The 57,671-nt window shown below is 36.5% G+C and carries 46 protein-coding genes, 2 tRNA genes and 1 pseudogene (1 of these 49 running past the window's edge); 14 read left to right on the top strand and 35 right to left on the bottom strand.

Annotated features, from left to right (window positions below; translation table 11 throughout):
* Positions 1 to 313: the 5' portion of a DUF4352 domain-containing protein gene (locus tag L323_RS35730; protein ID WP_020816484.1), read on the bottom strand. 287 nt of this gene lie to the left of the window's left edge; the window shows 313 of its 600 coding nt (coding positions 1-313); it begins with the start codon at positions 311 to 313; its stop codon lies off the left edge, out of view.
* Between the two features lie 184 nt (positions 314 to 497).
* On the opposite strand from L323_RS35730, the gene L323_RS35725 reads away from it, so the two are divergent.
* From L323_RS35725 to L323_RS35715, 3 genes are all read left to right on the top strand, one after another.
* Positions 498 to 1,043, top strand: coding sequence for an RNA polymerase sigma factor (locus L323_RS35725; RefSeq protein WP_020816483.1), 546 nt, complete (start codon positions 498 to 500; stop codon positions 1,041 to 1,043).
* Complete coding sequence (locus L323_RS35720; protein WP_020816482.1) at positions 1,040 to 1,720, top strand: DUF4367 domain-containing protein; 681 nt, start codon at positions 1,040 to 1,042, stop codon at positions 1,718 to 1,720. The genes L323_RS35725 and L323_RS35720 overlap by 4 nt, the downstream gene beginning before the upstream one ends.
* An 82-nt stretch (positions 1,721 to 1,802) precedes the next feature.
* Positions 1,803 to 2,237: a hypothetical protein gene (locus L323_RS35715; RefSeq protein WP_020816481.1), complete on the top strand. Its 435-nt coding sequence runs from the start codon at positions 1,803 to 1,805 to the stop codon at positions 2,235 to 2,237.
* 598 nt (positions 2,238 to 2,835) lie between these two features.
* Here L323_RS35715 and L323_RS35710 read toward each other — a convergent pair.
* Positions 2,836 to 3,999, bottom strand: a complete 1,164-nt coding sequence (locus L323_RS35710) for an ammonium transporter (RefSeq protein ID WP_020816480.1) — start codon at positions 3,997 to 3,999, stop codon at positions 2,836 to 2,838.
* 366 nt (positions 4,000 to 4,365) lie between these two features.
* On the opposite strand from L323_RS35710, the gene L323_RS35705 reads away from it, so the two are divergent.
* Entirely contained in the window at positions 4,366 to 5,535 is a 1,170-nt protein-coding gene (locus L323_RS35705) for a Fic family protein (protein ID WP_020816479.1), read from the top strand.
* Between the two features lie 79 nt (positions 5,536 to 5,614).
* Here L323_RS35705 and L323_RS35700 read toward each other — a convergent pair.
* From L323_RS35700 to L323_RS35665, 8 genes are all read right to left on the bottom strand, one after another.
* Positions 5,615 to 5,706, bottom strand: a tRNA-Ser gene (locus L323_RS35700).
* A gap of 200 nt (positions 5,707 to 5,906) precedes the next feature.
* Complete coding sequence (locus L323_RS35695) at positions 5,907 to 6,560, bottom strand: ABC-2 transporter permease (RefSeq protein ID WP_020816478.1); 654 nt, start codon at positions 6,558 to 6,560, stop codon at positions 5,907 to 5,909.
* Positions 6,553 to 7,413, bottom strand: a complete 861-nt coding sequence (locus tag L323_RS35690; protein WP_020816477.1) for an ABC transporter ATP-binding protein — start codon at positions 7,411 to 7,413, stop codon at positions 6,553 to 6,555. Before L323_RS35690 ends, L323_RS35695 begins: the two co-directional genes overlap by 8 nt.
* Complete coding sequence (locus L323_RS35685) at positions 7,406 to 7,789, bottom strand: GntR family transcriptional regulator (RefSeq protein WP_020816476.1); 384 nt, start codon at positions 7,787 to 7,789, stop codon at positions 7,406 to 7,408. The genes L323_RS35690 and L323_RS35685 overlap by 8 nt, the downstream gene beginning before the upstream one ends.
* Before the next feature lie 361 nt (positions 7,790 to 8,150).
* Positions 8,151 to 9,605: a methyl-accepting chemotaxis protein gene (locus L323_RS35680; protein ID WP_020816475.1), complete on the bottom strand. Its 1,455-nt coding sequence runs from the start codon at positions 9,603 to 9,605 to the stop codon at positions 8,151 to 8,153.
* A gap of 404 nt (positions 9,606 to 10,009) precedes the next feature.
* The gene (locus tag L323_RS35675; protein ID WP_020816474.1) at positions 10,010 to 10,639 is read right to left on the bottom strand and encodes a hypothetical protein; all 630 of its coding nucleotides are present in this window, start codon (positions 10,637 to 10,639) and stop codon (positions 10,010 to 10,012) included.
* A gap of 236 nt (positions 10,640 to 10,875) precedes the next feature.
* Positions 10,876 to 11,514: a class I SAM-dependent methyltransferase gene (locus L323_RS35670; protein WP_020816473.1), complete on the bottom strand. Its 639-nt coding sequence runs from the start codon at positions 11,512 to 11,514 to the stop codon at positions 10,876 to 10,878.
* 46 nt (positions 11,515 to 11,560) lie between these two features.
* Positions 11,561 to 13,069 carry a helix-turn-helix domain-containing protein gene (locus L323_RS35665; protein ID WP_020816472.1) on the bottom strand — a complete coding sequence of 503 codons (1,509 nt, stop codon included), beginning with the start codon at positions 13,067 to 13,069 and terminating at the stop codon, positions 11,561 to 11,563.
* Between the two features lie 290 nt (positions 13,070 to 13,359).
* Between L323_RS35665 and L323_RS35660 the strand changes: the two genes are divergently transcribed.
* The gene (locus L323_RS35660) at positions 13,360 to 16,233 is read left to right on the top strand and encodes a cellulose binding domain-containing protein (RefSeq protein WP_020816471.1); all 2,874 of its coding nucleotides are present in this window, start codon (positions 13,360 to 13,362) and stop codon (positions 16,231 to 16,233) included.
* Positions 16,234 to 16,592: 359 nt separating this feature from the next.
* Here L323_RS35660 and L323_RS35655 read toward each other — a convergent pair whose 3' ends face one another.
* The 3 genes from L323_RS35655 to L323_RS35645 form a co-directional block, all read right to left on the bottom strand.
* Positions 16,593 to 17,615, bottom strand: coding sequence for a helix-turn-helix domain-containing protein (locus L323_RS35655; protein WP_020816470.1), 1,023 nt, complete (start codon positions 17,613 to 17,615; stop codon positions 16,593 to 16,595).
* A gap of 86 nt (positions 17,616 to 17,701) precedes the next feature.
* Positions 17,702 to 18,280, bottom strand: a complete 579-nt coding sequence (locus L323_RS35650; RefSeq protein ID WP_020816469.1) for a nitroreductase family protein — start codon at positions 18,278 to 18,280, stop codon at positions 17,702 to 17,704.
* A gap of 48 nt (positions 18,281 to 18,328) precedes the next feature.
* Positions 18,329 to 18,844: a GNAT family N-acetyltransferase gene (locus L323_RS35645; protein WP_020816468.1), complete on the bottom strand. Its 516-nt coding sequence runs from the start codon at positions 18,842 to 18,844 to the stop codon at positions 18,329 to 18,331.
* A gap of 300 nt (positions 18,845 to 19,144) precedes the next feature.
* Between L323_RS35645 and L323_RS35640 the strand changes: the two genes are divergently transcribed.
* On the top strand, positions 19,145 to 21,166 hold the full coding sequence (locus tag L323_RS35640) for a thioredoxin domain-containing protein (RefSeq protein WP_020816467.1): 2,022 nt from the start codon (positions 19,145 to 19,147) through the stop codon (positions 21,164 to 21,166).
* A gap of 80 nt (positions 21,167 to 21,246) precedes the next feature.
* Here the strand turns inward: L323_RS35640 and uxaC are convergent, their stop codons facing one another.
* The 7 genes from uxaC to L323_RS35605 all read right to left on the bottom strand — a co-directional run bounded on the left by uxaC (position 21,247) and on the right by L323_RS35605 (position 28,553).
* Positions 21,247 to 22,638, bottom strand: a complete 1,392-nt coding sequence (gene uxaC / locus L323_RS35635) for a glucuronate isomerase (RefSeq protein WP_020816466.1) — start codon at positions 22,636 to 22,638, stop codon at positions 21,247 to 21,249.
* 36 nt (positions 22,639 to 22,674) lie between these two features.
* Entirely contained in the window at positions 22,675 to 23,343 is a 669-nt protein-coding gene (locus L323_RS35630) for a ThuA domain-containing protein (protein WP_020816465.1), read from the bottom strand.
* A 40-nt stretch (positions 23,344 to 23,383) separates the two neighbouring features.
* Positions 23,384 to 24,544 (bottom strand): ArsA family ATPase, encoded by a 1,161-nt coding sequence (locus L323_RS35625; RefSeq protein ID WP_020816464.1) that lies wholly within the window; start codon positions 24,542 to 24,544, stop codon positions 23,384 to 23,386.
* A 21-nt stretch (positions 24,545 to 24,565) separates the two neighbouring features.
* Positions 24,566 to 24,790 (bottom strand): hypothetical protein, encoded by a 225-nt coding sequence (locus L323_RS35620; RefSeq protein ID WP_020816463.1) that lies wholly within the window; start codon positions 24,788 to 24,790, stop codon positions 24,566 to 24,568.
* Positions 24,791 to 24,795: 5 nt separating this feature from the next.
* Positions 24,796 to 25,971, bottom strand: coding sequence for an ArsA family ATPase (locus tag L323_RS35615; protein ID WP_020816462.1), 1,176 nt, complete (start codon positions 25,969 to 25,971; stop codon positions 24,796 to 24,798).
* A 122-nt stretch (positions 25,972 to 26,093) separates the two neighbouring features.
* Entirely contained in the window at positions 26,094 to 26,594 is a 501-nt protein-coding gene (locus L323_RS35610) for a MarR family winged helix-turn-helix transcriptional regulator (protein ID WP_020816461.1), read from the bottom strand.
* Between the two features lie 165 nt (positions 26,595 to 26,759).
* On the bottom strand, positions 26,760 to 28,553 hold the full coding sequence (locus L323_RS35605) for a phosphoenolpyruvate carboxykinase (GTP) (protein WP_020816460.1): 1,794 nt from the start codon (positions 28,551 to 28,553) through the stop codon (positions 26,760 to 26,762).
* A gap of 474 nt (positions 28,554 to 29,027) precedes the next feature.
* Here L323_RS35605 and L323_RS35600 point away from each other — a divergent pair, with 474 nt between their 5' ends.
* Positions 29,028 to 30,128 (top strand): PRK06851 family protein, encoded by a 1,101-nt coding sequence (locus L323_RS35600; protein ID WP_020816458.1) that lies wholly within the window; start codon positions 29,028 to 29,030, stop codon positions 30,126 to 30,128.
* Positions 30,129 to 30,187: 59 nt separating this feature from the next.
* Here the strand turns inward: L323_RS35600 and L323_RS35595 are convergent, their stop codons facing one another.
* The 8 genes from L323_RS35595 to L323_RS35560 all read right to left on the bottom strand — a co-directional run bounded on the left by L323_RS35595 (position 30,188) and on the right by L323_RS35560 (position 41,726).
* Positions 30,188 to 31,147, bottom strand: a complete 960-nt coding sequence (locus L323_RS35595) for an acetylxylan esterase (RefSeq protein WP_020816457.1) — start codon at positions 31,145 to 31,147, stop codon at positions 30,188 to 30,190.
* Positions 31,148 to 31,287: 140 nt separating this feature from the next.
* Complete coding sequence (locus tag L323_RS35590; protein WP_020816456.1) at positions 31,288 to 32,718, bottom strand: NCS2 family permease; 1,431 nt, start codon at positions 32,716 to 32,718, stop codon at positions 31,288 to 31,290.
* 471 nt (positions 32,719 to 33,189) lie between these two features.
* A complete protein-coding gene (locus L323_RS35585) occupies positions 33,190 to 35,223 on the bottom strand; it encodes a class I tRNA ligase family protein (protein WP_020816454.1) in 2,034 nt (677 codons plus the stop codon).
* A 207-nt stretch (positions 35,224 to 35,430) separates the two neighbouring features.
* On the bottom strand, positions 35,431 to 35,955 hold the full coding sequence (gene loaP, locus L323_RS35580) for an antiterminator LoaP (protein ID WP_020816453.1): 525 nt from the start codon (positions 35,953 to 35,955) through the stop codon (positions 35,431 to 35,433).
* A gap of 369 nt (positions 35,956 to 36,324) precedes the next feature.
* Complete coding sequence (locus L323_RS35575) at positions 36,325 to 38,463, bottom strand: glycoside hydrolase family 3 C-terminal domain-containing protein (RefSeq protein WP_020816452.1); 2,139 nt, start codon at positions 38,461 to 38,463, stop codon at positions 36,325 to 36,327.
* A 95-nt stretch (positions 38,464 to 38,558) separates the two neighbouring features.
* Complete coding sequence (locus L323_RS35570; RefSeq protein ID WP_020816451.1) at positions 38,559 to 39,413, bottom strand: carbohydrate ABC transporter permease; 855 nt, start codon at positions 39,411 to 39,413, stop codon at positions 38,559 to 38,561.
* Positions 39,410 to 40,294 carry a carbohydrate ABC transporter permease gene (locus L323_RS35565; RefSeq protein ID WP_020816450.1) on the bottom strand — a complete coding sequence of 295 codons (885 nt, stop codon included), beginning with the start codon at positions 40,292 to 40,294 and terminating at the stop codon, positions 39,410 to 39,412. Before L323_RS35565 ends, L323_RS35570 begins: the two co-directional genes overlap by 4 nt.
* Before the next feature lie 112 nt (positions 40,295 to 40,406).
* Positions 40,407 to 41,726 (bottom strand): extracellular solute-binding protein, encoded by a 1,320-nt coding sequence (locus tag L323_RS35560; RefSeq protein WP_020816449.1) that lies wholly within the window; start codon positions 41,724 to 41,726, stop codon positions 40,407 to 40,409.
* 250 nt (positions 41,727 to 41,976) lie between these two features.
* Between L323_RS35560 and L323_RS35555 the strand changes: the two genes are divergently transcribed.
* Positions 41,977 to 43,746 carry a sensor histidine kinase gene (locus L323_RS35555; RefSeq protein ID WP_020816448.1) on the top strand — a complete coding sequence of 590 codons (1,770 nt, stop codon included), beginning with the start codon at positions 41,977 to 41,979 and terminating at the stop codon, positions 43,744 to 43,746.
* The gene (locus L323_RS35550; protein ID WP_020816447.1) at positions 43,739 to 45,343 is read left to right on the top strand and encodes a response regulator transcription factor; all 1,605 of its coding nucleotides are present in this window, start codon (positions 43,739 to 43,741) and stop codon (positions 45,341 to 45,343) included. The genes L323_RS35555 and L323_RS35550 overlap by 8 nt, the downstream gene beginning before the upstream one ends.
* A gap of 11 nt (positions 45,344 to 45,354) precedes the next feature.
* On the opposite strand, the gene L323_RS35545 is transcribed toward L323_RS35550, so the two are convergent.
* The 3 genes from L323_RS35545 to L323_RS35535 all read right to left on the bottom strand — a co-directional run bounded on the left by L323_RS35545 (position 45,355) and on the right by L323_RS35535 (position 48,559).
* A complete protein-coding gene (locus L323_RS35545; RefSeq protein WP_020816446.1) occupies positions 45,355 to 46,170 on the bottom strand; it encodes a putative ABC transporter permease in 816 nt (271 codons plus the stop codon).
* Positions 46,171 to 46,254: 84 nt separating this feature from the next.
* Positions 46,255 to 47,853, bottom strand: a complete 1,599-nt coding sequence (locus tag L323_RS35540; protein WP_020816445.1) for a putative ABC transporter permease subunit — start codon at positions 47,851 to 47,853, stop codon at positions 46,255 to 46,257.
* Positions 47,846 to 48,559, bottom strand: coding sequence for an ABC transporter ATP-binding protein (locus tag L323_RS35535; RefSeq protein WP_020816444.1), 714 nt, complete (start codon positions 48,557 to 48,559; stop codon positions 47,846 to 47,848). Before L323_RS35535 ends, L323_RS35540 begins: the two co-directional genes overlap by 8 nt.
* A gap of 206 nt (positions 48,560 to 48,765) precedes the next feature.
* Between L323_RS35535 and L323_RS35530 the strand changes: the two genes are divergently transcribed.
* Positions 48,766 to 50,052 (top strand): HD-GYP domain-containing protein, encoded by a 1,287-nt coding sequence (locus L323_RS35530; RefSeq protein WP_020816443.1) that lies wholly within the window; start codon positions 48,766 to 48,768, stop codon positions 50,050 to 50,052.
* A 186-nt stretch (positions 50,053 to 50,238) separates the two neighbouring features.
* Positions 50,239 to 50,329, top strand: a tRNA-Ser gene (locus tag L323_RS35525).
* A gap of 351 nt (positions 50,330 to 50,680) precedes the next feature.
* On the opposite strand, the gene L323_RS35520 is transcribed toward L323_RS35525, so the two are convergent.
* Positions 50,681 to 51,418 (bottom strand): hypothetical protein, encoded by a 738-nt coding sequence (locus L323_RS35520; protein ID WP_020816442.1) that lies wholly within the window; start codon positions 51,416 to 51,418, stop codon positions 50,681 to 50,683.
* Positions 51,419 to 51,530: 112 nt separating this feature from the next.
* Positions 51,531 to 51,938, bottom strand: coding sequence for an SHOCT domain-containing protein (locus L323_RS35515; protein WP_020816441.1), 408 nt, complete (start codon positions 51,936 to 51,938; stop codon positions 51,531 to 51,533).
* Between the two features lie 862 nt (positions 51,939 to 52,800).
* On the opposite strand from L323_RS35515, the pseudogene L323_RS41140 reads away from it, so the two are divergent.
* Positions 52,801 to 52,965, top strand: a pseudogene (locus L323_RS41140) (DUF2513 domain-containing protein); the annotation flags it as partial.
* Positions 52,966 to 53,000: 35 nt separating this feature from the next.
* Positions 53,001 to 53,387 (top strand): helix-turn-helix domain-containing protein, encoded by a 387-nt coding sequence (locus L323_RS35510; RefSeq protein WP_020816440.1) that lies wholly within the window; start codon positions 53,001 to 53,003, stop codon positions 53,385 to 53,387.
* Positions 53,388 to 53,826: 439 nt separating this feature from the next.
* On the opposite strand, the gene L323_RS35505 is transcribed toward L323_RS35510, so the two are convergent.
* The gene (locus L323_RS35505) at positions 53,827 to 54,672 is read right to left on the bottom strand and encodes a MerR family transcriptional regulator (RefSeq protein ID WP_020816439.1); all 846 of its coding nucleotides are present in this window, start codon (positions 54,670 to 54,672) and stop codon (positions 53,827 to 53,829) included.
* A gap of 404 nt (positions 54,673 to 55,076) precedes the next feature.
* Complete coding sequence (locus L323_RS35500) at positions 55,077 to 55,532, bottom strand: hypothetical protein (RefSeq protein ID WP_020816438.1); 456 nt, start codon at positions 55,530 to 55,532, stop codon at positions 55,077 to 55,079.
* A 385-nt stretch (positions 55,533 to 55,917) separates the two neighbouring features.
* Between L323_RS35500 and L323_RS35495 the strand changes: the two genes are divergently transcribed.
* On the top strand, positions 55,918 to 57,603 hold the full coding sequence (locus L323_RS35495) for a methyl-accepting chemotaxis protein (protein WP_020816437.1): 1,686 nt from the start codon (positions 55,918 to 55,920) through the stop codon (positions 57,601 to 57,603).
* Positions 57,604 to 57,671 lie beyond the last annotated feature (68 nt).

Raw genomic sequence — 57,671 nt, 5'->3', positions numbered from 1 at the left:
GAAAAGCTCTTCCTTCGTCCGCTTCAAATAGTTCTGACTTCTCACTTTTTTTATATGCATTTATAATATATTCCAAACCTTTTACGGTTACTCTTTTATCTACTATTATCCAATCTTGATTTTCCACGCTTGTTTTATGTTGTCTTTTTATGTCTGATTCTATTTTTGGTATGTTATCGTCTATTAAACTGTCATGTGTAGTTGTCGCAGATGATGATGCTAATGAATTGTCTTTAGAATTTGATACTGATTCGCAAGCACATAGTGCTGAAATGATAACGGCAGCAAAAAATAATAAAAAACTCCTTTTCATAAATTGTCCTCTTTGTTATGCTTCAATGTAATTTCCACCCATATTTAAAGCTCGTTACATATTACACCATAATATGTTATATGTCAATAAAAGATATATGAATTTTAACATTGTAAAAATAATTAAAATATTGTAAATTTAGTATGCTTATTCACATTTTAACAATTATATTGGAGGGATTATTTTGCTGGAATTCTTTCTATCAGTTCTGGAAACAGAAGACGAGAGAGATAAATTTACTGCTCTTTATACATATTATGAGAGTGCAATGTACAATGTTGCATTCAGTATTCTAAGAGATCGATATCTTGCAGAGGACGCTGTACATGATGCACTGTTAAAGATAATAAATTATATTCCTGATATTTCAGATATTAAATGTCACAAAACAAGGGCTTTAATCGTTATTATTATCAAAAGCACGGCCATAGATATTTATCGCAAGCGGGACAAGCAGTATTCTAATGAAAAAACTGAGCTGCCCGAGGAGGCTGATACAGGCGAATTACCTCTTGATCATATTATTGCTGACGAAAGTTTTAACGAACTGAAGATGAAACTTAATAAGTTGAATAAGGAGTATCTGGACATTGTTATGCTAAAGCATTTATATGATTTGTCAAACAATGAAATCGCAGATGTCCTGTGTATTTCAGGCGACGCTGTACGACAACGTCTAAGTCGGGCTAAAAAGGCCATCAGAAAAATAATTGAGGAGGAAAATAAATGAGTTCAACAAAGACGTTGCAGGACGTTTTGATATCTGTTGCAAAAGATACTCAGAAAAATTTATCATCTGAATTGGATCGAAATATGTATCCTTCGCATAAGTTCTCAAGAAGCTATGCAAAACGTAAAAAGCTGATCCTCAGGTCACATGAAGAGTTTTTACCTATTAATAGTTTTAGAAAACGGATTCTCATTCCCATAGTTATCATAATTACTATTTTAACATGTGCGATGAGTGTTCCTGCAATCCGTGAACCGGTGATTACCTTTATTGTTAACGTTTATAATGAGATGACAGACTTCATTATAAGGTCAGATAGCAATGAAATCCAAGTAACCACCAATGATTTTATATTGAATTATGTTCCCGAAAATTATACTTTGCAAGATACGCAGGTAGCAGCAAATATAAAAACAGAGGCCTATAAAGATAATTCAGGCCATAGTTTTGCTTTTACGTTGGAATATTACAAGAATGGAATAAATTTTTCAATGGACACTGAAAATGCAAAAGTAACCAAAACCAAAATACAAGACCTGAAAACTGTAATTGCAGAAAAAAGTACCGGTGTAAATATTGCAGTTTTTGATAATAAAAGACATCAAATCTGGAACTTAACAGGTAATATAGATTACGATGTTGCACTAAAAATTGTACAAAATGTCAAAATCAAATAATTTTTTAAAAAAATAGCATTTATGTGTCACAAATACCCTCTTTTATTCGTTATATATGTAAATGAGAGAGGGGGGTTGTTTTATGAAATATGTTTTTCATAAATATTTTATTGTGTTGCTCTGTGCATTTTGTCTGGTGGTACCTGCGTCGGCTAATATAACATGTGCAGCAGACAACTCGGGGATAGGAGCTCAGCCTTTAAATCTGTATGTAAGTTCAACTTCGGAAAATGTAAGTATTTCCGATGGTATTGCGACTTGTTCTTCATCTATAAGAGCAACTACAAACGTAACAGAAGTAATAATAGTCGCAAAACTCCAAAAATACCAAAATGATAGTTGGGTAACTCAGGAGACATTTACAGAAACCTCTTATACATACTATGGTGCTTTAAGTAGAACATGTGCTGTAGATCATGGATACTCCTACAGGTTGGTTACTACTTACCAAGCTGTAATAAATGGTGTATCAGTGGAAACTGTAAACAAGACTTACAATTATGGACTGTATATGTAATTTCTCATTTGCAGGTATTTAGATTTGCTATGATATATGATTTTCTTTATCTGGATTATTTTGGGTGGTAAGAATTAATCGTATCTCTATATGTAATCTAATATGTTATTTTTTTCACATCAATATAGGCATAGCTTTTGTAGTAAAATATTAAAGAAGGATAAGGTGATCATTAGAACCCCATATTGCAGAGTGTATTATCGTCGGGCGGTCAGTTGTCGAAACATTTGCAGCTGCCGCATAGTCCAGCTGAGACATCCTTGGTTATGACATCTAGATAAAGCTGGACAAAAGATTCAGGAGAAATATAAAAATTTATACCTCAGTTTTGTATAATCCCGATTTTATTTTCACTTGATCGACGTAAATTCATTTTAAACTATTCATTCTACTTTAATATAACTTTGTGAATGTATTAAATATTGTGTATTTTAGAAATCATTTAGTCAGGTTTGCTATATTTTTTAATTTGGCTTACCACCCAAAATAGTCCAGATAGGAAGGTCTTAATTTCATATGCGTTACATGCGCAAACTTCAAAAGAATATGCCATTACAGTTAAATAACCGTATGGCATATTCTTTTTTTGTAAAATTACTTATGCAGCTTCTTCAAATTCATCCGCATCCTCGTATACTGCTTCCTTAGTTCCTGTCAAGCGAATTATATTTCCGGATATGATACCTCCCACAAATGCCAGTGCAACAGTAAATACAATGCCGGCTACCTGTGCTTTTGCTGCCTCAGGCACTACAAATATTGCGATAATACCCCCGAGCAAACCAGGCATACCATGCAGATTGTGAACTCCACATGTATCTACCATCTTTAAAAGTTTTTGCAATTTAGGTTGAATTACAGTGTACCCTACAACACATATTGCTCCGGCTAAAAGTCCTATCAAAAAGGCAACCGGTGCACTTACCAGATTGCAAGTTGCTCCTATTGCTACACCTCCCGCAAGGCTGGCGTTTGCAATATCAGCTATCGCAGGCTTTCCTTTTCTGATTAATGCACTGAATAAATATGTAATTAATGTTGCTCCACATAATGCAAGAACAGTATTAACTACTGTTTGCTCAAATTGCTCTGCAGGTACGATGGCACTGCAAAAGCTGGGCCAGAATATCCAAAGCACCATTGAGCCCAGCATGGAGAACCTGTCTGAGGAAGCATCACTTTCAATTGGATGGTCCATATGTTTTTGTTTCGTCAGTGCTATGGCAAGACCCAAGCCAAAATAAGCACCAAACGCATGGATAACTATAGAACCTGCCGCATCCACAAAGCCCTTTGTTATCCCCAGGCCTCCGTCAAGTACAAGCCATTCATTAATCATATAAATAGGAACAAGAAACACCGAAATGAGGGCATATTGATAGAGGCGAAGTCTTCCAAGCACTGCACCCATTGAAATAAGTGCAGCAGCAACTGCAAATTCCGCCAATAATAAACCTTTGATTGTTTGAGGATTAACTGATTCTAAGGAAAGCGCTCCTGTATACCTTAGCAAAAGGTAAAGAGGAATTCCGGCACCAACAACCAAATATGTTCCGGTTGTTGCACTGTAGCCGTATTTTTTGACAAATACCATCAAAAATCCAAAACCTACTAATAACATTGCTAAAATATTGATTGAAAAGTTGTACTGCTGAACCTGTCTTATGCCATCAACTGCTTCGTTGGTGCTTGCAAAAGCACTAAAAGGCATGACAAGAGTTAAAAGAAAACCTGACAAAAGAACAAATAAACCTTTTTTCATTATTCTACCCCTTTGTAAAATATTTTTATTAAGTTTTGAAACAAAAAACGTTCACAAAACAGTTAACTTACTGTTTTGTGAACGCCATTGTTCGCAACAAAATAATATACTATTAGGATAAATATGTCAATAAAAATGAAGGAAAATAATCTCAAAATTTCAGTTTTTTTATGATATATAATTAAATTATGATGTTTTATTTGCATAGTTTGCAAGTTTAATGTTTTAGGGTTTCAACAAGCCACTGCACTGTGAGTAAAATCAACTCATTATCCAACAGTCCTGTTTGTTTTGCTTGAAACTGGCAATACTGTATGTTATGCTGATACTAATTGATACTACTTTATATCAAAAGGCGATGAAAACATGAACACAAAAGAGCTTGCTAAAATGATAAATGACAGGCATTTTTTTAACCTCAAGAAGATGCAGTATAAATATTCCCCCGAAAGCGTTATGGAAATGCTGGAAACCTTAATGGAGATGAGCTACGCTCAAATAGCTCTCAACGATTTTAACGGACAGTGCTGTGTGTATCTGCCCATTCAAAGTCTTATTCCCACAAGCGTTATGAAAAAGTTACTTACCTCCAACACCTCCAAGGAATTATTTGGGTTAAAGGCAATGGAAGAAGAAATTGACTTTACCCTGCAAATTGAAAATATTCAATCAAACAGGGATAGCGTTCGCAAAATTCTTCAAGGCTTTGCCCCTAACAATGAAGAAGAAAGCCGCATTTTAAATATGAAAAAAGGCCTTGAGTTCATTGGTGACCCCACAAACAAAATCACCGAAGAGAACCTTCATTATCTGTATAAGCTGTCTGTCGAGAATTTTTTAGAAGGTGACGACAAACTGCCGGAGGGTAGTTTTTATCGGAACGATACCGTTTATATTGTGGGTGATAAGCCATACCACGAGGGTCTAAACCCAAAACTGTTACCGAAGTATATGGCAGAACTGGTTCGGTTTGCAAACCAAAAGGACGAGATTCCTGAGCTTGCCAAGGCGTGTATGCTGCATTTTTCTATTGCCTACCTGCATCCCTATTTTGATGGTAACGGCAGAACGGCTCGGCTTTTGCACCTGTGGTATTTGGTGCAGCAAGGTTTTTCGTCCACCCTGTTTTATGCTTTTTCTAAACACATCAATAACTCAAAAAACAAGTATTATAGCAGCTTTCTTGACATTGAGGAAAACTATAAAATCAGCAAGCTGCTGGATATAACGCCGTTTATACGCTACTTCAATGAATATGTATACAGCAAAATTGATGCTGCAAGCGGTGTGGTACCTGTGTATGAAATCTTTACTCAGGCGATGAGAGACGGCAAAATCACCGAGAAAGAGCGGGACTTATGGAATTTTGTTCTCTCTGCCTATGGGGATGGTCAGTTCTCTACCAAACAGCTGGAAAAGGATTTCGGTAACGCCGCCTACGCTACAATCCGAAGCTTTGTATTGAAATTTCAAGAGCTTGGATTGTTGGCTTCACAACGATTTGGCAATCGGGTAAAGTATAGTATTAAAAATTAACACTTCAAGTCAGTGCATTTCAATGTTTTTTTGGCATTAAAAAAGCACGCATATTTGTACCAAACTATGCGTGCTTTTGTGGCGGAGAAGAAGAGATTTGAACTCTTGCACGGCTATTAACCGCCTACCGCATTTCGAGTGCGGACCCTTCAACCACTTGGGTACTTCTCCAAGGAATACATGTAATATTGTACACGTAAACCTAAATGGTTTCAAGCTTTTTTCCTGACATAATTTCTTCACAAAATCTCAATAAAATAGTCATATTTTTAAGTTATGCTTATTTATAGCATAATTTTTGTTATACATCCTATAGGCTTGGCTGCAGCAAATATAACTGTAACATAAATCTGCAGTCAGGCCGCTTTATTTTAATTGAGCCGGCTATATATTTTTTGTGATATACCTCCCGATATACTGTATACTATTATACTGAACAAAATACTGATTATAAGCAACCCATACGGATTATTTATTATTGCAATTGAGGACAGTTCTGCCAGCTTATCGGGACTCATTCTTTTTGCTACTTCACTAATTGAGAAAATTCCCAGGAAAGGCAGGAATGAAAAGAATCTTCCCTTTATACCTCCAAATTTGAAGAAGAACGGCAACTGTATAGCAGTAAAGAAAGCGTAAGTTATAAGGCCAACACTAATCCCGATTAAAATATCACTGGACGTAAACTTCACCTTTAATATATTTAAAATAATAGCGTTTGCGGATACTCCTAATAAATTTAAAATTAATCCTTCTATAATTATAAACACGTATTTTCCGGTTACAATATCGTTTCGGCTTATGGGAAGAAGGCCGTAGAGTCTGCTAAGATCGTTCTTTTCTGCAACTGAGAAGGTATATCCAGAGGTCATTGCCATCATACACATGCAGAATAAAGTACCTGAAATTATATCCTTCATGGTGAACATTATGATTAACGGAGACACCAGTGCAATCAGTATAATTTTAATATATGGTTTTATTAATGCAAAATCCAGTTTTACGATTTTTATAATGTTAGTCATTGACCCTACCCCCTCTGTTTGTAAAAACAATTATATCGTCAATGGAAACAGGTTCACAGGCTAGGTTTCCATAAACCTTTAAGTCCTCGGTTTTAATCAATCCCTCAAAACCTGTGGAATATTTCCTTATTCCAATCATTTTGTTTTCCTGTTCCGAGGTAATATCGGTTTTACCGCCCTTTACCATTCTGAAACCGTCAATAAATTCATCCTTGGTTCCTGTGTAAAATAGACACCCCTGATTTATAAAAGTAATGTAATCTGCAATCTTATCAAGGTCTGATGTTATATGTGTTGAAAATAATATACTTCTTTTGCCGTCTTCTATAAATTGTGTCATTATATCAAGGAACTCATCTCTTGCAACCGGGTCCAGTCCGCTTGTTGGTTCATCGAGTATCAATAGTCTTGCATCGTGGGATAATGCACATGATATCATCAGCTTCATCTGCATTCCTCTTGACAGGTCCTTTACCTTTTTATCAGGGCTTAGTCCGAATTTACTTATAAACGATTTATACTTAGCTGAATCCCAAGTACTGTAAAACATACCTACATAGCGCTCAACTTCGTTTACAGTCCAATCCTGAACAAAATAACTCGTATCAAATACTGCACCTATACTTTCCTTAATCCGGTTCTGTTCGGCAACACTATCCAATCCCAGAATCTTTATATCACCTGATGTTTTCTGTAGCATGTTAAGCATAAGCTTGATAGTAGTGGTTTTCCCGGCACCGTTAGGCCCCACCAGCCCCATAATATATCCTTGGGGTAAAGAAAAGCTGATATTGCTTAGTTTAAAACTATCAAAGTTTTTACATAGATTTCTTATTTCTATATCATTACTCATATCCCTCATCCTCCATAAGAATTTTCAGCATTTTAACAAGATCCTCTTCTGATACCTCCGCCCTTCTGGCAGACTTTATTGCAGCAGACAGATTTTCTTCTATATCCCTTAAAAGCTGTTCCCGTATCAGTTCAGAGCCTCTCCCCAGCACGTAGCAGCCTTTACCCTGTACATTGGTGACATAGCCCTCCTGCTCCAACTCAGTGTACGCTCTGGTAGTCGTAAGTACGCTGATTTTCAGTTCCCTTGCAAGCTGTCTTAATGAAGGCAGCAACTGGTTTTCTTCAATTTCACCCGACAGGATTGAGCTTTTTATCTGTTCTTTTATCTGTTCGTATATGGGTACTCCAGATGTATTGGAAATTATGATTTTCAATTTTCCCTCCTGCTGTTTCAAATGTCATTACTGTTATTGTTGTTACACATACAGTATATACACACCTTTATCGGGTGTCAAGAGAAAAAAACTTGTGTTTTTCTTATATTTGCATTAATAGTACAATATAAATACAATAAGTATTAAAAGCAGGAGAAATATACCTTTCAATATTTCAAAGTAGACGACTTATTAGAGGTTTATATTAATAAAGGTGCAAAGCTTGGAAAACCTTTATCACACAAAATAGCAGAGATGTCATTAGAACAGTATACAATAAAAAAGGATAGGTTATTTCTACCCATCCCACAGTGAAGTGTGTTATTTATTATTAAAAGGCTTTTTTAATACCTCTGTACGTTTATTTAACTATACCCTGCAAATTCTCGCTGGAAGTTTTAATACCCTGAATTAAACCATACATATTTTCAATATTTGAATTTTGTTCTTCTAAAGTTGATAATAACTCTTCTGTTGAAGCAGCTTGCTCTTCTGAAATGCTGGCAATGCTTTCTACCTCCACATTAATACTGGAGAACAAATCAGCAATATTTCCGATTCTACTAATTTCATCAGAAATGTACCTGTCAATATCCTTAAAAGCCACTTGAACCATTTCAAAGTTCTGATTAACAACTTTGACAACCTTCTCACCGTCTTGAGTTGCTATCTGTCCTCTACTAACTTCGTCAATTGCATTTTTAGTCTTTTCTTTTATTTGATTTATAATCTGGTAAATTTGTCTTACAGTATTCGCACTTTGTTCAGCCAGTTTTCTAACTTCTTCAGCCACAACTGCAAAGCCTTTTCCCGATTCCCCGGCTCTGGCAGCTTCAATGGCTGCATTTAAAGCAAGTAAATTTGTTTGTTCTGCTATTTGTGTTATTCCTGAAAGGAAATTGTTTATTTCATCCATGTTTTCATTGAGTTCCTGAACTGTCTCAAAGGATTTTGTAACAGCTTGGTTGATTATTTCCATTTGCATATCCATTGTATTTATTTTTTCTGAGCCCTCTGTTACAACATGACTTGCATTGGCTGAAACATTCTCTAATTGATTTGAAAATTCTGTTAGCTCAGATATTTTATTATCTGCCTCTTTTATCATCTGACTAATCTGAGTAACACTTGAACTTTGCCCCACAATACCTGTAGTAATTTCCTTAGTAGCTGATGTTATTGAACTGCTGATTTCATGAACTACTTCAAGATTCTCAGTAGCTTTGGAGATATCAACATTTAAACCTGATGTGCTGGTTTTAACTACATTCATAGTATTTTGCAGCTCATCTAAAAATTTATTTGCTTGTTCTGCCTTTTCACTCGCATCCCGTATCAGTTTCTCACCGTTTTTTACCAATAAAAATAGCACAAGTGTTATTAGCAATTGGAATACATCAGGAAATATGTAAGTCACTATGCTGGAACCTGGCATTACTATTTGTAATATAATCACAATCGCATTAATAATGCTTCCGACGAAAATAAAAATCCATTTATTCAAATATAATGCAGTAACAGTGATTGGTAGCATAGCCATAATAAAAGCATTACTGCCCATCATTGGTAGTAAAGGGAGTACCTGTGCTAGAGCTGATACAACTATAACATAACTTGCCGCCACGTCCTTCTTTTTATACCTTAAAAACAAAGCCAGAAAGGCTGACACGATTGTTATCGCAAGAGGTATACTACTTGAAGCTATAGTCCGTGTGGCGATACCTGCAATTAACATAACAAATCCTAGTGCAAAAAATACCCAGTTTAAAATCTTATTAACCTTCCTTACATGATTCAGCAATAAATTTTGTTGCATAATTTTCCCTCCGACTATTAGAGTGACTTAGTCTTACGTGTGTTTCGATGTATTTTATTTTTCAGCAAAATACATATAAAATATTATTCGACTTATTCTATCATAATTCGACACTTCCATGGAAAATCCTGCTTAATTTTAGACCTTACCTACAAAGTGTTGGTTAAATTTTTAACAAGGTTAAACATAACCTTTATCAGCTTTAATCATTATGTATACAAAAATTATTGATTGTACTGAATTAAATCTTACTACTTGTAGGTTAAAAAATACAAATAATTTTAAATTGTCATGGAAAGTAGTTTTGATAACAGTACATACCTGTCAAAAAAAGTTGATAAGATGGGCTCTTTTCGTAAATATTGTGGGTATATAGTATAAAAAACAAACATTACTCAACAACCTTAAACCAATTTGAAATGTGAGGAAATGGCTTCTACATTTTTTATTATGTCACTATCATTTCCTACTTCAATTACACTCAAACCAAGCCTTTTTGCATCATTAATAATGTATCTACCCATTGCTAAATCAAAATTTATATAATTTTCCAATGCCTGTTCTGGGTTTGTGCATTCCCTTATTCTTTCAAACAATTCCTTCCTGTCCATTTGATGCTTTATATAAAATACTTCATCGGCTACTACCAATATAGCATGGTCAATATCAGAAATTTCATTGTTTATAAGTTCTGGAAGCAAGCCTACACCTTCTACAAGAATAGGTTTGCCTTCAGATAACTTATATAAATCTTCTAAAATCATTTTAAATTCTTCATTGAATAAACCAATTGTCCATTCCAAATATTCGTCAACTTTCATACTAAGAATATCATTCCAACTAATTTTAGTTACTCGGTTTAGATTTGGATGTTCTTGAGCATTTGATTTTTCAATATGTTTTGCCAAATATTCATCACAGTGGTAAACTATAAATCCATATTTCTCTGAAAGAATATTTGAAATTGTTGTCTTCCCAGCACAAGTTGAACACCCAAGCCAATAAGTTATGGGCGTATTATTATCTGCTTTCATATTTCTCCATTCTTCAATAAAAATTGTTGTAGTAATCTATTAATTAGTACATAACTTCAAACAAGCGTGTACTATTTTTTACTTATCTAATGTTATATTCTGTAAACTTATAGGTCAAGTAGTTGCAAATAAAAGTAACTTTTTCATTATTAACCGGATAACCTAAAGCAATAATCTCAGAAGCAATATAAGGGTTAGGGCAAATTCAGAAGATGTTCCAATTTCCTGATATAAACCTACTTTTGTTTATAAAAATTTATAACCGGTCCAACTTCCAGATAATCAAACGGCATCTCACCGTTTAATTTCTTCCAATGATAGGGGCTGTGATAATAATCGAAGTGAACTGCCCCATCAATACTTTCGGAATACCGAAATCCATAATTCTCAACCTCAGAAATCAGCTTACCAAGAGAGTACTTTCTTCTTTTTCCACTTAAATCCCTAAGATATTCACATTCAAACGGCGCTATAGAAAGAATCCCATCTGGTTTTAATACCCTTCTGGCTTCCTCGAACATCTCAAATCTTATCGGTAACTTCTCCTGTGTGTTACCGTGAATAAAGTCATACATTAATATCATATCAGAATAGCAATCAGGAAAATCTATCAAAAGAGACCCGTCTGCCTTGACAAGGTGTACGTTTGTTATAGAATGAGTATCTATTTTGTTTTGTACAATTTCCAACATTTTTTTATTCTTATCAACGGAGTATACAGTGCTATTCTTATTCGAAAGTGCCAATGAAATAGTATATTCCCCATAACCACACCCAAAATCAATAAGTACGGAGTTATCCGGTAATTTCATTTTATGAAACAAGTATACCCCATCTTCTACTTGCCACTTTTCAATACGCTCATGTATATTCATACTTCCCTTCCTTTCTTACAGACTAATGCTCCTACGAAATAATTTCTTATATCTTGCTAATTAAGGTTTTTAATTCATCACAAGCCTTAGCCTCATTTCGCTGTGCCAGTTTTATTAAAGAAACAATTTGCATTCTGATTTCTTTATCAGCAAATTTTTGCACTGCATCCTCACCGCCAAAGCCTCCTAGTATATTTGACATTTTTGTAACACAATCGGCTACTGCATTAAGGTATCCTGCACAATTTCTACATTCCTTTGACACTTCCGGATTTGTTTCTCCTATCCAGTTTATATATCCTGCCGCATATGAGCGGCCTTCACCTACCATTGTAGCAGCATCTCCAAAACACATTATATGTTCTATTAATAAAGAAAGCTGTGTTTGTTTTGAGAAATTTAAATCTTCTGTCATAGCACTGGCCCATGCAGAGTATGCTTTTTGTCCTCCCAAATATGTACCACATTCCTCCACCCGGATTGCATCCGTAGTTAGTAGATAGTAAGCATTTTCAAGCAACTCTTTCATTGAAGACATTACGCATATTTCTTCTCCAATTGACATAACTGCTTCCGTATTTTCCCACCAGTTATTGCAAATAAAATACCCCGATTCATCAAAAGTAACGTTATTTGAAAACTCCATATTATCTTGAAACAAACTCCATCCTAATACCGTTTCACAATTATCTTTGTAACCTGTTATGATGCTGGCTTCAGGAGGGCCAACAACTCCAAGGGTAATCACTGGACGTCCCTCATCAATTTCCGACTTAATGAGATTAATAAAATCCTTCTTGCTATATGAGTTGGAATCTTTATTTAGAATCTTAAACTTTCTCCCCACTGCTTTAAATGCCAGTTCAAACGGCATTAACGGTTTTTCGTAGATATTTCTGATATCAACAGCACTTAAATCCCAACCATTTACATTCCATCTTAATCTAAATGATGCACCCGATGCTGCCATAATATATGAATAATGGACATTTTGACCCATATAATCCAAGACAGCCTGTAAGCACATAGGAAATGGAGTACCTTGCCAACCACCGTCAACATTACGTCCATAGTGCACCTTAGGTACACCATAAAGAATACAACTATCCTGTGTTTCAAAAGTTTTACTCATAAAATCAGCCTCCGATAAATTTAGAAGGACAGATTCTTGATCAAGATTTAAAATAGCCGGAGCATATACGCCCAAGCAAATATGCTTTCTTCCACACACAAGTCCAAACTTCTTAAACTCTGATGGCCTGATACCTGTTTCACGCTTAAAAGCCCTAGTAAAAGTATCATAGTTGTCAAAGCCATATTCGAAAGCTATTGTTGTCAGGCTTTTTGGTGTCGATACTATTTCAAGAGCACAATTAGCAATCTTTCGAATCATAATGTAATGAGACAAAGACATGTTGGTTCGTATCTTAAATATCCCTATTATGTGACGATAAGAAAAGTTTAAGGTTTTTTCGAGTTCGGTAAAATCAAGCCTCTGCTTTATTCGTTGCTCTATAAAAGTTATAATTGCGCATATTTCAATAAAATAATCCAAATTCTATCCTCCTTCTAAGTTATTACTTCCGGAAGTGATTTTATTATACAGTAATCCGAGTATCATTACTCGACGTTTTTGACAGTTTAGAAGCTACCTTGTCAAAAAAAGTTGATTAAATAAAATCCCAGTGGTAAAATAATACATAATTGTTTACAGAAAACAATTATGTATTATTTTACTGAACTTTTTAACTTCAAGTCCTGTAATACGCATCTTTATAAAATTGGATTGTCAGCTGGCCAGCTTTCAATAAATAAAACTACTTAGTTCAACTAAAGGAGATTCTTATGCAAAAACGAAGTAAAATCATTTCAGCAACCTTAGCATTTCTGCTTTTGTTCCAGCTATTTACCTTTGTTATAAATCCACCTGCCAATGCTGCAAGCGGTGCTTTAAGAGTTGAGATGTATATGGAAAATACCGCTCCAACAACAAACACCATATCCCCTAATTTTAAAATTGCCAATTATGGAGTAAACTCTTTAAGCCTGTCAAGTGTTAATATTAGATACTATTTTACCAAAGACAGTGGTAGTACACAGAATTTCAATTGTGATGTTTCAGGGGTAACAGGTAGCTTTGTGGACATGACTGCACCCACTGCCAATGCCGATAACTATCTGGAAATAAGTTTCCCCGCAGGCATGTCTCTAGCTCCAAACACAAGCCTTGAGCTTAAAACTAATATTTCTAAAGCAGACGGGTCAAATTACAACCAACAAAATGATTATTCCTTCAGCTTGGCAAATACTGGTTATACAGAGTGGAGTAAAGCAACCGCTTACATAAATAACATTAAAATATGGGGTTCTGAACCTGTTTTCGATCCCACTCACGGGTTTCTGGTAATTGTAAGTAGTAAAATTTATGGTACTTGTCAAAGTGAATTAAATACATACTTATCTGATTTAGCAAATGAGGGTTGGTCCCCTACACTCATAAAAGTTAACAACGTACCGGACAGTAACTATGCAGGAGACGAAAGTTTCCACGTTTGCGAAAACCCGAATGCACTGAAGCAAGTAATCAGGGGATATTATGAGCAAGGTTATCAAGGCTTTGTAATTATAGGTTCCGCCCCATCAATTCCTTCAGCTTCCTGGGAAGCAAATCCCGGTTCGAATGAAAACGTACCAACAGACCTCTTTTATTCAGATATGAGCAATTGGTCAGACTCAGATGGAGACGGTTTATATGAGGCATCTTACAATTCTCAGACAAGTGCTCCCGATATGATTTATGGCAGAATATCTGCAGGAGCTATTTCAGACTCTGATCAGCAGGCAAGCCAAAAAACTTCGGAGTACCTTTCAAAAATTCATGCCTTCCGTTTTACTGAAAACATGACTTTCGACGCTAAAGCTTTTTCTTTTGTGGACGATGATTTTGTAGAATATGAACCTAAAATGGTTTCTGGCCTAGCAAATTTAGAAAAAGATATATACAGTATATCAAATAAATCCTCAACAACTAAAGACAATTTTATGAAACTTCTTAAAGGCGGATACAGATTGGGGTACGAGACAATCCATGCAAGCCAAGAAGGCTGGTCCATTCCGACCCATCCAAACGGTTCAGAGGATAGTGCTATATTTGATTACCCTAGTATAGACGACATTAATAGCATAACCGTAAAAGTGAACTATCTTCACCTTAATTCATGTTCAGCCTGTGATTTTACCACAAGCAATCTCGGTGCTACTTTTCTGTTCAACAAAGACAGCAATACAGGTGAATCAAATGTTTGTAATATCACCGGAATGACAATCAGTAGTAATTTTTTTGCTGATCCCCAATATTTTGAAGACCTTAAAACCAATTGTATAGGTACTGCTTTTAATAATATGGTATCAAGGTTCCAAGATATGAACACTAATCTAAGACCTGAATTCATCCTTCTTGGTGACCCCACTCTGAAATACAATTTCACTAAACCCCAAAACAAGTGTCCTCTTGTCTCAAATGATCTTAGCGACGTAAATGCTTATCCGAATAAACCCTTTAAAATTAATTTTCAAACAACGGATCCTGAAAACGATCCGGTTTTTCTGGATGTTGCCGGACTACCGGATGGAGCGTCCTATAATAGCAATACTAAAACCATAGATTGGGTACCGCAAGCCTCACAGGCAGGAAATTCGTATACCGTTATCTTAACTGCCTATAACAAGGATTCTTCGGGAATAACTATTAATAAATATGCTCAGGAATTTACCATTTATGTTTCAAGAATGAGTCTATATTCTCAGGATATCCCTAATCCGGGATTTGAGTCACTAAATACTGATGGTACGCCTTCTGGGTGGACGCAAAATGTTTGGTATGGAAGAACATATTTAGATCAAAATGTTGTTAACAGCGGCAGCTACTCTGCATGCGTTACCGGGAATGACATTAATACTGGGGGCTATTATGAGCTCGATACAAACATTGAGCCGGATACACATTATTTGATCAGCGGTTATATAAAAACCTCCAATGTTACTGCTACTTATGGCAGAGGTGCATGTCTGGAAATTCAAGTTCCGTCAACCTATGGTGGAATGAATTGCTTCTTTAGTAATTCAATAGCTGGGACTCAGGACTGGACTCCGGTATATATGCACTGGTACTCAGGAAGTGACACCAGTCTGAAATTGCATCTATCGCTCAACTCAAGCGGTACAGCGTGGTTTGATGATATTAAGCTGGAAAAGGATTATAATCTGGGATTTGAATTTTCTGCAAATAATAAAGCTTCCGGATGGTCTTTCTACAGCTCTAATAGTGATCCGGATACCAATTCAATATCTATGTCGGACAGTAGCACTAAGCACAGCGGTTTGCGTTCAGTAAGTATTTTATCTAACCAAGCTTCCAATTATGCTTTTTTGCATAAAAATATACCTGTTGAGACTAACACTGATTATCGTGTAAGTGCATGGGTTAAAACCCAAAACGTAATATCCGGAGCTGTGGGTGCAAATCTGGCCGTAATCTCCGGAACAGACCTTGCAGTATCTGGTTCCGTTCTTGATACAAATAATGGGTGGACACAGATATATGTTGATTTTAACTCAGGGAGTAATACAAATGCAAAAATTTATTGCAGACTTGGTGATGCAATTAACCTTGCAAAAGGAACTGCCTGGTTTGACGATATAACCATTGAAAAGAAATAAAAATTATGACCAGCTTTCTATGATAAAATCATATTATAGAAAGCTGGTTTTAAAGTAATTACAATGTTCCAAAACATTTGTCTTTATTTTCCCAAATCCAAACAAGTATTTTTCTGTTCTGCATAGTACAATTTTTATATGACTCATTTTCAATCAGCCATGCAATGAATATCATCTGGATGGAATATATCACATATGGTATTGACTGCTTCTTAATATCAGTTAATTTATAAATGCTATCATACCCGAGAAATATTCCTTTTAGTATTTCGCCCCATTATTTCAAAGCCACCATCGACTTCACCTGCTTCTGATAAAATTCCAGTAGCACAATAGCAAGGGTCAAAAATTCTTACGTTCTATTCGCTGATATCAAAATCAATAAAACCGCTTACTTCACCATTATTAAACATAATATTTGACGGATTGGCATCGCGATGAATGATATGTTTGGGTAACTTGTCATAAAGTTTACTGAAATTTTCAGTATAATCAGAATAAAACTCATCGGGTAATGGACAACCCCATTGCTCCATATTTCGCTTTGTCTCAGGCAATGCCCAGTTAATAACTGTGTCAAAAAGATTGCTGTCATTAACATCTAAGTTACTATCCTGACTTTTTAGAATTCTATGGAGATTGCCGATAGCTTCTCCATACTTTTTACCTGTAGCTATTCTGTCCCCAGTATAGCGTTGTTCAGGATTTAAAAGCTCCCCTATAATTTGGTTTGTAAGTACATAGAACCTGCCATTCTCGACAAGAAAATCTTCACCGTTTTTGGTCTTTACCGGGCAAGCTGCAACCATACCACTCTTTTGGAGTGCTCTTGAAATATCAATGTGTGTTTTGAGCCCAGCGATATTTCTACCTGTTTTAAAAATATATTTATCACCTATAACCCATGAATTGTTGGACTTCATTGCACCGCCTGCTGTAAATGTATTGCATATGTCAGCTTTTGTTTCAATATCCCAGTTTGATAATAGTTGCCTTATTTGTGTTTGTGTAAGCTTAACTCTTGACTCCCTTAATAAGTTTACTGCTTTTGGTTTCTTAGCAGTATTAATTTTTAAAAACTTTGTCGGAGAGCAACCAAATTCCCGTTTGAATGCTTTGAAAAATCCTGCGTGGGTATCAAAGCCATACAAAAGAACAGTATCAATCAGCTTGCTGCCATTTTGAACATCATAGATTATATGCTGAAGCCTGCGTTTCGTAATAAAGGCTGTAACAGGCATACCTACAAAATCACAAAAAATATGGCTAAAATGATAAGTTGAAAATCCTTCAAACTCTGCAAGCTCAGACAATGAAATTTCACCCTTTAAATTTTTCTCAATGTATTCAATTGACCTCTGTAACAGTTCAATTGTGGTCATAGCTGTTCTCCTCTTAATTACCTTCTCCGTACGGTAACTTAAGTTTATCATAGAGAGTCAGTTAAAATATTTCCTAGCTTGCGATGTTAAAACTTATTATAAAATACAACCTCATCAAAACTCTTTTTATCTGTTATTTTTTCATTATTAACCGGATAGCCGAAAGCAATAATCTCGGAAGCAATATAAGGTTTAGGCAGGTTTAGAAAATGTGTAAGTTTGTCTACATCAAAGTAGGAAACCCATGTTGACCCCAATCCATGTTCTAATGCAGCCATGACCATATGCGTCCCGGGAATTTTTGTTTGGTGTTCTTCAAGATGCAGTTTTGTGTAAATCTCATCGTCCATATTATCTATTATTTCAGCAATGCCCGGATAACGTGCTTTTTGAATACCTCTGCCACCACATGATTTGTCTACATTGTATGTACAGAGAACAATCAGAAAGCCAGCCGTTTTTATCCAACTCTGTTTATAAGCTATGTCAGAAATTTCGTTAATCAGTTCCTTATCGGTTATCAATCCGAATTTCCAAGGCTGCTGGTTTCCACCAGATGGTGACAACCTTCCGGCATCAAGAATATAATTAGTAACTTTTTCCGGAACCTCTTCTCCTGTAAAGTTTCTTACACTTTTTCGCTTTTTTAATAGATCCAATATCATATCCCTCATCCTTTCAAGAATAATTTTTTTACTAAATGGCGGTTTGAATTAATCATTTTTTGAGATTGAGTATAAGTACGTTAATATATCCCTATTTCTACTGTTATAAAATTCTTTTTCTTTCTTCATCCCTATTTTTTCAGCAACTTTTCTTGATCCCTCATGATTAAACGGCATATTTGCACATAATCTATTAATTTTTAAATTCATAAAAGCATATTCTTTACATGCATTTACTACCTCTATTGCAAATCCTTTTCTCCAATATGGGTAATTAATTATATAGCCTAAATCATTTTCTTGTTTACCGTCAATTTCCGAAAGCATAATTCCACAATCACCGATAAGCGTACCATTGTCTTTTAAAACAACAGCCCATCTTCCAAATCCCAGTTTCTTATATCTTCCAATGTTATTGTATACCCAATCTTCGGTCTGTTGTAAACTAAATGGAGAAGGCCAAAAGCTCATAGTTATAGGGCTTGATAAAATTTCATTTAACTCTGAAACATCATTAATAGAATATTCCTTAATAATTAATCTCTCGGTTTCAAAAATATTCATTTATCTAATTCTCCTTTGAAAATTATTAAACCTGCTAAAAGCTTTAGTTATTTATATATCATGTCTTTTAGTATACAAATGCACTATATATGTAATTGTAATATTATAAAAACTATCGTCAACAAAAAGTAATTATTTTCAGTTTACTCCAAACCTCATACGATAAAACTATTGAGCTAAATGTACTGTTAATATGAATACTCCTACATTTAAAAACTGAATACATCATTACCCTTTTGGAATACTAATTTTGTGGTAAATATAGTAGCAAGACTACAAAATTATAAAGGAAGTGATTCCATGCCAGAAAATAATAAAATGCCTAACAAACTAATTCAAGAAAAATCCCCATATCTCCTCCAACATGCATATAACCCTGTTGACTGGTATCCCTGGGGCCCGGAGGCCTTTTCACGAGCAGTAGGCGAAGACAAACCTATTTTTCTAAGCATAGGCTACAGCACATGTCACTGGTGTCATGTAATGGAACGTGAATCTTTTGAGAATGAGGAAGTAGCACACATATTGAACCGGGATTTCATATGTATAAAGGTTGACCGGGAAGAAAGACCTGATATAGACAGCATTTACATGTCCGTCTGTCAGGCATTAACCGGCCACGGCGGGTGGCCTCTCACAGTATTTCTAACCCCTGACAAGCAGCCGTTTTATGCCGGAACATATTTTCCGAAATATGACAGTAGAGGCTTTATGGGTCTTATGTCTCTGCTTAAATCAGTAAAAGAAGCATGGGACAGTAAAAGAGATAGTCTATTAGAATCAGCAAAAACCATCATAGAACATGTGAGTCAGGAAACCTCTTCCGAGGGCACGAGAATTTCAAAAGACATTATACATGAAGCATTTACACATTTTAAATATAATTTTGACAGTGAATATGGAGGTTTCGGAACCTCTCCTAAATTCCCGTCTCCCCATACGCTGCTCTTTTTGCTTAGATACTGGTACACGGAAAAAGAGTCTTTTGCACTTGAAATGGTAGAAAAGACTCTTTTATCAATGAAAAATGGCGGAATTTTCGATCACATTGGCTTTGGATTCAGCAGATACTCAACAGACAAAAAGTGGCTTGTTCCCCATTTTGAAAAAATGCTTTATGACAATGCACTCTTAGCTATCGCACATGGAGAGGCTTATTCTGCAACCGGAAACAAAAACTATGAAGAAACTGCCAGACAGATACTTGATTATGTACAAAGAGATATGACCTCTCAATTCGGCGCTTTTTATTCTGCCGAAGATGCTGATTCAGAAGGTGTTGAAGGCAAGTTTTATATTTGGTCAAGAGAGGAAGTAATTGACATTCTGGGCTCGAAGGACGGTGAAGAATATTGTAAAATATTCGACATATCATCCTCCGGCAACTTTGAAGGTTTGAACATACCAAACCTTATTAACACAGGGACTTTACCCGAACAACAAAAGCATCTTGCAGAGGAATGTCGCAAAAAACTCTTTGACCACAGAGAAAAAAGAATCCATCCATACAAGGATGACAAGGTTCTGACATCCTGGAACGGGCTTATGACAGCTGCAATGGCTTATTGCGGCAGGATTTTCGGTGAAGACAGGTACATTGAATCGGCTAAAAGATGCGTTGATTTCATATATAAAAAACTTATCAGAACTGACGGACGTTTGTTGGCTCGCTACCGTGACGGAGAAGCAGTTTTTCCTGCTTACCTCGAAGACTACGCATTCCTTGTCTGGGGATTGCTTGAACTATACGAGGCTACGTTTACTACCATTTATCTAAAAAGAGCCTTAAAATTGACAGATGTAATGTTAAATCTCTTTGGAGAAAATAATTCTGCAGGATTATTTTTATACGGACATGATTCTGAACAACTTATTGCCCGTCCAAGGGAAAGTTATGACGGTGCAATTCCTTCCGGGAACTCCGTTGCAGCAATGAATCTGTTGCGATTAGCAAGAATAACCGGACATCATGAATATGAAAACAGAGCAAAAGCCATAATGGATTTTTTCAGTAATCAGGTTGAAGCAGCCCCAACCGGGCACAGTTACATGCTTTGCAGCTACATGTATTCCGTTTCTGATTTATCGTCAGAAGTAGTTATTGCAGGAACAAACGGCAAGGAGATGGTAGATACCTTAAACCGTAAATATTTACCCTTTGCTGTAACCATCTCAAATATATCGCCGGAGCTTACTGAAATTGCACCTTTTGTTGGAGACTATAAGTCGCAAAACGGTAAGACTGCAGCGTATGTATGCCGGAATTTTTCGTGTATGGAGCCTATTACAGAGGCAGAAAAGCTGGCTGAGGTTTTATCTTAGAGATACTTTCAAACATACTACAGAAGGGTTATTTTATCACAAGCCTTGATAAAATAACCCTTTAACTTATTAAGCAATCCTTATAAGCCCAGATATCTTACTACATTCTTATAGCAAACACCTTCAACAATTTCTCCCAATATTGCATCATCATCAGCAAATTCTCCCTTGTCAACAAGGTCACCGACAAATGAACACAGAATCCTTCTGAAGTAATCGTGTCTTACATAAGACAGAAAGCTTCTGGAGTCAGTAAGCATTCCTACGAAGTATGCCAACATGCCCTGATCTGCAATAGCTTTAAAGTGGGCCGTTATGCCTTCCCTGTGGTCATTGAACCACCACGCTGCCCCGAACTGTACCTTTCCAGGAACACCATCCTCCGTAAAGCAGTGTGGAAGGGAGGACAAAACAAGATTATCCTTGGAATTCAGTGTGTATAATATTGTCTTAGGCAGCGAATTCTTTTTATCCATGTCATTAAGGAGCTTTGCCAAAGGTTCAGCAATCTGGAAATCGTTCATAATGTCAAACCCTGAATCAACTCCAGCCTTTTTCAGCATGGTATCATTGGTACTTCTGATAGCTCCAATATGCAGTTGCATTGCCCATCCGGCTTCCTTATATGCCTCTGCTAAAACGCATAGAGTATACAGTTTATATTTTTCTGCCTCCTCAACGGATAAAGGCGCTCCATTAAGTTTCTTTTCAAATATACTGCCAGCTTCATCAAAGTCCGTAGGCAAATAAACAAGGCTTTCAAGTGAGTGATCCGACAGAACACAGCCAGCCCGGCTGAAAAATTCAATTCTGTTTTTCAGAGCAGCTAATAAGTCCTTATAAGTTATAATCTTTATATTTGAAGAAGTCTCGAGTGTTTTTATGTATTCAACAAAGTTGTCATTTAGTATCTTTAGTGCATTATCCGGCCTGAAAGTAGGTAAAACCCAAAATCCTTTGTCAGTCTTCTTTCCCAGTAGTAAATGATATTCAAGGGAGTCAACCGGGTCGTCCGTAGTACAAATAAGCTTTACATTGGAAGATATTATCATTTTTACGGGAGAAAGCTTATCCTCCTTTATTTTTGCATTGCAGCAATCGTATATTTTGTCTGCATTGCTTTCCTTTAAAACTTCATTCACCCCGAAGTAAGTCTCCAGCTCCATATTCGCCCAATGGTAAAGGGGACTTCCGATAAGCCTTTCGCAGGTCTTTGCCCACATTTTGAATTTGTTACGTCCGTCTCCATCTCCGGTTATATATATCTCAGGTACTCCCGCAAAACGCATTGTTCTCCACTTGTAATGGTCATATCCCAGCCAGATTGATGAAATATCCGAAAAAGTCTCATCTTCATAAATCTCTTTTGCGGATAGATGGCAGTGATAGTCGTAAACCGGCGCATCTTTAGCAAAACGTTCATATAAAGATTTAGCTGTTTTGCCGTTTAAAATAAAATTATTGTTTAGCAAATACTACACCCCCGTATTTAGTCGTACTAAAAGCAACTATGTCCACAGTCTGCAGCACCAAGAGATACAAGCAACCAAAGTCTCAAGCATTGCTTTGTTTGTAAGTCCCTCTTCCCTATGTGTAGGAGCGAGACAGCAAATCCTTCCATCCCCGAATTCACGAGCCCAACCTGCTTCAGATTTACCGTATGGGGATTCGCTGTCAAGGAATACAAGACTGTTGTCAAGATTATATTTTATAAAATAATGTTCATCCATGGCCTCAAAGGATTCATTCAGTCTGATTCCGCTGCTATTTTCTTTAGGAAGATACCTTACAATCTTGTGTTCGCTTGGATGGCTCAGAAAATACCCGCCCATCATTTTTGTGTATTCTCCTGTTTCATCATACAACGCTAAACCTGAGTGCCATGCCATCCAACTTCCACCATTGTTTACATAATCCACAATTTTTTTTTCAATATCAACAGTCATCCAATTATTTACTACTTCATCAGTGGGATTAATTCTGTTCTCCTTGCCCAATATAACAAGGTCAAATTTCTGGGATAATGCTTTCTCAAGGCCGTCTACATCAGAATCAATGAGTTCAAATGTGTGAGGGCCTGATTTATTCAGCATATCAACTGCTTTTTTGATTGCTTCAAGTGCTATGTCATGTTCATGATAATAATCGCCTAAAATGCTAAGAATTCTTTTAATCAAATGTATTCACCCCCATCCAAATATAGCATACGGAAAATAATTATGCAAAATGAATATACAATTTTCCCTCATTATACTTCGCTCCTGTAATTTCCTTTGATTGCAATTTTACAGGTAAAATGAAGCTTCTTTTTTCATTCTTTATGGAGATGGTAATTTCGTCACCCTTTTGGAGCAGTTTCAGCTCATTTCTATCAACGAAGGGCATATTTATTATAAAAATGTATCCTTGGGCTTCTTTCACCACATCAAATATTCTATCTTTGAAAAGTACCTGTTCCGGGTCAGTATTTTGATACAATAATCCACCCACTTTCTTTAAGGCATCGTATCCTCTAAGATCAGTGTCCATAAGCTCAAGTTTGAATACCGGAATCCCGTTAAAGCTCTCAAGGATATCATGAATACTGCTTGTTTGAATCTCATCCCACTTCTCAAAATATCCTGTAAGAGATTCTTTGGAAAATATCTTATTTATTATAATTCCATCAACATTATAATCAAAAAGGTGTAAATATGAAAAGCTTCTCTTAGCCTCCTTTATAACTATCTTTTCCGGTGTCGTTACTATACGGATACTTATCTTTTCTTTGTCCTGCATAAGTTGATGCAGCTCATCGATTTTTGAATACAGACTTTCAATTTCATCGAAAGTCTCATCACCGGGAACAGGAATCTTTATAGTTGCCTCAATAACAGGCTTTACAAGCTTCGCTCCCTTTCTTTTAATCGGAAACAATTTTTCCATCCACCACTTAAACAAATCCGGAAACTTCAGGAGTGACATTGTCTCTCCGGTAGGGGCGCAGTCTACAATTAAAACATCATATTTGCCCTCATCATAAATTTCTTTGATTTTTATCAGAGAAAGGAGTTCGTCGAATCCCGGAAATACCAGCAACTCCTCAGTTTCTATACTATTATCAGCCTTCAGGGTCATAAGCCTTTCAATATACTCTTTTATATTCCCCCACATTTTCTCATTTTCAAGAACAGAATCAATTTCCATGGCAAAAAGGTTTTCTGCCAGCATAACCGGGTCATTGGACAGCTTTGCCGAAAAAGAATCTCCAAGACTATGGGCCTGGTCGGTACTGATTATCAAAACACGTTTGCCGTTCTCAGCTATTTTACATGCTGTAGCAGCAGCTATACTGGTTTTACCCACTCCACCCTTGCCGGTATATAGAATTATCCTCATATTATTATACCTCCATTAGAATTATGAAAAGTCAATAGACACCTTCCTGACCTCGTTTCTTTCAGCACCTTCATCCTTATTACTGTTCTCCGTCACTATATCAATAGCAATATCTTTCATCACGCTTACAATTTCCTTCTCTAAACCTTCCAATTTCGTTTTTACATCTTCCGGGAGAATTTCTTTAAAAGCTTCATACCTTAGTATTTCGGACTTTATCATGTTTTTTATAAATTTTTTGTTCACGTGGTTCACTCCTTTCCTGCAAAATCTATACAAAGTACTTCTGATTCAAACTTGGCTGACACCACAGAATATTTCCTCATTACATTGGGAATGGGTATATTTCGTTTAAAATTTCCGATTTTGATTATAATATCAGTCCCGGATTCAAGAAGTTCAAAATCCTGTTTGCTTGTAAAAGGCACATAAACCTTTAACCTATAGCCCTTTTCGGTTTTTTCAAAGGTCTCACTCTCTGCTTTCTTGTTTACCTCAAATATGTTTTTGTCTTGCAGGGAATCCTTTACTATCCTCTCAAGACCCTCTATCCCATTTATGTCTACTTCATACCATTTAATTTCATAGGTTGGTATGTTATAAAAAGCAGCCTTAAGCTCATTGAGATAACTTTCTTGAATTAGCTTCCATCTATCAAAGAATTTGTTATCTATTTCATCTGGAATTATACGGTTAATGTACAAGCCATCAACATTAAAGTTGTACAAGTTCATGTACATGTAATTTCTCTTTGTTTCCTCTACCACCATCTTTTCAGGAATTGTAACAAGCCTGATACTACATACATCCCGGTCTTTCAGCAGTCCCTGCAACTCTCCCAATTTTATATAAAGCTTTTCTATATCATTCATGGCCTTCGAATCAGGCATATCCAGCTTGAATGCTACCTTAGAAATAGGCCTTAAAACCTTCATTGCCACCTTGCCTATTGGGAACAGCTTTTCCATATACCAGGAAAACAGTTCCGGGAATTTTAGTAGTGACAGGGTTTCTCCGGTGGGAGCACAATCCACTATAATCAGGTCGTAACTCCCAGAGTCATATAGCTCCTTGATTCGAAGTAGTGAAAACAACTCTTCGATACCCGGAAAAACTACAATATCCTCAAAAGTCTCAGTATCTTTCTCACTTTTAAATGTCATCATATTCTTGAACGCAGCTGAAATATGTTCATAATTTCTGTTCATTTCATAGTTTGAGTCAATTTCCAAGCAATCAAGGTTTTCCATAATTTCAATCGGTTCTTCTCTTACTTCCGTCATGAATATGTCACTGAGATTGTGTGCCATGTCAGTACTCACAAGAAGGGTTTTCTTTCCGGCTCTCGCAGCCTTAACCGCATGTGCTGCTGCAGTGCTTGTTTTCCCAACCCCACCCTTACCTGTAAAAATAATTATTCTCCCCATAATTCTACCCCCTATATTTCTTATTATGAATTATTCTTGTTACGAAGTATTTATCTAAAAAATAGTCTTGCAGCTCACTTTATTAAAATGATTCCGCAAGTTACTTTATTAAAAGCCTTAGACTATTCAATTATAATCCTTTTTACTCTCTTCTCGGCCTTATCATTATGGTCGGAAGTTGATTTATCGTTCTTCAATACAGAAGCTACCTTTCTGAAAATACTTAATGCTGCTTTTTTTTCATCATCAGACAGCGTTTTAACTACCTCTTCAAAATAGTGTGATATGGTTCCTTTTTCCTGCTCTATAAAATCCTCTGCCACTTTTGTCAGAACAATATTGACAACTCTTCTGTCCTCCTTGTCCCGCAGTCTCTCTACCATAAGCTTTTTTTCAAGCCTGCCTACTACACCTGTGGCAGTATTGAGTGGTGCACTTATATATTCAGCGATCTCAGTCATGTTAGCTTTTTTGTTTCTATATAGAAGCAGCAGAGCAAGTATCTCATTTTTCGAGTAATCCAAAAAAACGCTGCTCCACTTATCGGGAAAAAACAAAAACTTCAGTTCGTCAATATATTGAAAAATTATTGTCTCGAGTCCCAATTCCTTATTACTTGTCATAAAAGTCTCCTATATACTTCTTCCAGCGAAGTATATTATTATTCTACTCTCGAAGTATTTTATTGTCAATATGAACAGAAAATAAATTCTATCCTTTAATAAGTAAAAACCCGGTGGCCTGCGCCTCCGGGTTTTTATCTATTTATTAAATAAATAATTTATAAATTAAGCCTTCAATCTAGCTTCAAGATCAGCAAGCTGCTTCTTCAATTCAGCAGGAACCTTGTTTATATCATAAGTCTCATAGTGAGCTTTGATTGACTCAACTTCTTTGAGCCATTCGTCCTTCTTAACCTTGAGAAGTTCTTTCATGTCTTCAGCTGAAACTTTCAGCCCTTCAACATCGATAGCATCTTCTGTAGGCATGTAACCGATTTCAGTCTTAACAGCCTTACCTTCGCCTGATACTCTTTCACAGATCCACTTAAGAACACGGCTGTTTTCGCCATATCCTGGCCACAACCATTTTCCGTTCTCATCTTTACGGAACCAGTTAACATAGAATATCTTTGGAAGCTTATCTTCTGTGCTAGCTGCACCAACATCCAACCAATGTTGTAAATAGTCATTTACATTGTAGCCGATGAATGGAAGCATTGCGAATGGGTCACGACGAACCTGTCCGATTTTGTCGGAGATAGCCGCTGCAGTGATTTCTGAACCCATTATTGAACCTAGGAATACACCATGGTTCCAGTTAAAGCTTTCGTGTACCAATGGAATAGTACTTGGACGACGTCCACCTATCAATATAGCTGAAATTGGCACTCCTGCAGGATCTTCCCACTCAGAAGCAATAACAGGACACTGATTTGCAGGTGCTGTAAAACGAGCATTTGGATGAGCAGCAGGAGTTTCTGAACCTGGAGCCCAATCCTTTCCGTGCCAATCAATTAAGTGAGCAGGAGCATCTACTCCCATACCTTCCCACCAAATATCTCCATCGTCAGTTACACCAACGTTAGTGAAGATAGTGTTCTTTTCAATGCTGTGCATAGCATTTGGATTTGAATCCATTGATGTACCGGGAGCAACACCGAAGAAGCCTGCTTCAGGATTGATAGCATACAATCTTCCATCTTTTCCAAATTTCATCCAAGCTATATCATCACCGATTGTTTCAACTTTCCAGCCTGGAATTGTAGGAACAAGCATAGCCAGGTTGGTCTTACCGCAAGCACTTGGGAAAGCACCGCAGATATATTTAACATTACCCTTAGGATCAGTAAGTTTGAGGATAAGCATATGCTCAGCCAACCAACCTTCTTCACGGGCAATAACTGATGCTATACGAAGAGCAAAACACTTTTTACCAAGCAAAGCGTTTCCGCCGTATCCTGAACCGAAAGACCAGATAGTCTTTTCTTCTGGGAAATGGCTGATGTATTTTTTTTCGATTGGAGCGCAAGGCCATTTTGTATCTTTTTCGCCTTCAGCTAAAGGAGCTCCTACTGAGTGCAAGCATGGTACGAATTCTCCGTCACCGAGTGTTTCCAATACTTTTGTTCCGATACGAGTCATAATTCTCATGTTAACAACAACGTATGGGCTGTCAGTAAGTTCAACACCGATTTTTGATATTTGTGAACCTATAGGTCCCATTGAGAAAGGAATTACATACATTGTTCTTCCCTTCATGCAACCTTTGTAAAGTTCCTTCATAGTATCTTTCAATTCATCAGGATTAATCCAGTTATTAGTTGGTCCAGCCTCTTCCTTTGACTTTGAAGCGATATATGTTCTGTTCTCAACACGGGCAACGTCAGAAGGATCACTATTGAAAGAGTAGCATCCGGGACGTTTTTCAGGATTTAAAGGTTTAGCCAATCCAGAATCTACCATCTCTTTTAAAAGACGATCGTTTTCTTCCTGAGAACCGTCACACCAGTAAATCTGGTCTGGTTGACACATGTCGGCAATTTCTTTAACCCAAGCTTCTAATTTCTTGTTTGTAGTCATTATAATTCTCCCTTCAATTTATAAAAAATATACTGCTATCAATGAGTAGTATTTGTGATTAACACGGTACTATTCAGTATTTCAGGCAAGCAAATTATTTGATAATTTTTTCACTAACAATCTTAACATACAGTTGTATAAATTTCAACACATGTTTTTGTCACATTTTTATTTTTTAAAGAAAATATGCAACTTTAAAATTTAAATAATTCATGTATATATATTCATACATAAGTATATTTATATATTTTTTTGTTTTTGCGCCAGTTGATTCAAGGCATACAGCTAATATGTATATGTTTTTAATTACATACAATGCAATTAATTGGTTTATAAAACGAAGTGTTTTAACTGTACATATTGCATGACACACCTGGCTAAAGTGGTTATTTTTAGTTAACAGGTTTAGCAATATTACTAGTATTCGCATATTCTGAAATATAATACCCAAGTTATTGAAAGGTGGAGTGTTTTTTGTGTGCAAAAATTATTAACTATTATGCTTGCGCAAACTCATCGAAGGGATTTGTAAATTACTTGGACGACAATATCAACTATCTGGACAGACTTTTTATACTTAAAGGAGGTCCTGCTACCGGGAAATCTACCCTTATGAAAAGGCTCGGCAAGGAATGGTACAACAGAGGTTTTGACGTAGAGTACATTCATTCCCCTTGTGACAATAGCTCTGTGGATGGTATTATTCTCCCTTCCTTGGGAATAGGCGTTGTAGACGGAACATTTCCTCACGTGGTTGAACCCAGAGCCCCGGGAGCAATTGAAGAGTACATAAACCTTGGTACTGCTTGGGACAGCAAAAAGCTAATTCCTCTGAAAAATGAGATTCTTAAAATTAATAAACAAATTGCTTTGTGTTATGAAAGCGCCTATAAACTCTTCTCACAGGCCCTGAAAGTTCACGATGAGTGGGAAAAGATATACATTTCAAATATTGACTTTAACAAAATGAATGAACTTACCCAAGAGACTATCAATACTTTAATCGGCAGTAACTTTCAAAATAAACAGGCCAGTGTTAAGAACCGATTCTTCGGAGGTGCCACCCCTAAAGGGTCTGTAGATTTCGTTATGGATCTTACCTCTGATATGTCAAACAGGTATTTTATAAAAGGCAGGCCCGGCTCGGGAAAATCTACGATGCTGAAAAAGATTGCCCAATCAGCTCAGGACAGAGGATTTGATGTAGAGATTTATCACTGCGGCTTTGATCCTGACAGCCTTGATATGGTTATTATCAGAGAATTGTCCGCAGCTGTATTTGATAGTACAGCTCCTCATGAGTATTTCCCTTCCAAGGATACTGATAGAATTATTGATATATACTCCTATGCTATTAAACCCGGTACTGATGAAGAGTTTAAAACACAGCTTAAGGATATCTCCTCCAGCTACAAGGGAATAATCTGCGAAGGTATACACTATCTTTCCAAAGCTAAAGATTTTAACGATGACCTTGAAAACATATACATAGATGCAATTGATTATGACATTGTTGATAAAATCAATCATGATTTAAGGCTTAAAATAGACGATTACTTTTTCAGTATGGCATAAGATAATAGATAAGGCACCCGGCGGATATTTCACACTCACACAGGCCGGGTGCCTCTATTTTAAAGATCCAGCATAAACTGATAGATTTTATCCAAAACTGTAGGAATATTTTCGTGTCCGTAATCAGGATAAATCAGCATTTGTTTTTTGGAAGTTATTTTATTATAGGCGGAGAATTGTGTTGAAGGCGGACATATATTATCCATCAGGCCCACGCCCATAAGAACCTCCCCCTCAATATGTTTGACAAGGTATTGTAAATCTATATATCCCAGTTTCTCAAACACTTCGTCTTCCCTCTCATGAAGCGGGTCAAAGAATCTGAAGTAATCTCTGATATCGTTGTAAGCGTCCTTTGCCAGATCCATTTCCCAAACCCTTTTGTAGTCGCACAGGAACGGATAAACAGGTGCGAGCTTCTTGATACGAGGTTCTAATGATGCACATGCAAGAGTCAAAGCTCCTCCCTGAGAAAATCCCATAGCCCCTACCCTGTTCTCATCAACCTCCGGCATTGACATTATAACTTTAGCCAATTGAGCCGTATCAAGAAAAACGTGTCTGTAAAACATATTTTCAGGCTTATCATCCAGTCCCCTCATTATATGCCCGTGAACAGTGTCACCCTTTACGCATCCCGAATCCTCTGAGCAGCCTCCCTGACCACGGACATCAAGTGCTGCAACAGAGTACCCCATAGCAACAAAATTCAGTTTGTCATTCCAGTCACCACTGTTACCTGTGTAACCATGGAATTGCAGTATGGCAGGATGAGGTTTATTCCCACCTTTGGGACGTAAATATTTCGCATGTACCCTTGCTCCCCTTACCCCTGTAAAATACAGGTCAAAGCATTCTGCAAAAGGTACCTGAAAGTCGGACGGAACAAGTTCAACCTTTGGATTTACGGATTCCATTTCTTCTTTTGCCTTAGCCCAGTATTCATCAAAATCCGGTGGGCATGGATTAATTCCATTATACTTTTTCAATTCTGCCAATGGCATATCAATTAACGGCATATACAAGTTTCCTTTCCATTTTCTATATATGTATTAAGCTTTTTTTATTTTACAATACAGCTTACAAAAAAACTACCCTTGTATGAACAGTCTTATTGACCGTTCATACAAAGGAAGTAAAAGTGGGGGAATATATATTATTAAAGTTTAAGCAATGCAGTTATCACATAGTTTAATAAGAAGAGTCCCGTTACAATGTACATGACAGGGTGTACGGACTTTGCTTTTCCTTTGAATATCTTTACAATCACATACATAATAAATCCGGAAGCAATACCACTCGATATACTATATGCAAACGGCATTATTGCGGCTGTAAAGAATGCCGGTAATGCTTCATCAAAATCATCCCATTTAATTTTTGCAAAGCTTCCCATCATCAGTACACCTACTATTATCAAAGCAGGGGCTGTAGCAGCTGCCGGAATTACTCCTGCGATAGGTGCAAACAGCAGACACAAAGCAAAAAGTATGGCGGTAAATACTGATGTAAGGCCGGTTCTTCCTCCCGCGCCTATACCGGCTGCACTCTCAACATAAGTTGTAGTATTTGATGTACCGAATATCGCACCAATGGAAGTAGCAATAGCATCTGCAAAAAGCGCCTTGTCCATTTTAGACTTGAAGCCTTTTCCCGCAAACAACTCTGCTTCATCCTTATTGTCAAATATACCACTCTTACGTCCTGTGCCGATGAAAGTTCCTATTGTATCAAAGGTATCCGACAAACTAAATGCAAGAATTGTTACCAAAACAAGAGCCAATTTCCCCGGATCACTGAACAAACCTGCAAAGTCCATCTTAAATGCTGTTTGAGCAACGTCAGCTACATTGTATGACGAGGACATGGAAATATCAGTTACATGTAACGGAATACCGATTAATGTAGATGAAATTATACCTATAAGTATGGCACTTTTCAATTTAAGAATCATTAAAACAGCTGTTATTACAAGGCCAATCAGTGCAACCTGTGCAACAGGATTTGTAAAATTTACAAAAGCCGGAACTACATTTGCTCCGTCAGCTACAACAGTAGCAGATTTGGGATCAGTTCCTAAGATTTTCAGAGGGTCCCAAGCCTTGCCTTCAGATGTAAATTTTAAAAATCCTGCACTTTTGAAACCTATATAAGCGATAAATAATCCAATACCACCGCCGATGGCTAACTGAAGCGATTCAGGAATAGCCTTTATAATCAACTTTCTTATCTGAGTTACCGTAATAATTATATTTATGACACCGCAGATAAACACCATTGCCATAGCTTGCTGCCAAGTGTATCCCAGTCCGAATACAACCGTAAAAGTAAAAAATGCATTCAATCCCATACCGGGAGCCTGTGCATATGGAACATTGGCGAATAATCCCATAATAAGTGTTCCTACAACTGCTGCAAGTATTGTTGCAACATAAACCCCACCTTTAGGAATGCCTGTCTGCCCTAAAATAGTAGGGTTTACAAAAATGACATAGGCCATTGTAAAAAAGGTAGTGAATCCAGCCATTGCTTCAGTTGCAACGTTAGTTCCACTCTCCTTTAGTTTGAATTGCCTTTCAAAAAAACTCATTATTTCCCCTCCTGAAATCATGTCGCCAAAAACCTATTTCCAATGTTTTGAAAAACAGAGTAGTTTTATGACGAATTTTAAATAATATTGTCAAAAATACAGGAATATTGTATCATAATTATTACTATTATCAAGCTTATTTACAGTATTCTTTAAAATAAACTTTTTTATGTTTCAATATGGATTTAAACATGAAAATGTTTGTGGTAAATATTACAGCAATATGGTGGGAAATGAAAAAGGCAAAACCAGCGGTTAGCTGGTTTTGCCTTTTAAAATTTAAATTTACTTTGGAGTAGTAACTTCTGTATTCGTCTTCTGACCGGGATTTGGAACCTGTCCGGCACTTGTCTTAACTCTTGCCTTTCTTTGATCAGGCTGTTGTTTTTTTGACATTAGGTTTTACCTCCAAAAGTTAAAATAACTTCAATTTTTATTTTGACAGGTTACCTAAAATTTTATGCATTCAAGTTAACTTTTCTCTTGTATCTGGCTTGGATGCTTTTCAAAAAAATCAACTCTTGGTTCCAGAAACTTGAGTTTATGATTTTCGGGATCCTGCATAAAATCATAAATGGTATCAAATATACGTTCCCAATTCCAGAATTCTTCGCCAAGGTTGAGATATTCAAGTATCATCTCTGTTCCTTTAGGTGCGATAGGATGCATAAGAACAGTTGCGGTTCTCACCATATGCAAAGCATCAACCAATACCTTTGTTCTGAGTTCATCATCATTATCCTGCTCTGCCTGCTTAATATACTTTGACCAGTATTTATTGATATTTCTGATGTAGCTGTCCATGAGGCTCATAACCAAATGAAAATCTGTTTTGTACATCAATCTTTCATATTCAATTATGGTCTTTTTTGATTCCTCAAGAATCTCACTGCTTACTTCAGCAACAGGCACTTTCCCGTCATAATACTTTTGAGCGGTATAGAAACATGACCTTATTGCTCTGTTAAATACATTTGACAGTAGGTTTCCTTCCTTAAGTACAGGGTCGCTGTCCTTTTCCGTGGCATTAGGATTGAACGGTTTAGGCTGGAAACCTACACTCTTTATTCCTAATCCAAGACTGAGGAAATGAGCTCTTAATTGCTCAAATGTATAGTGATTAAGTAGCTCATCAGCCTTTGGCGGCTTAATTTCACTACTGCTGCTGGCTTTTTTATTTAAAAATAATACATGGTTATTACATATCAGTTTGGGCAGCTGCAGCTCACCTTCCGGCGGATTAGCCGACACCACTTTGCCCTGACTTCCCATAAACATAGCCATTTCAACAGGCCCGTAGAAATAGATATTATCTTCACCAATAAACTGATATACCTGCGCCTCTTTAGAGCACCACCAATCTTTCCATGCATTTGAGTCTTCCTTCTGTTGCTCCAGATATGTCATTGTAAACGATATAGGAGCCCAAAGAGATTCTGGCCAAACCCATATGGTTAAGTCCTTCATATCCTCTAATACAGGCGAAGGAACTCCCCATGAAACATTACCTGTCAATCTGAAAGGTACAAGGGTTTTCCCTGTACGGAAACGGATACCATTTTCAGCAAGTATTAGACACGCTGCTTCTCTATGTGCAAGATTATTAAAAACCAGAAGTACTGATGACTTGTTTTTTTCATCACTCAATTCATATTCAGGGAGCTTATCTTTTATGGACTCCACTACTTCCATCTGATCCCTCTTTACATATATGGCAGGTGGTTCCAGAAACTCTCCTATACTTTTGATTACAAATTTTCTGGAACTCTTATCCTGCTCTAACTGGCCTACCCATTGTGTCAGTAAATCATGGAATTCGTCCAGTTCAAAGTACCAATTGGTTACATCTCTCATTTCAGGTTTTTTACCTGAAAGAGTACTCTTAGGATTAATTAAATCTATGGGCATATACTGATGTCCCAGTGAACATTCATCTGCATAGCCTCTTTCTGATGAACATCCGGCAATCGGGCATTGTCCCACAACCTGACGGCCATTAAGAAAAACATCAAGTTCTGTATCATAGAACTGGGACGTTGTAATCTTTTTAAGATGTCCGTTTGAATACAGCTTATTTATAAAATCAGAAGAAACTTTTTGATGAATTTCCGCCGCACGTCCTAATGCCGAAGCTGCAAAAATACTTATGTCGATTTGATATGAATCAAGTACTTCCTTTTGTTTTTTATGATTATACGTAACAAATTCATCTATAGTACCATCAAAAGACCCGCTATCAGCCAATTTACGATAATATTCCAATATAGGAGAGCCATAGCAATCAGTACCCGACACAAAGATTACATTTTCTTTTCCGATGCGGTCTTTAAGAAAACGTGCATAGGTGTCGGCATGTACAAAAACCCCACCGATATGTCCAAGGTGAAGTTCTTTATTTCCATATGGCATTCCAGCAGTTACGATAGCACGTTTAGGGAACTTGGGTCTTGAATTTGATATGTCAAATTCATCTATTGAATTAGTACTTCCTTTCTGATCGTTCATACAATAGAAATCTCCTTAATACCATAATTTGTGACAGATTACATTTATCTGTTTATTTTTAGCTAATTGTATCACTATTTATCTGCCCTGTAAACTAATAATGTCGTTCAAACTCATGGTTATAAGCATCTACGGGTTACTAACATATATTGATACACTTTATTATTGCCATAAATCCGCCACCTATAATGATAGTAAACATAAAAACTATTGTATCTTTTCAACGATTTCCAGTGCTACGTTTACAATTCTTTTGTCTCCCATAAATTCTATTTCTATCAAAGCTTGCTTTTTATGTCTGTTAATTTTTTTTATAATGCTTTCGCGTCCCTTAAGAGGCCCGTTTATTACATGTATTCTATCTCCCTTTATAATTCCCCTTGATGATTCGATGCAATGTTGGTTATTGCATAAATCAAGGAGCATCTGTTTTTCAGATTCCCTTACTTCTATTTCAGTATCGGAATATTTTAATATTCTAACTATGTCACTTGATGAATGTATTCGATTGTTCAACTTTTTAAGGAACTCATCCCCGGGAATCGCAGACTCAACAAAAACATATCCCGGGAATAAAGGTTTTAGTTCTCTCTTTATCACACCTGAAATTTTGAAAAGAAATTCATGCAAAGGAATAAATGGATTAGCCATTTCAGTATCAGCTATTTTATTCATGTATTGTTGCACTCGATGTTCTCTACCAGATTTAACAAAAAGTATATACCAGTACATCCTAATTTACCGCCCTTTTACACAGCCTCGCCCTATCACTTGACACACCGGAAAGCTACACTGTAATCAGATTATACTGCCAATAAGCATTTAACGTGACCCGGCAACGATTAAACACTCTATGGATTGCCTCAATAATTACCTACTTTTGAATTATTAAAGCCAATTATATACTTTTTTCCCATGCAGATAAATTATCTAAATTAAAGAAAATTATACCAAAAACTATATATGAATAACTATATACCTTTTTATGTAATCTATTATATCTTGTAACTATTATGTTCTAAAATGGTATGTACATAGAAAAATAAAGACCGTGAAAAGAATTTTCCCGGCCTTTATATGTGTATAAACTTGTATTAAATACTACTTAACGTTGAATGATACTTCCAATGGCTTCTTGCCTGATAATCTTTCACTGACCTTGTCTGGTTGTGACCCGTCAACATACAATGTGAAATCACCATTTTCAATATAACGTTTTCCTTCTTCATTAACTATAGTCATTGTATTTGAATCGATTTCAAAAGTCACGGTCTTCTTTTCACCGCTCTTTAAGTGTATTCGTTTAAAACCGCAAAGACTGTGTTTAGGAACCCTTACTGAAGCTTCCATATCCTTTATATATACCTGTACAACTTCATCCGAATCAACACTTCCTGTATTCTGAACATCTACCGATAAAGACAGGTTATCTCCATTATTTACAGTCTGAGGACACACTATATTGGAGTATTCAAAATTTGTATAGGATAAGCCGAATCCGAAAGGATACAATGCTTCGCCTTTCATGAACTTGTATGTTCTGTTTTCCATTGAGTAGTCTGCAAATGGAGGGAGCTCTTCTGTTGATTTATAGAAGGTAACAGGAAGTCTTCCGGCAGGAGAGTAATCTCCGAATATCATTTCCGCAAATGCAAGACCGCCCCTTGAACCCGGATACCAGCACTGAACTATGGCCGCTGCCTTGTCGGCTGCGTCTCCGATTGACAATGCACTTCCTGAGAGCAACGCTACAATTGTAGGCTTGCCTGTAGCAAGAACCGCATTAAGCAGGTTTCTCTGGGATTCAGGCAGATTTAGATCAGCCTTGTCTCCTCCAGCATCCAGTATTACGGTACCCTGATCGTTCTGTTCCCCTTCTACTGAAGCGTCAAGTCCAAGACACAGAACAATTACATCACTTCTCTCTGCCACAGAAACAGCCTCTTTCAGTCTGTCATCAGGCTGTGCGAGATCCTCTTCTCTGTTCATGAAAAGGTGACTGCCCACTGAATACCATACCCTTGTATCCTCGGAAACCCTTTTGCGGATACCGTCAAGGATAGTGATATTTTGAGATGGAGTTCCGCTGTAGTTGGCCCTTAGTGCCAAACTACTGTCTGCGTTGGGCCCGATAACAGCTATATTTTTAATCTTTTTGCTGTCTAATGGCAATAACCCCTCATTTTTAAGTAACACCATTGATTTTTTTGCAGCTTCAAGTGAAAGTTTGTTGTGTTCTACAGAGTCATTGACTTCATAAGGAATATTGTCAAACTCACAGTCATCATCAAACATGCCCAACTTCATTCTGGTTGTCATAAGCCTGATAGCTGCACGGTCAATATCCTCCTCAGTAATTCTGCCTTCTTTAAGTGCAAGGAGAATAAGAAGATACATATTTCCGCAATTAAGGTCACAACCACTCTTTAATGCAAGTGCCACAGATTCGGTTGGTGTTTTGGTAACTCCGTGCCCTTCATGGAAATCCTTTATTGCCCAGCAATCTGAAACAACGTGTCCGTCGAAGCCCCATCCATCTCTTAAAATGTCCTTCAAGAGGGTTTTGCTTCCGTTGCAGGGTTCTCCGTTGGTTCTGTTGTAGGCTCCCATTACTGATTCTACTTTTGCTTCTTTAACCAGAGCTTCAAAAGCAGGTAAGTATGTTTCATACAGGTCCTTTTGTGATACTACCGCATCAAAGTGATGTCTGTCGTCTTCAGGTCCGCTATGAACCGCAAAGTGCTTTGCACAGGCGGCTGTTTTAAGATATTTTCCATCGCCCTGCAAGCCTTTTACGAATGCAACTCCCAGTCTGGAAGTCAGATATGGATCTTCTCCGTAGGTTTCATGTCCGCGTCCCCACCTTGGGTCCCTGAATATATTGACGTTAGGCGACCAGAAGGTTATACCCTTGTATATATCCCTGTCACCTTTTTTTGCACTCTCATTGTATTTAGCTCTTCCTTCTGTTGCAATTACATCTGCAATTTTCTCAAGAAATTCATCGTCAAATATTGCAGCCATTCCTATTGCCTGTGGAAATACTGTTGCAACACCTGCTCTTGCAACTCCATGCAGAGCTTCGTTCCACCAGTTATATCTGGGAATTCCCAGCCTTTCAACAGGTTGTGCGTCGTACCTAAGTTGTGAGGCTTTTTCTTCCAAAGTCATTCTTGATACAAGATCAGCAGCTCTTTCTTTAAAAGTAAGGCTTTTGTCCAAATATTTTGGTTTTTCCATTTTCCAACCTCCACAATCCGCAATTATGCGATTAATAATATAACATCACTCAATATCCCATTATACAGGATATCAAGCGACATTATAAAGTCTTTTTAGCCTTTTACTGCTCCAACAACAAGACTATCCTGAACTTTTTTACTCATTATTGAATAAATGATAAGAGTTGGAATTGTAGCTACCATAAGACCAGCGCCTATTGGTCCCCACTCTGTTGTATATTGTCCCGCCAGAGACTGGATACCAACTGTTAATGTCTTGTATTTTGCATCGCTGATAAACACTACCGCATACATCAGCTCATTCCATGCCTGAAGGAATGTAAAGATTGTCACTGTGGCAATTGCCGGCTTCATAAGCGGAAGTATGATTGAGAAAAATATTTTATAAATGCTACAGCCGTCAATACATGCAGCCTCTTCCATTTCTCTTGGAATGGAACTCATAAATCCTGAAAAAATCAGTAATGCCATGGGGATTGCAAATGCAGTATACGGAACTATCAGTGCCCAGTAGGAGTTAACCATCTTTAAGTTTCTCAGCATTATAAATATAGGAAGAAGTGCTGAATGAAGAGGAACCGTCAATCCAAGTACAAAGAATGAATTTAAGGGCTTTCTCAGTTTAAATACCATTCTTGTCAATGCATATGAAGCCATAACCGCGATTATACTTGTAAGTATAATGGTTGCTGCCGTTACAATTACACTGTTCATGAAATACTTTCCTACATTCCCCTGCAGCAAAGCACTGCTATAGTTTGACCATAGCCATTTTGACGGAAGCCCTATAGGGTTTCCCCCGAAAATTTCAGAATTATCCTTTAATGAAAAAGAGAACATCCAATATAGAGGAAACAGCTGAATGACCGCTACTATGAAAAGTACAGCGTACATAAGGGTTTTTGATATGGAAAATCCGGAACTTCTATCCTGAACTATGTCACTCATTTTGCTTCCTCCTTTTCTCTGAACAATAGACTTACAAGAATGGATAAGGCAAAACATTCAAGGATTACAAATACAGCCATAGCACTACCATACCCGTACTGGTTACCTTTAAATATTGTACTTACCATATATGTGCCTATTACTTCACTTGCGTGGGCAGGTCCTCCGCCCGTCAAAACATATACAAGATCAAATACTTTCAGTGCGCCTGTAACAGCGAATATAACTGACACATTCAATACAGGCTTCAACATCGGTATTGTTATTTTCATAGATGTATTCCACCAAGAAGATCCGTCAATTACTGCCGCTTCAAAAACATCGGTGGAAATAGATTTTATACCTGCATACATTAAGAGCATATGATATCCGATATACTGCCATATTATTGGGATAAATGTAGCAGCCAATGCCCTTTTGGGATCACCCAGCCATTCTGATGCAAAAGACCCCAAACCTATTGCCTTTAATAATAAGTTAAGAATTCCATAATCAGGGTTATATATTTTCATCCATAGTTGTCCGATAACAACTGTAGAAATAATAACCGGTATAAAGTAAATAGTTACTAAGCTCTTTTCGAACTTAACGCCTTTTGCAAGTGTAAGAGCTAAAAGTAACGAAATCGGAAGTTGAATAAATACTGATGCAAATGCCAGAATTAATGAATTTACTGCTGCTTTGACGAATATTGGATCAGAAAGAAGTCCTTTATAGTTTTGCAGACCTATAAAAGTACCTTTGCCAAATCCCGACCATTCCTGTAAGCTGTAGTACGTTGACATTGCGATAGGTATTATTATTAATCCGATAAAAACAACCAGAGCCGGAAACAGGAAAAATACTATTGCCTTCTTATTGCCTAAAACTCTATCCACCAAACTCACTTCCTTCTATAAAATATATTTAATATGTTCATATAGTTTGGCGTCCATTTTTCTGCCACGTGTTGTTGACTAAAGCAAACAAATGGACGCCTTTTATTATCTTTGATTACTTACCATAAATTGTCTGTAAACTATCAACAAACTGTTGAGGAGTTTTTGAACCCATAAACAATTCCTGTAAAGAATTCAGGTAGGTCTCTGTATCTTTACCGGCAAGGAGTGTATCCCACCAGATTGTAAATGATTCAGCATCTTTGGTAAGATTAACAACATCAACAAGTGAAGGATTCAGCTTGCTTGTGTCAACATCTGTTTTCCATGCTGGCATTGAAGCACCTGAAAGATATGATTCCCTGGACATATTTTCAGCAAAGTACTTCTGGAACTTAAGTGCTTCTTCTTTGTTCTTTGAATTTGCACTTACCATTACAGCGTCAACAGCTCCACCTGTAAACTGCTTGGGATTTCCAAGTCCGCCCGGTATTGACGGGAAGGATATTGCCTTGATTTTTCCTGCAACCTTTGAATCCTTTGAGCCTGCTTTTCCTGCAGTCCAGCTGCCTTTGAACATCATTGGTATCTTTCCTTCAAAGAATGGTACCTCAGCTTCATCGTTTGATACTCCGGCAGCACCCTTTGAGAATGCTCCTGCATCAATCAACTCTTTAAATCTGTTAGCTGCATTCAGGAATTCAGGATCCTTGAATGAACCTTTCTTTGTAAGAGTTTTTGTTACCTTTTCAGGCCCTGCAGCTCTTAAGGCCATTACGTCAAAGTACATTGCTATTGTCCATTTGTCCTTACCTGAAACAGCCATAGGAGTTATTCCTTTGGATTTAAAGGTCTTTACGGCTGTAAGAAGTTCTTCCCAAGTAGTAGGAACCTTGACATTGTTCTTGTCAAAAAGTTCTGTATTTATAAACAATGCTCCACAGGAAAGGAAGAATGGTAATCCGTAAACCTTTCCATCGTAAGTTACATTAGTTAATGCACCGTTAACAAGCTTATTTTTCATATCTTCGGTCACATCAAGGGCTACTACTGAATTTGACTTAACAAATGGCTCTGAGAAACCGCCGCCCCATGTAGAAAATATATCAGGAAGCTCATTCGCTGCTGCCATTGCTTTGATTTTTGTCTTATATGCTTCATTTTCGTTAGTATCAACCTTGATCTTTACATTTGGGTTTGCATTCTGATAGTCATCGATAACTTTCTTAGCTGCGGGTGTAAACGGGTCTGCTGCTGAACCCCAAATATGGCTGAATTTCAATTCAACATTTTTAGCACTACTTGCACCAGCATTATTAGTTGTACCTGTGGCATTGTTACCTGTTGTATTCTTGCCGCAAGCCACCATTCCGACTGTTAATGCGCCAGCCAGTATAAATGCTGCTCCTCTTTTTGCCACTGACATTTTGTTCATCCTTATTCCTCCTTGAAATAATGTGATATGGTAATAATATAGGTAATGTTGCATAAAGTAAACGTAAAATGGTTACCTATAATTGTGCATTATTTTTACTCTTAGAATTGCTTTAAACCGCCTCCAATCCTATCTCCGAAATATTTGCACAATACACATAATAACGTTATGTCAATCTCTAACTTGCGTATGGTATAATAACTTGATACGCTCATTTGAAACTATTATTTGCATTTTTACGGAGTTATATATGAAATATTTAAAGCATTTTATGGAAACAGTTAAACGCATGTTTTTAAATACCTCTATAAGAAGCAAAGTGCTTATTATCTTTATGGTATTTATGCTTTTTTATGTAATAATTAGTGCGGTTATTTATGTCAATGTAATAAAGAACGAAACTCTAAGCCAGGTACGTCAGCGTTCCCATGAGACAACGGAGCTTATACGTACAAATATTAACACAATGATTGACAACGCAAATAACGTATCCAAGATGATGACTACAAGCTCACTTATTAGGTCATATCTTGAGTCGGATAAACCGTCCCGCAGCTTGTCTAAAAGTGCCAACGAGGTTATGTTCAACATCCACATAACTTTTCCAAATATTGATTCAATTTATCTTTACGACTTACATGGTTCAGGACTGAGAACCAATAAATACCTTACAGTTTCAAGCGTAGAAGATGTTAAAAAGGCACCGTGGTTTGATGAGCTTGTAAAGCTCAACGGCGGATATAAAATAGCTATAAATGCTGAAAACACCCTAAAAACATATTCCGGTAAAAATCTTGTTTCCGTAATGAGAGTTTTAAATGACCTTGACAGTCTCAATCCAATTGGAGTACTGGTATTGAACATATCACAGGACAGTATCTCAGACGTTATTAATGAAACCAGTGAAAACGGAGGTTCGTCCTTTATAATTCTGGATGCAAATAATAATCCGGTTATTAAAAACGATGGTGCCTATGAGATGTATAATCCATACCTGGGAAGAACATCGGAGAATGAGGATATAATAACCATTAACAACAAAAGATTACTGGTATTCAAGTCTGATATGCCTGATACGGGCTGGAAAATAATAAGCTGTACAAGCCTTTCTTCCAAGTGGCCTGCAATTCGGACACTGAATGTGCTGTATGTGTTGTTTATCGGAATTACTATCTTTTTATTTATAGTAGCTTCACTTTTTACCGCAAACCTCATAACCTTGCCTATTAAGAAGCTTATTAACTCAATGCAGGGTGTCGCAAATGGGGTTTTCAAACGGGTAAGCTATAACACGGGAAACGATGAAATAGGTGAACTTAAAAACAATTACAATCTGATGATTATGGAAATAAACAACCTTATAATTAAGCTCTTAGACGAAGAAAAGAAAAAGCGTAAATTTGAACTGGATGTTCTGAATGAACAAATCAAGCCCCACTTTTTATACAATACTCTTGATAATATTGCTTATCTGGCATTATCCGGTAACAACCAAACAGTATATGAAGCGGTCAATGCTCTGGGAAGCTTTTGCAGGATCAGCCTCAGCAAAGGCTCAGAAGTTATCAGCCTCGAAAATGAAGTGCATCAGATACAGAACTATCTGTTGCTTCAAAAGCTCCGGTATGGTGAGATGATTAGCGACGAATACGATATTGCCCCGGATACAAAACAGATAAAAATACTCAAAAATATACTTCAGCCGTTAGTTGAAAACAGTATATATCACGGTATCCGGCCCAGTGGCGAGCCCGGGTTTATTAAAATATCAGCACATATTAATGGAGGTTGTCTCATATTGTCCGTTGAGGATAATGGTGTTGGTATGGATGAACAGGAAATCAACAGTATTTCAGATGAAAATCTTGCAGGGAATCAAGCCAGCTTTGGGCTCAGAGGGACAATACAGCGTCTGAAGATACATTATGGCACCGATGATATATATATGGTTGAAAGCAGTAAATATTCAGGTACTAAAATAACATTGAAAATTCCTTTAGAGGAGAGTAAAGATGACTGATAAACCTTTGAAAGTTATGATAGTTGACGATGAAAGCAACACAAGGGATCTTTTAAAATTATCCATTAACTGGAATGAGCTGGGGATGGAAGCTGTTGGCGATGCCACCAGTGGGCTTGAAGCTCTTGACATGCTGGATGAGCTAACCCCTGATATAGTAATTACTGATATTCAGATGCCCTATATGGATGGATTAACCCTTAGTAAAAATATAAAGGAAAGGCATCCGGATATTTCTATTATTATTCTGACGGCACACGACGAGTTTGCTTACGCACAGAATGCAGTTTCCATAGGAGTATCCGACTTTATACTGAAGCCGATTAATAAAGATACTATTTATAAAGTTCTTTCCAAGTTGGGAAGCAGCATAAGGACTACCAGAGAACGTCTGGGAAGATTGGAGCTGTCTCACCAGTATATGCAAAGCAATATCATGGTTTTTCAGAACAAGGTTCTTAATGACCTTGTTTTAAACAGAAATTTTACCTTTCAGCCTGACGAACTTAAGATGATGGATATAAGGTTTGATACCGATTATAATTTGTATCAGGTTTCATTAATTAATGTAGGAATTGACAAAAACAAATATACCAATCTTGAAAGGCAGATGCTTCTGGAAAACTGCCGCAGTTATATTATGGATTTATACTTCAAAAGCAGCCTTGCCTATGTCTTTACAGACATTCAAAGCAATATAGTATTACTGAATAATGATAAGTCAATTTCATTAAGCGATGTTTCCGAACATGCCTCTCTTTATTTCAGAGAACATTTTTCAGCCTCTGTATCCTGCGGTATAGGCCTTGAGGTACATTCCCTTGACAATGTGTGCAAATCCTACCGTCAAGCACTTAATGCGTTAAACCTGGGTTATATTACCGGAGAAGAAATAATTTATGCTGATTCCCAGATGAGTGAAGTTGACAACGATACGGCATTTGGCCATAGTTCTCTGACTGATAATATGAAGCTTGCAATAAAGTCCGGGGCAACATCTAAGGCTCTGGAAATTACCAGAAAGGTTCTATATAACTATACAAGAGAAAATATAAATAATCTTGACGCAGTAAAGATATTTTCAATAAATATGTGTAACTATATAAAGGAGCTTCTTTCTGAAATGAAGATTCCTTTTGCAGGAACATTTTCATTATCAGGTGACTTTTTGCTGGATATTTTTAAACTTGAAAAGTACGCGGATATTGAAATTACTATTCTAGACATAATAGAAAAAGCTGCGAATATTATATCAGAGGCCCTGAATAACAAAAGCAAGTCTATTGTAGATGAAATTAAAAAATATATAGATGAAAACTATAGTGACAACAACCTTACTTTAAAGGTTGTTGCAGATAAATTTTATATTAATTCAAGCTACTTAAGCCGTATATTCAAAAAAAGTACCGGTATTACCTTCTCAGAGTACCTGACAAAGATAAGGATTGATAACGCCAAATCAATACTAAAAGAACAGAATTTCAAGGCATATCAACTGGCACAAATGATTGGAATCCCTGACCCTAACTACTTTGTAAAGTGCTTTAAAAAAGTTACGGGGATATCATTTGCCGAATATAAGCTTCAAAAGGCCTAGGAAGCATTTGATTAATGTTTTCCTCCGGCCTTTTCCCTTAATTGCCTTAACATATCTTTAAGGTGGTTAAGCTGTTCCTCGTATTTTATACTTTTCATATTAGGGAAGGCTTTAATCAAACGGTGCCCGCTGCCTCTTTTCTGACTAAGAGCCTCTAACTTCTCTCTGAACATTACATTCAGCTCGTTTCTGCCTTCCTCAGCTAAAAGCCGAAGTTTTTCAAAGCTTTTAAATAACTCACTCTCATTAAACCATTCCAGTAGTTCTCCATTCTTTTTCAGGTCCTCAGTAAACTCATACAGCTTTTTAAGTCGTTCATTGAGATTCACCAGAGTATTCACGGTAAATAGCATATCAATTGCATATGCTGCAATGAGTGCTATCCCGGATACCTTTACCCATATTTCAGGGATTAGCAAAACAAACTGGGTTATTGCTGGGTGCAGTACCTTCACCAAAACAACGCACATTATTCCGAATAAAACCGAATTTCTCAGGCATATCCGGCCGTTGAGGTTAAATCTTTTGTTAGAATAGTCCCACCATTTTGTACTGAAGAACACCTCCAGCAGCCAGCCTGTTATGTACTCCAGTATACTGGTAAGTGCAAGTCCTGCCAGAAAAATTACGGGTATACCGGATTTAGCAGGTTCCAGCAAAAAGATTACCAGCATTGCACCAAAGCCGTATACAGGACAAACAGGGCCTGCAAGAAAACCTCTGTTTACTACCCTTTTAGATAATATGGAGCAGTACACGACCTCGCAGACCCATCCTATAAAGCTGTATATAGTAAGATAGATAATGAATTCATAAAAACTGCTCATCCTGACTCCCCCAATCCGTATTACAGGACATATTTCTATAAATCCTCTTACTCAATAATATATTCTCATCCAATAAACAGTTCCTTATAATTCCTTGAACTTTTTAACGCCTACCGTACTTAAAGCTTTTATCAGTACAAATGCCAATATAGCCAAAGCAACACAAACCAGTTCCATAAACAGATTAGTATTGGAAGGCTTTATAAGAATAAAGAGAATCGCCGGAACCCCCATTATTATAACGTTGATAATCATGGTCACAAAAATACTTGCGCTTTGTTTTACTACTGCAACCTGTGAAGTCCACTCAAGTTTAGGGAAGTACAGGTTTACCAAAATACCGATAACAGGAGAAACTATACACAATAGTAACGAGAGCAAAAACAGAACAATTACTGTCTCAGCACTCATTTTAAAGGCAAATGCCACAATTACGATATTTACAATAAGTGCCGGAATAGTCAGCGTCATATTGAGGAGTATTTTACTCCAAAGTATATTTTCTACTTTTAAAGGAAGAGATTTTATTATCCAAAGGCCTTTCCCCTCAAGAGATATTGATGCTGCGGTAACAAAGGTGAAACTGATACAGAATGCAAAAACCAGAGCAATCACCGGTGCTACATATGAACCGGCCATTGGAAGTTCCAACATCATTGCAACCTTGTCCTTGCCAAAAACAGCAACTGCCAGTGAAAAGACCAGCATCATTATTACACCCACTGCAGTATTGGTTACATATATATACGAAGACAGATAGAATCTCAATTCCTTGATATACAGTGCTTTCATAACACCCGAAGCCTTTAGCGTTGTGACCTTGTAGTTGGATGCCTTGTATTTTTCAGACATTCTGGAGTTGATAGTTTTAAAACCTCTGGAGAATATAAAAATAAATGCTCCGAAAACCGCCGCACTAACCAGTAAAAAGGCTGCAAGATACAGAATATTTGTGTTGCTTAAAGCTTTAATATACAGGTTCGTCCAGAAAAGAGCCTTTATCACACCGGATATTGCCGGAATAGCACTCTGGACCTGCTCCTGATTAATTCCGGTAATCATGTTGGGCAGAACCATAAATGCAATAATAATAACAAAGGTGCCTATCAACATTAAAACGTTAGTGGATCTGAACTTTGAGGATATACGTCCCAGTATATACGCTAAAGCAGCACCTATGGATATTGGAATAAGGGGAACAAACAATGTTGCCACAGCAACAAATACATAGTATATTAGCCCACCGTGAGTGTTTATCCCGTAAATGACCAGTGAAGGGATTCCAACAAGTACACTTATGGCAAGGTTTGAAAGATAAACAAAAATCATCTTGCTTGCCAGTACTGCCGATGGTTTTACAGGCAGGGACATAAGTAAATCAAAATCCCTGAAAGAAAACAGATATCCCGGTATTTTATATATACTCATAAAAAGTGAGAACATAGTAGTTGACAAGATAGAGCTTCCTATAAGCAGTTCCAGTGAATTCAATTCTACAAGAACCTTACCAAGGGGGTAGTATAACATAAACATAGTGAAAGTCAGCATACAAAAAGCGTACACTATAAGTAAACCCAGCAGTGCAGTCTTTACCTTTTCAGCACCGGATTTTGATTTCAGTGCCTTGTTTATTCCCCAGGAATTAATTATGTTTGCTTTAATTAAAAAAAATACACTATTCATTATCTATCAACTCCAAAAATAATTGCTCAAGTGAGCTGTTTCCTCTTACTGTGTCAGTTTCACCGCTGGTAATAAGCTTGCCGTCCTTTATAATGGCTATCTTGTTACAGAGCTTTTCCGCAACCTCTAAAACATGTGTTGAAAAGAAAATAGCACTCCCCTGCCTGCATTTTTCTTTCATCAACTCTTTAAGAGTGTGTGCTGCCTTTGGGTCAAGTCCAACAAAGGGTTCATCCATTATATACAGGCTTGGGTTATGAACCAGTGCCGAAATAATAGCAAGCTTTTGCTTCATTCCATGAGAGTAAGAGGAAATCAAATCTCCCAGGCTTCCCGTAAGTTCCAACATGTCTGCGTACTCTTTGATAGATTTTTCCCTATCCTTTGCCGGAATAAAGAAAACATCCGCAATAAAATTAAGATATTGTATTCCTGTCATATTTTCATAAAGGTCTGGATTATCAGGTATATACGCAATCATCCTTTTACATTCCAGTGGGTCTGTTTTTATGGATTTGCCTCCTATACGAATATCTCCTTCGGAGAATTCAAGAATACCAGTAACACACTTTATGGTAGTTGTCTTTCCTGCACCATTGTGTCCTATAAATCCATATATATCACCTTTCTGAATTTCCAATGTCAAATTGTCTACTGCCTTTTTACCGCCTTTATACGTTTTGGATAAATTACTTATTGTAAGCATAATTTCACCTTTCATATAAGTTTTTAATATTATAAGAATTATACTATATTTTACTTAAATTATTAACTATAAATTGCTTAATTATTGCTACTTGAAGAAATATTTTGAAATTTTTAGATTTTTTTGTTTTCTTTTGTCATATTTTGTTGTAATATATTATTAGAACGGCAAATTGTATCATTTTTCTACATATTTTGAGGTATAAAATGGATCAATACATACCGATTATAGATATTGTTATAGCCCTATCGAGTGCTATAGATTTGATAAACCCTAATATTTCAAATCATCACAAGAGAGTTGCATATATCTCTTATTGTATCGCTAAAGAAATGGGTTATTCGGAGAATGAGATTAAGGATTTAGTACTGGCCGGATTGCTTCATGATTGCGGCGCAGTTAATTTGTTTGAAAGGAGTTCCATCTTTGAGTTTGAATTTGGGAATTCCTATTCCAACAGGCATTCCCATGGGTATAAAGGATGGTTTATCCTTCGGGACGCAGCGGAGTTACGATCAGCTGCCGATATTATAAAATATCACCATGTATTTTGGAAAGAAATATCTCACAAGCGCTTTCAATCCTGCAAGATACCAAAATTCAGTCATATCCTCCATTTAGCAGACAGAATTGATATACTGATAAATCCTAACCAGGAAATCTTGCAGCAGAAAAAATATATAAACAAAATGATTCGCAACGGCAAAGATACAATGTTTATGCCTGCAGCAGTTGATGCGTTTGAGAACATTGCCTCAAAACCTTATTTTTGGTTCGACATTACCGGATCCTATCTTGAGGATCTTATACGCAAAATAATGTCACCATACAAGGTCTATATTAATAGTGAGCTTTTAATTCAATATGCAAATATCGCACACAGAATTATAGATTTCAGAAGTAAATTTACCGCTACCCACTCAATAGGTGTAGCTGCAAGTGCAAGTGCTTTGGCCTCCAAGCTGGGTTTTTCTGCTTGCGACAGCAGACTGATGCATTCGGCGGGGCTTATGCATGATTTGGGGAAACTGTGTATCCCGGAGAGTATTCTAGAAAAACCCGGGCCCTTAGACCACTATGAATTCAATCTTATGAAGGCACATACATATCATACCTACCGGATACTGGATTCAATTCCTGGTTTGGGAAAAGTGCGTGACTGGGCAGCATTCCACCATGAAAAGCTTGATGGTACGGGCTATCCCTTTGGTTTGGACTCAAGCAGTCTTGACCTGGGTTCCAGAATACTGGCCGTAAGCGACATGTTTACAGCTCTTACGGAAGAAAGACCATACCGACGTGCCATGTCCCTTAAAGACACGGTTAAGCTTATTAATGAAGTAAGTACTCTTGATTATGATGTAAAGTATTGTCTCAACCAAAACATTGAGGAAATAAACGAGATAAGACGTACCTCTCAGGAGATTGTTTTCCAGAGTTGTAATGAAATCTTTCCAGAGTTTGATGAAGAACTTAATCTTCACGCATTGTAATTTTATAACTGTAAGCAATTAAAAATTAACATACATACTCCTTAGGACTTGTTTAAAGCAAGTCCATTTTTTTTGAAAAATATTGTTAACATATTACAAATAATACAGTTTACTTTTTTGTTGACATTCAGCATGACCTAATGTAAAATAAAAAGGCAGTTTAAAAGCTGAACTGAATATTTTTATGGAGAGATGGCTGAGCTGGTCTAAGGCGCACGACTGGAAATCGTGTGTGGGGTAACACTCACCGAGGGTTCGAATCCCTCTCTCTCCGCCACGGCGCTTGTGTTTTCTGCGGAAAACACAAGCGTTTTTTTTACCAAAAACGCGAAGCGCCTTACGGGGGGAGACCAGTCTCCCCCCGTAAGCCCCTCTGGCCTCCCGGCGGGGGTATATGGAAAGAGATTGAAATTTGTAATGGAGTAAGCGGTGGGCGACATCGTTGGGCTGAATATTTATGATGGAATGTATACGCCAAAACAAGGGCTTTCAGGATATTATTCTGAGAGCCCTTGTTCATTTCTGTGACAAAAATGTGACTTCTGAGATGCTTAATTTTTTGTTTTACATCAAATCAGTACGCGCGATTTTTTAATGAATTTTCACTGCTTATTTTAAGATTGATTTTTTACTTTAATGCTTTAAGTTCTTCTTTACTAATCTTTAAGGTGTTTTCCGCAAAAGTTCGTACACCTGTCGATGAAGGACTATTACGAGAATAAGCATCTTTACCTGACGGATATAATTTACCATCATAAGCCCCAATAATATCAAACAAAGGTTCATTGAAGTCTTTCAAAAATCCACTGGTATCTCCGACAAAAAGAAGAACATCATCATCTTTTTCTAAAGGGAAAAATCCATCAGTGCCGACAACAACATTGTAGTCATCAGGGATACTATCATCACCTACTTCAAAAGACTTTGGAGTAATATTACATTCTTTTTTATATTCTCCATAAGTAGTTCTACCTCCAATTTCAACAACTGATACCGTATCACCTACACTTAAATTACCTTTAAACACCTCTGTTAATTTAAGTTTTGATAATGTGTAAAGCGTATTATTTTGAAAAACCGGCTGTGATGAAATACATACACCAGTAAACACATAAGGTGCTATTTTTAAAGATTTCAAATCAGAGTACTCTTTAATTCGGTCTAAAGAAGTTGAAATGTATCGAGTTTTCTTCTCATCAGCATTTGTATTTTTTGATACTTCGTTTACTTTGCCTTTTGAAGCTACCGTGGTTGTTTTTCCACTTGGAGATATTTCGGATGTTCCTATATTAGAAGAACAACCTACTACAAGAGAAATGCCTAATGCAACCACTAAGAAAGCACTTAATAACCCATTTTTATTCATTTTATTTCCTCCTTTATGCTCCATAATTTTATAGCCTTCTAACATCAGTGTTGATGTAATAAGCAAATCATTTATCTTTTAACATCCATATTCACATTTTATCTAGCAATACTTATTTCTTGTCTGAGAATTCTTGCTCAGTTAATATACCCTCATCTTTTAGTTTTGCAAGTTCCCTTATTTGGTCTATTGCATTAGTACATTTACTTTCATTAACAACTTTAGTCAAGATAGCATTAGTTTGAATAGCATTTACAATACTATAATCTTTTCCCGGGATTAGTTGATTTAAAATATCGAAGTCCTTGTAATTAAAGGACAATGAGTGTTTTACTTTATTGTCCTCAAAAAAATTGAGGAATGTTTCCCTATTATCATAGGTAATCAATTCTGACTTTATAGGGTCTGTTTTCTTTCTACTACCAATTACTGCACCTGCTCCCCCTGCAATTACTCCACCAACTACCACACCACCAATGGAACTACCGTCACCACCACCAGTGATTTTATTTTCATGCACAATTTCACCTCTTGCTACGTAATATTCTATTCTATCAAGTGGAACTTTAAAAAATAGTTACATTCTGTAATTTGTTCATAAAATATTCTGGATATCAGTGTCTTAAGGGATGCTAGGAAAAAAATTCAAGCTATTATCATTGAGCCAAACATACCAATTCCCACTATCAAAGCACTTCGTCTTATTGGATAATATAATGACTTTTTTATTACTGGGGATACTATATTTGATTATTTTTTGATTTATAAGTTCATTATGTTTTACTTTTATTTCATTGTTGTCTTCTTCAGTATACCTACATAAGCATACTCTCCGCGTTTTTTAAATTCTATTGTTTTTTCCATTTTGTTCTAAGTAACTAGTATGTATGAAATAACTTTTAAAACCACAAGTGCAGGAATGATTTTGGACATGATACTGCAATAGTCTTTTTCGATTCTCCTAGAAAAATGAAATCACTTAGCATGGTAGCACCTCTGATTAGTGTTTTTTGCATTTATTGTATGCTAAATGTAAATACATTTTAATAATATGTAAAAAAATAAAAGGAATATAGATATCGTATGGTATGTCGAGAAAATGCCTATTTGCCAAGGAGTTAGAGCATTTGCCTTAAGTTAAGTTTTTTAAGCAATCTCTACACTGTAGTAATATCAGCACTTCCATACCACCAAAAAACAAGCATATCGAATCGTTCAGTAGCATTGATATTAGTACAGATGTGATATAAAATAATGTAAAAAATTACAATAAACAGTTTATATTAAAGAGACCAACTATGAAAAAAACATATGGATTTGATTAGATATATCCTTTTATCAATTGAGGATAAATATATTGATTCTAGTTCCTTACATGGGAATGGCATGATTTTTTAGACAAAATTAGAGATAACTCTACATGGAATAAACCTAAACATGTTATAAGTGATAAAGGTTTACCCATGATTATTGATACAGTTAAGCAAATATCGTCAGCAATAATTAAAGAAGACACAATTGCTGCGATAAAAGTATTAACATCATAAGAAATGTAGATTCTGTTTTAAAGGAGACTATTCATATGAATGATTATAATAACATTCTAGAGAGTACTATGCTACTTAGTCAGAAGTTAATAAATACGTTGCTTGAGCATCAAGATTTAAATGGGTTCTGCAATATTACTCAAAATGAATTAGCTAAAAAACTTGGAATATCACAAATATATGTTTCAAAACTCATCAAAAAATTAGCATCTACTGATAATTGTATTGAAATTATTACAAGAGGAAAATATTTAGTACATCATAATGATTTATTAAACTATGGTATATATGCTAAAACATTAAAATTTATGAAAGAGATTGTAGAAAACCCAGAAATAGTGAAATTATCATATCATAAACAAGCTGAACTATTTAATATGACTATCAAAGAAATTCAAATAGCTTATGGTTATATTAGATAAATACATCATTCTAACAAATCTTCTAAAATATTTTGAAATTTTCTAACCATAATGGCATATGTGTTTGAAAATAAATACATAAATGAAAGCCTCAAGCAAGGCTTAAATAAAGGGTTTGAATAATGAAAGATATAGTTAAATAATCTTAAATAATAAATGAAACGTAACTCTGGAACTCGTGTGTGGGGTAACACTCACCGCGGGTTCGAATCCCTCTCTCTCCGCCACTCAGGAATTATAAGAACACTATTTATTTTAACCGCGGGTTCGCTGTGACAGTGTTTTTATAATTCAAAGCTGAAAAGAGTGGTTAAGGTTTATACCTTGCCACTCTTTCTGTTTTAAAAATGTTCTGGCTTTTATAGTGAAGAAAATCAATCTATACGACTAGGAAGACGACTTGTTTTAGCAAACTACAGCGAGCGCCTATTAACAGATCCTACTTGATTGGTACTTGCATCTCAGTTATATACTCATCAGGATTATTAGTAGCCCAGTCGCCTTTATGATATATCTCCCTAATTGGACCGTCAGCTTGATAGCTATTTTGTTTCATCCACTCAAAAAGCATATCAAAAGTTTTACTAATCGTTGAAAAAGAACCATGGTGAACAATACATGCCATCTTTTCAACTAATGGAAGCTCATATACTTGAACTTCTCCATTGCCTATAAATGATTTTGTAACAGGTTCAGCTACTTCCACATCAAGGTTTTGGTCATCGTACATGATATTACATTGCTTCAAATCCCACCAGCCTGAATGATAAAGCATTAAGCAGGGAATTGTGCGTTTAACACCTTGTTCTTCAATGTAACTGTTTACTGCTGGCCACATTTTTTCAAGATTTTCGTCAAACCCTTTTCTGGGAAATATCTTGCGAATTGAAGCTATAAGGATTGGTTCTACTTTTTTAATTGATATCTCGTTCATTTGGGGAATACCTCCATTCTTTATCATAAAAATATTAGTATGGAGACGTTCAAGCCTGCTGTATTGATCGGATAAAGCGGTTTCAAGAGATTTGGCTTTGTTTTCAAGCATTTCTAGCAGTAAAGTCACAGAAACATCGTTTTTCGAGACATTTGCAATTTCATCCAATGAAAAGCCAGCGTCCTTTAACGCAAGTATTTTATTAACTGTTACCAGTTGTGAAGCATCATAGTGTCTATACCCGGTAAACTTATCAATTGATAATGGAATAAGGATTTTTAACTTTTCATAATGATACAATGTATCTGCAGATAGACCACACAATTTTGAGAACTCACCAATTTTAAACATAAAACCATCTCCCAACAGACTTTACAGGTGTGCACCCCTGACGTCTGTTTATAGATTACATCTTTGGGTTACCCAAGAGTCAATATGTTTTTCAATGAAAATATAAATTTGGTTCTACATTGGTGATTTACAATGCCAACACAGAAAACATTTGTACTTTTCATCAATATAACACGAAAAATAACTGCTTTCAATGTGTTACATATCCATATTCCTAATTTCATAGGAATAATCATCGGCCGAGCGAACAGTGTCAGGATTACCGTATAAATGTTTTATTGAATCCTTTTTGTTAACAAAAGATAAACTTCGTCTTATGTCATATGGAAGGTTTATGTTGTCAGGTATTTTCTTATATTATTGATAATTATCTGTATTTTCCCGGTTAAAAGTTTGCGAAATTTTTAAAGCATCCTGCTATGTTTTTGCCGGAGCAGAAATAATTGTACCTTTATGCTTAAGTTATTTACCTCAATATTAATGGACTTAAAGCTATCATTTATCCGAATTGTCCCCAGCATTTCAAGTACAGGTTTTCCGTTAATAACAGTTGTATAAGTAAGTGAACCAATACCATTCCTAATTTTAGGTTCAAACCTGATTGGAATTAACTCATACTTCTTTGTAAAGTCATATCCGTCAATAGCAATAACACCTTTATAAACTGGTTTGCTAAATATGCCATTATATAACTTACCTTTGATTTTTATTTTTAGGTCTTTTGTACAAACATTATCTTTTGTGAAATATTGAACTGCAGGGTACTCTAAGCTAATAGTTTTTGGTGCACGTGACCATATAAATATAGCTACAGATATAGATAAAAGTAACAAAATAGTAATGTAAATTTTCATTTTCATACTTTATAACCCTCTCTCCTATTTCTCCACTTGTTGTACAGTTTGAATTAGGCACGCATATGCTTATTCTGAAACTAATTTTAAATATTGAGGAATATGGTAATTCACGCACATATTACCATTTAAATACTTTTAGTGTCAATGCGAATCGAGCTGACTTTGTATTATGCAAGAGGTAATATTAACCACTACGAAATATGGTACGCCTTAAATATCAGGTTGGGGGATGAAATCGTGTGTGTTAACACTCTCTTATATTTTCTAGTAATATTTTCCCATTAACCCAAAACATCAAATCGGTTAACATAATGTATATATTTGCCGATAATCACTTTGAAGCTTTATCTTCACAGACAAAAAAATTATGCCTTATGGAGGAACGCCAATGTCAGTAGCAAAAAAACTCATCACAAGTTATGTATTAGTATTATTATTAATGGCAGGAATCGTTGGAACAAGCTTTTATGCAACTCGCTCCTTGAAAATGCAGGCAGAAAACCTTATAACAGATGCTATTCCGATAGGTTATGCGGCAGATGGATTATTAACAGCATTAGTTAATGAGGAAACTGGAGTACGTGGGTATCTTGTATCAGGAGATGAAAAGTTTCTTGATCCATACAATTTAGGGAAAAGTGATATTAGAATAAAATTAAAAGAAATTGAGTCTAGGCTAGACAATCACCCGATTATGGCAGAGCTTATAGCAGAAGCTGAACCGAAGATTGACGCTATTGAAAAATATTTTGATTCACAGATTTCCCTTGTAAAGCAGGGGAAATTGGAAGAGGCGCGCGCAAAAGCTGGGGATGGCAAACAGCTGTTTGACAGCTATCGTGAATCTCATGATAAAATCAAAAAGGATATAGACAAGTTAACAAATGATGCTTGGAACGATGTTATAAATGTGCAAAACAAGAGCAACATTCTTATTGCAATAATTAGCATAATTGCAGTGCTTATTACCATAATAACATCGTACCTATTGATCAAGAGCATATCAACACCTGTAAAGAAAGTTACAAACACACTGCACCGAATATCAGAGGGAGACTTAACCGTTGATACTTTGAATATTAAAAGTAAGGATGAAATCGGCGTATTGGTAACTTCTTTAAATAAAATGGTTACAAATATGAGAGATATACTATCAAAAGTAAGTGACGTTTCAACACAAGTTGCAGCTTCTTCAGAAGAATTAACCGCCAGTGCCGAACAATGTACAAAAGCAAATGAGCAGATTGCTGAAGCTACTCAAAAAAGTGCTTCAGGGGCGGAGGAACAGTTAGAAAGCATCCAGCATTCAACCGATACAATAAAGGAAATGTCAACGAACATACAGCAAATTTCTGCAAATAGCAAAGAGATGTATACTTTGTCGGATAAGGCTTTTTCAGCATCCGAGCATGGATTTATCACAGTAAATGACGTTGTGGCACAAATGAATGATATAACATCAACCGTTAGTGAATCTGAAACTGTAATCAGAAAGTTGGGAGAACGTTCAAAAGAAATTGGAAACATTGTTGAAATTATTACAGGCATTACAGAACAGACAAATCTTCTGGCGCTAAATGCAGCAATCGAAGCAGCCCGTGCAGGTGAGCAAGGTAATGGATTTGCTGTTGTTGCGGAGGAGATTCGAAAGCTTGCTGAACAATCTAAAATATCAGCCACACAAATAGCTCAATTTGTCAAGGAAATTCAAAGTGAAACAGAAAATGCTGTCATATCAATTAATAAAGGGAATGAGAAGGTTAAAGATGGGTTTGCAAAAACGCAGCATGTTGCTGAAACATTTCAAGCTATTAAAGACGATGTCACAAATGTGAATAGTAAGGTTAAGGATGTAATGGCCTCTTTAGAACTTGTTTCATCCCAGAGTCATGCAATCGTCTCAATTTCCGAGACAATTAAAAAAGCGGCAGAAGAAGGGGCAATATTAAGTCAGGAAAATTCTGCTGCAAATGAGGAACAGGTTGCAACAATGGAAGAAATAACATCTTCCGCACAATCATTAGCGGAACTGGCTGATGAGTTGCAGTCCTCAATATCAATTTTTAGAATTTAACTTGTATACATAAGCAGAAGAGTCACGGGATTAAATTAATCCAGTGACTCTTTGTCTTATGATTTTAT

It is taken from the genome of Ruminiclostridium papyrosolvens C7, from assembly GCF_000421965.1.
GTDB classification, from domain to species: domain Bacteria; phylum Bacillota; class Clostridia; order Acetivibrionales; family DSM-1351; genus Ruminiclostridium; species Ruminiclostridium papyrosolvens_A.
Note: the sequence above shows the minus strand (reverse complement) of the source record. Positions and strands in the feature narration are given on the sequence as shown.

What these genes read in the sequence shown, in the direction of transcription:
- L323_RS35720 (WP_020816482.1), top strand. Translation starts at nt 1,040, where the DNA reads ATGAGTTCAACAAAGACGTTGCAGGACGTTTTGATATCTGTTGCAAAA.
- L323_RS35715 (WP_020816481.1), top strand. Translation starts at nt 1,803, where the DNA reads ATGAAATATGTTTTTCATAAATATTTTATTGTGTTGCTCTGTGCATTT.
- L323_RS35710 (WP_020816480.1), bottom strand. Translation starts at nt 3,999, where the DNA reads ATGAAAAAAGGTTTATTTGTTCTTTTGTCAGGTTTTCTTTTAACTCTT.
- L323_RS35705 (WP_020816479.1), top strand. Translation starts at nt 4,366, where the DNA reads ATGAACACAAAAGAGCTTGCTAAAATGATAAATGACAGGCATTTTTTT.
- L323_RS35695 (WP_020816478.1), bottom strand. Translation starts at nt 6,560, where the DNA reads ATGACTAACATTATAAAAATCGTAAAACTGGATTTTGCATTAATAAAA.
- L323_RS35690 (WP_020816477.1), bottom strand. Translation starts at nt 7,413, where the DNA reads ATGAGTAATGATATAGAAATAAGAAATCTATGTAAAAACTTTGATAGT.
- L323_RS35680 (WP_020816475.1), bottom strand. Translation starts at nt 9,605, where the DNA reads ATGCAACAAAATTTATTGCTGAATCATGTAAGGAAGGTTAATAAGATT.
- L323_RS35675 (WP_020816474.1), bottom strand. Translation starts at nt 10,639, where the DNA reads ATGAAAGCAGATAATAATACGCCCATAACTTATTGGCTTGGGTGTTCA.
- L323_RS35670 (WP_020816473.1), bottom strand. Translation starts at nt 11,514, where the DNA reads ATGAATATACATGAGCGTATTGAAAAGTGGCAAGTAGAAGATGGGGTA.
- L323_RS35660 (WP_020816471.1), top strand. Translation starts at nt 13,360, where the DNA reads ATGCAAAAACGAAGTAAAATCATTTCAGCAACCTTAGCATTTCTGCTT.
- L323_RS35655 (WP_020816470.1), bottom strand. Translation starts at nt 17,615, where the DNA reads ATGACCACAATTGAACTGTTACAGAGGTCAATTGAATACATTGAGAAA.
- L323_RS35650 (WP_020816469.1), bottom strand. Translation starts at nt 18,280, where the DNA reads ATGATATTGGATCTATTAAAAAAGCGAAAAAGTGTAAGAAACTTTACA.
- L323_RS35645 (WP_020816468.1), bottom strand. Translation starts at nt 18,844, where the DNA reads ATGAATATTTTTGAAACCGAGAGATTAATTATTAAGGAATATTCTATT.
- L323_RS35640 (WP_020816467.1), top strand. Translation starts at nt 19,145, where the DNA reads ATGCCAGAAAATAATAAAATGCCTAACAAACTAATTCAAGAAAAATCC.
- L323_RS35625 (WP_020816464.1), bottom strand. Translation starts at nt 24,544, where the DNA reads ATGAGGATAATTCTATATACCGGCAAGGGTGGAGTGGGTAAAACCAGT.
- L323_RS35615 (WP_020816462.1), bottom strand. Translation starts at nt 25,971, where the DNA reads ATGGGGAGAATAATTATTTTTACAGGTAAGGGTGGGGTTGGGAAAACA.
- L323_RS35610 (WP_020816461.1), bottom strand. Translation starts at nt 26,594, where the DNA reads ATGACAAGTAATAAGGAATTGGGACTCGAGACAATAATTTTTCAATAT.
- L323_RS35605 (WP_020816460.1), bottom strand. Translation starts at nt 28,553, where the DNA reads ATGACTACAAACAAGAAATTAGAAGCTTGGGTTAAAGAAATTGCCGAC.
- L323_RS35595 (WP_020816457.1), bottom strand. Translation starts at nt 31,147, where the DNA reads ATGCCGTTAATTGATATGCCATTGGCAGAATTGAAAAAGTATAATGGA.
- L323_RS35590 (WP_020816456.1), bottom strand. Translation starts at nt 32,718, where the DNA reads ATGAGTTTTTTTGAAAGGCAATTCAAACTAAAGGAGAGTGGAACTAAC.
- L323_RS35585 (WP_020816454.1), bottom strand. Translation starts at nt 35,223, where the DNA reads ATGAACGATCAGAAAGGAAGTACTAATTCAATAGATGAATTTGACATA.
- loaP (WP_020816453.1), bottom strand. Translation starts at nt 35,955, where the DNA reads ATGTACTGGTATATACTTTTTGTTAAATCTGGTAGAGAACATCGAGTG.
- L323_RS35575 (WP_020816452.1), bottom strand. Translation starts at nt 38,463, where the DNA reads ATGGAAAAACCAAAATATTTGGACAAAAGCCTTACTTTTAAAGAAAGA.
- L323_RS35570 (WP_020816451.1), bottom strand. Translation starts at nt 39,413, where the DNA reads ATGAGTGACATAGTTCAGGATAGAAGTTCCGGATTTTCCATATCAAAA.
- L323_RS35560 (WP_020816449.1), bottom strand. Translation starts at nt 41,726, where the DNA reads ATGAACAAAATGTCAGTGGCAAAAAGAGGAGCAGCATTTATACTGGCT.
- L323_RS35555 (WP_020816448.1), top strand. Translation starts at nt 41,977, where the DNA reads ATGAAATATTTAAAGCATTTTATGGAAACAGTTAAACGCATGTTTTTA.
- L323_RS35550 (WP_020816447.1), top strand. Translation starts at nt 43,739, where the DNA reads ATGACTGATAAACCTTTGAAAGTTATGATAGTTGACGATGAAAGCAAC.
- L323_RS35545 (WP_020816446.1), bottom strand. Translation starts at nt 46,170, where the DNA reads ATGAGCAGTTTTTATGAATTCATTATCTATCTTACTATATACAGCTTT.
- L323_RS35540 (WP_020816445.1), bottom strand. Translation starts at nt 47,853, where the DNA reads ATGAATAGTGTATTTTTTTTAATTAAAGCAAACATAATTAATTCCTGG.
- L323_RS35535 (WP_020816444.1), bottom strand. Translation starts at nt 48,559, where the DNA reads ATGCTTACAATAAGTAATTTATCCAAAACGTATAAAGGCGGTAAAAAG.
- L323_RS35530 (WP_020816443.1), top strand. Translation starts at nt 48,766, where the DNA reads ATGGATCAATACATACCGATTATAGATATTGTTATAGCCCTATCGAGT.
- L323_RS35520 (WP_020816442.1), bottom strand. Translation starts at nt 51,418, where the DNA reads ATGAATAAAAATGGGTTATTAAGTGCTTTCTTAGTGGTTGCATTAGGC.
- L323_RS35510 (WP_020816440.1), top strand. Translation starts at nt 53,001, where the DNA reads ATGAATGATTATAATAACATTCTAGAGAGTACTATGCTACTTAGTCAG.
- L323_RS35505 (WP_020816439.1), bottom strand. Translation starts at nt 54,672, where the DNA reads ATGTTTAAAATTGGTGAGTTCTCAAAATTGTGTGGTCTATCTGCAGAT.
- L323_RS35500 (WP_020816438.1), bottom strand. Translation starts at nt 55,532, where the DNA reads ATGAAAATGAAAATTTACATTACTATTTTGTTACTTTTATCTATATCT.
- L323_RS35495 (WP_020816437.1), top strand. Translation starts at nt 55,918, where the DNA reads ATGTCAGTAGCAAAAAAACTCATCACAAGTTATGTATTAGTATTATTA.